General features: G+C 55.6%; 51 protein-coding genes and 1 pseudogene (1 of these 52 running past the window's edge). 3 read left to right on the plus strand and 49 right to left on the minus strand.

Annotation, left to right across the window (positions count from 1 at the left end):
- Nucleotides 1–139: 139 nt before the first annotated feature.
- The 48 genes and pseudogenes from F3I20_RS03125 to exaC all read right to left on the minus strand — a co-directional run bounded on the left by F3I20_RS03125 (nucleotide 140) and on the right by exaC (nucleotide 54383).
- Nucleotides 140–1048 carry a LysR family transcriptional regulator gene (locus tag F3I20_RS03125; RefSeq protein WP_150015458.1) on the minus strand — a complete coding sequence of 303 codons (909 nt, stop codon included), beginning with the start codon at nucleotides 1046–1048 and terminating at the stop codon, nucleotides 140–142.
- A 346-nt stretch (nucleotides 1049–1394) separates the two neighbouring features.
- Nucleotides 1395–2216 carry a M55 family metallopeptidase gene (locus F3I20_RS03130; protein WP_150038384.1) on the minus strand — a complete coding sequence of 274 codons (822 nt, stop codon included), beginning with the start codon at nucleotides 2214–2216 and terminating at the stop codon, nucleotides 1395–1397.
- Entirely contained in the window at nucleotides 2213–3256 is a 1044-nt protein-coding gene (locus F3I20_RS03135; RefSeq protein ID WP_150038382.1) for a DmpA family aminopeptidase, read from the minus strand. The genes F3I20_RS03130 and F3I20_RS03135 overlap by 4 nt, the downstream gene beginning before the upstream one ends.
- Before the next feature lie 2 nt (nucleotides 3257–3258).
- Nucleotides 3259–4143, minus strand: coding sequence for an ABC transporter permease subunit (locus F3I20_RS03140; protein WP_150038380.1), 885 nt, complete (start codon nucleotides 4141–4143; stop codon nucleotides 3259–3261).
- Nucleotides 4140–5072 carry an ABC transporter permease gene (locus F3I20_RS03145; RefSeq protein ID WP_150038378.1) on the minus strand — a complete coding sequence of 311 codons (933 nt, stop codon included), beginning with the start codon at nucleotides 5070–5072 and terminating at the stop codon, nucleotides 4140–4142. The genes F3I20_RS03140 and F3I20_RS03145 overlap by 4 nt, the downstream gene beginning before the upstream one ends.
- 80 nt (nucleotides 5073–5152) lie before the next feature.
- A complete protein-coding gene (locus F3I20_RS03150; RefSeq protein ID WP_150038376.1) occupies nucleotides 5153–6694 on the minus strand; it encodes a glutathione ABC transporter substrate-binding protein in 1542 nt (513 codons plus the stop codon).
- A gap of 25 nt (nucleotides 6695–6719) precedes the next feature.
- The gene (locus tag F3I20_RS03155; protein WP_150038374.1) at nucleotides 6720–8582 is read right to left on the minus strand and encodes an ABC transporter ATP-binding protein; all 1863 of its coding nucleotides are present in this window, start codon (nucleotides 8580–8582) and stop codon (nucleotides 6720–6722) included.
- 15 nt (nucleotides 8583–8597) lie between these two features.
- Nucleotides 8598–9563 carry an N-acetyl-D-Glu racemase DgcA gene (gene dgcA / locus F3I20_RS03160; protein WP_150038372.1) on the minus strand — a complete coding sequence of 322 codons (966 nt, stop codon included), beginning with the start codon at nucleotides 9561–9563 and terminating at the stop codon, nucleotides 8598–8600.
- A 1-nt stretch (nucleotide 9564) separates the two neighbouring features.
- Nucleotides 9565–10572 (minus strand): N-acetyltransferase DgcN, encoded by a 1008-nt coding sequence (gene dgcN, locus F3I20_RS03165; protein WP_150038370.1) that lies wholly within the window; start codon nucleotides 10570–10572, stop codon nucleotides 9565–9567.
- Nucleotides 10573–10840: 268 nt separating this feature from the next.
- Complete coding sequence (locus F3I20_RS03170; protein WP_150015449.1) at nucleotides 10841–11422, minus strand: hypothetical protein; 582 nt, start codon at nucleotides 11420–11422, stop codon at nucleotides 10841–10843.
- A complete protein-coding gene (ssp4, locus tag F3I20_RS03175; RefSeq protein WP_150038368.1) occupies nucleotides 11422–12384 on the minus strand; it encodes an Ssp4 family T6SS effector in 963 nt (320 codons plus the stop codon). Before ssp4 ends, F3I20_RS03170 begins: the two co-directional genes overlap by 1 nt.
- A 389-nt stretch (nucleotides 12385–12773) precedes the next feature.
- The gene (locus F3I20_RS03180; RefSeq protein WP_150015447.1) at nucleotides 12774–13034 is read right to left on the minus strand and encodes a hypothetical protein; all 261 of its coding nucleotides are present in this window, start codon (nucleotides 13032–13034) and stop codon (nucleotides 12774–12776) included.
- 101 nt (nucleotides 13035–13135) lie between these two features.
- Entirely contained in the window at nucleotides 13136–14227 is a 1092-nt protein-coding gene (tri1, locus tag F3I20_RS03185) for an ADP-ribosylarginine hydrolase Tri1 (RefSeq protein ID WP_150038366.1), read from the minus strand.
- Nucleotides 14228–14368: 141 nt separating this feature from the next.
- Nucleotides 14369–14728: pseudogene (locus tag F3I20_RS03190) on the minus strand (immunity protein Tsi6 family protein).
- Nucleotides 14729–14868: 140 nt separating this feature from the next.
- Nucleotides 14869–15126: a hypothetical protein gene (locus tag F3I20_RS03195; protein WP_150015444.1), complete on the minus strand. Its 258-nt coding sequence runs from the start codon at nucleotides 15124–15126 to the stop codon at nucleotides 14869–14871.
- Nucleotides 15126–16385: a PAAR domain-containing protein gene (locus tag F3I20_RS03200; RefSeq protein WP_150038364.1), complete on the minus strand. Its 1260-nt coding sequence runs from the start codon at nucleotides 16383–16385 to the stop codon at nucleotides 15126–15128. The genes F3I20_RS03195 and F3I20_RS03200 overlap by 1 nt, the downstream gene beginning before the upstream one ends.
- Before the next feature lie 3 nt (nucleotides 16386–16388).
- On the minus strand, nucleotides 16389–17183 hold the full coding sequence (locus F3I20_RS03205; protein WP_150038362.1) for a DcrB-related protein: 795 nt from the start codon (nucleotides 17181–17183) through the stop codon (nucleotides 16389–16391).
- A 2-nt stretch (nucleotides 17184–17185) separates the two neighbouring features.
- A complete protein-coding gene (locus tag F3I20_RS03210) occupies nucleotides 17186–19135 on the minus strand; it encodes a type VI secretion system Vgr family protein (protein WP_150059903.1) in 1950 nt (649 codons plus the stop codon).
- 252 nt (nucleotides 19136–19387) lie between these two features.
- Complete coding sequence (locus tag F3I20_RS03215) at nucleotides 19388–20461, minus strand: hypothetical protein (protein ID WP_150038785.1); 1074 nt, start codon at nucleotides 20459–20461, stop codon at nucleotides 19388–19390.
- A 14-nt stretch (nucleotides 20462–20475) separates the two neighbouring features.
- Nucleotides 20476–20922 (minus strand): hypothetical protein, encoded by a 447-nt coding sequence (locus F3I20_RS03220; protein ID WP_150016056.1) that lies wholly within the window; start codon nucleotides 20920–20922, stop codon nucleotides 20476–20478.
- Between the two features lie 21 nt (nucleotides 20923–20943).
- Nucleotides 20944–22008, minus strand: a complete 1065-nt coding sequence (locus tag F3I20_RS03225; RefSeq protein ID WP_150038787.1) for a PAAR domain-containing protein — start codon at nucleotides 22006–22008, stop codon at nucleotides 20944–20946.
- Nucleotides 22009–22031: 23 nt separating this feature from the next.
- Nucleotides 22032–24230, minus strand: coding sequence for a type VI secretion system Vgr family protein (locus F3I20_RS03230; protein ID WP_223822595.1), 2199 nt, complete (start codon nucleotides 24228–24230; stop codon nucleotides 22032–22034).
- 16 nt (nucleotides 24231–24246) lie between these two features.
- Nucleotides 24247–25749, minus strand: a complete 1503-nt coding sequence (locus F3I20_RS03235) for a serine/threonine protein kinase (RefSeq protein WP_150038150.1) — start codon at nucleotides 25747–25749, stop codon at nucleotides 24247–24249.
- 27 nt (nucleotides 25750–25776) lie between these two features.
- The gene (gene tssH / locus F3I20_RS03240) at nucleotides 25777–28386 is read right to left on the minus strand and encodes a type VI secretion system ATPase TssH (protein ID WP_150038151.1); all 2610 of its coding nucleotides are present in this window, start codon (nucleotides 28384–28386) and stop codon (nucleotides 25777–25779) included.
- Nucleotides 28387–28440: 54 nt separating this feature from the next.
- Nucleotides 28441–29487 carry a type VI secretion system baseplate subunit TssG gene (gene tssG, locus F3I20_RS03245; protein ID WP_150009537.1) on the minus strand — a complete coding sequence of 349 codons (1047 nt, stop codon included), beginning with the start codon at nucleotides 29485–29487 and terminating at the stop codon, nucleotides 28441–28443.
- Nucleotides 29484–31355 carry a type VI secretion system baseplate subunit TssF gene (gene tssF / locus F3I20_RS03250; protein ID WP_150009539.1) on the minus strand — a complete coding sequence of 624 codons (1872 nt, stop codon included), beginning with the start codon at nucleotides 31353–31355 and terminating at the stop codon, nucleotides 29484–29486. Before tssF ends, tssG begins: the two co-directional genes overlap by 4 nt.
- A 2-nt stretch (nucleotides 31356–31357) precedes the next feature.
- Nucleotides 31358–31933, minus strand: a complete 576-nt coding sequence (tssE, locus tag F3I20_RS03255) for a type VI secretion system baseplate subunit TssE (RefSeq protein WP_150009541.1) — start codon at nucleotides 31931–31933, stop codon at nucleotides 31358–31360.
- Nucleotides 31923–32750, minus strand: coding sequence for a type VI secretion system accessory protein TagJ (locus F3I20_RS03260; RefSeq protein WP_150038152.1), 828 nt, complete (start codon nucleotides 32748–32750; stop codon nucleotides 31923–31925). The genes tssE and F3I20_RS03260 overlap by 11 nt, the downstream gene beginning before the upstream one ends.
- A gap of 16 nt (nucleotides 32751–32766) precedes the next feature.
- Nucleotides 32767–33744, minus strand: a complete 978-nt coding sequence (locus tag F3I20_RS03265; RefSeq protein ID WP_150038153.1) for a hypothetical protein — start codon at nucleotides 33742–33744, stop codon at nucleotides 32767–32769.
- Nucleotides 33745–33754: 10 nt separating this feature from the next.
- Nucleotides 33755–34546 carry a PP2C family protein-serine/threonine phosphatase gene (locus F3I20_RS03270; RefSeq protein WP_013357582.1) on the minus strand — a complete coding sequence of 264 codons (792 nt, stop codon included), beginning with the start codon at nucleotides 34544–34546 and terminating at the stop codon, nucleotides 33755–33757.
- Complete coding sequence (tagH, locus tag F3I20_RS03275; RefSeq protein WP_150038154.1) at nucleotides 34543–36402, minus strand: type VI secretion system-associated FHA domain protein TagH; 1860 nt, start codon at nucleotides 36400–36402, stop codon at nucleotides 34543–34545. Before tagH ends, F3I20_RS03270 begins: the two co-directional genes overlap by 4 nt.
- A gap of 296 nt (nucleotides 36403–36698) precedes the next feature.
- The gene (locus F3I20_RS03280; protein ID WP_223822596.1) at nucleotides 36699–37091 is read right to left on the minus strand and encodes a lysozyme inhibitor LprI family protein; all 393 of its coding nucleotides are present in this window, start codon (nucleotides 37089–37091) and stop codon (nucleotides 36699–36701) included.
- Between the two features lie 19 nt (nucleotides 37092–37110).
- On the minus strand, nucleotides 37111–37476 hold the full coding sequence (locus tag F3I20_RS03285; protein ID WP_150038156.1) for a T6SS amidase immunity protein Tai4 family protein: 366 nt from the start codon (nucleotides 37474–37476) through the stop codon (nucleotides 37111–37113).
- 153 nt (nucleotides 37477–37629) lie between these two features.
- Nucleotides 37630–38043, minus strand: a complete 414-nt coding sequence (locus F3I20_RS03290) for a hypothetical protein (RefSeq protein WP_150038157.1) — start codon at nucleotides 38041–38043, stop codon at nucleotides 37630–37632.
- An 18-nt stretch (nucleotides 38044–38061) separates the two neighbouring features.
- Entirely contained in the window at nucleotides 38062–38475 is a 414-nt protein-coding gene (locus F3I20_RS03295; protein WP_150038158.1) for a hypothetical protein, read from the minus strand.
- Entirely contained in the window at nucleotides 38472–39464 is a 993-nt protein-coding gene (locus tag F3I20_RS03300; protein WP_150038159.1) for a hypothetical protein, read from the minus strand. The genes F3I20_RS03295 and F3I20_RS03300 overlap by 4 nt, the downstream gene beginning before the upstream one ends.
- 101 nt (nucleotides 39465–39565) lie before the next feature.
- On the minus strand, nucleotides 39566–40048 hold the full coding sequence (locus tag F3I20_RS03305; protein ID WP_013357577.1) for an Hcp family type VI secretion system effector: 483 nt from the start codon (nucleotides 40046–40048) through the stop codon (nucleotides 39566–39568).
- 241 nt (nucleotides 40049–40289) lie between these two features.
- Nucleotides 40290–40502 carry a hypothetical protein gene (locus tag F3I20_RS03310; RefSeq protein WP_150038160.1) on the minus strand — a complete coding sequence of 71 codons (213 nt, stop codon included), beginning with the start codon at nucleotides 40500–40502 and terminating at the stop codon, nucleotides 40290–40292.
- Nucleotides 40503–40595: 93 nt separating this feature from the next.
- Nucleotides 40596–42095, minus strand: a complete 1500-nt coding sequence (gene tssC, locus F3I20_RS03315; RefSeq protein WP_150038161.1) for a type VI secretion system contractile sheath large subunit — start codon at nucleotides 42093–42095, stop codon at nucleotides 40596–40598.
- Entirely contained in the window at nucleotides 42092–42625 is a 534-nt protein-coding gene (tssB, locus tag F3I20_RS03320; protein ID WP_013357574.1) for a type VI secretion system contractile sheath small subunit, read from the minus strand. Before tssB ends, tssC begins: the two co-directional genes overlap by 4 nt.
- A gap of 79 nt (nucleotides 42626–42704) precedes the next feature.
- A complete protein-coding gene (gene tssA / locus F3I20_RS03325; protein ID WP_150038162.1) occupies nucleotides 42705–43727 on the minus strand; it encodes a type VI secretion system protein TssA in 1023 nt (340 codons plus the stop codon).
- Nucleotides 43728–43737: 10 nt separating this feature from the next.
- Nucleotides 43738–44454, minus strand: coding sequence for a type VI secretion system-associated protein TagF (gene tagF, locus F3I20_RS03330; protein WP_013357572.1), 717 nt, complete (start codon nucleotides 44452–44454; stop codon nucleotides 43738–43740).
- Between the two features lie 14 nt (nucleotides 44455–44468).
- Nucleotides 44469–48098 (minus strand): type VI secretion system membrane subunit TssM, encoded by a 3630-nt coding sequence (tssM, locus tag F3I20_RS03335; RefSeq protein WP_150038163.1) that lies wholly within the window; start codon nucleotides 48096–48098, stop codon nucleotides 44469–44471.
- A 3-nt stretch (nucleotides 48099–48101) separates the two neighbouring features.
- A complete protein-coding gene (locus F3I20_RS03340; protein ID WP_150038164.1) occupies nucleotides 48102–49340 on the minus strand; it encodes a DotU family type VI secretion system protein in 1239 nt (412 codons plus the stop codon).
- Nucleotides 49341–49357: 17 nt separating this feature from the next.
- The gene (gene tssK, locus F3I20_RS03345) at nucleotides 49358–50698 is read right to left on the minus strand and encodes a type VI secretion system baseplate subunit TssK (RefSeq protein WP_013357569.1); all 1341 of its coding nucleotides are present in this window, start codon (nucleotides 50696–50698) and stop codon (nucleotides 49358–49360) included.
- Between the two features lie 5 nt (nucleotides 50699–50703).
- A complete protein-coding gene (gene tssJ / locus F3I20_RS03350; RefSeq protein WP_150009565.1) occupies nucleotides 50704–51204 on the minus strand; it encodes a type VI secretion system lipoprotein TssJ in 501 nt (166 codons plus the stop codon).
- A gap of 23 nt (nucleotides 51205–51227) precedes the next feature.
- Nucleotides 51228–51827 carry an SH3 domain-containing protein gene (locus tag F3I20_RS03355; RefSeq protein WP_150038165.1) on the minus strand — a complete coding sequence of 200 codons (600 nt, stop codon included), beginning with the start codon at nucleotides 51825–51827 and terminating at the stop codon, nucleotides 51228–51230.
- A 1035-nt stretch (nucleotides 51828–52862) separates the two neighbouring features.
- Nucleotides 52863–54383, minus strand: a complete 1521-nt coding sequence (exaC, locus tag F3I20_RS03360; RefSeq protein WP_150009569.1) for an acetaldehyde dehydrogenase ExaC — start codon at nucleotides 54381–54383, stop codon at nucleotides 52863–52865.
- Between the two features lie 233 nt (nucleotides 54384–54616).
- Between exaC and F3I20_RS03365 the strand changes: the two genes are divergently transcribed.
- Nucleotides 54617–55180 carry a class I SAM-dependent methyltransferase gene (locus F3I20_RS03365; RefSeq protein ID WP_150009571.1) on the plus strand — a complete coding sequence of 188 codons (564 nt, stop codon included), beginning with the start codon at nucleotides 54617–54619 and terminating at the stop codon, nucleotides 55178–55180.
- Here F3I20_RS03365 and F3I20_RS03370 read toward each other — a convergent pair.
- Complete coding sequence (locus F3I20_RS03370) at nucleotides 55168–55893, minus strand: glutamine amidotransferase (protein ID WP_150038166.1); 726 nt, start codon at nucleotides 55891–55893, stop codon at nucleotides 55168–55170. The two genes, F3I20_RS03365 and F3I20_RS03370, sit on opposite strands and share 13 nt — an antisense overlap.
- A gap of 172 nt (nucleotides 55894–56065) precedes the next feature.
- On the opposite strand from F3I20_RS03370, the gene F3I20_RS03375 reads away from it, so the two are divergent.
- Together F3I20_RS03375 and F3I20_RS03380 are read left to right on the plus strand one after the other, a co-directional pair.
- Nucleotides 56066–56950 carry a DMT family transporter gene (locus F3I20_RS03375; protein ID WP_150038167.1) on the plus strand — a complete coding sequence of 295 codons (885 nt, stop codon included), beginning with the start codon at nucleotides 56066–56068 and terminating at the stop codon, nucleotides 56948–56950.
- 46 nt (nucleotides 56951–56996) lie between these two features.
- On the plus strand, nucleotides 56997–57671 hold the start of the coding sequence (locus F3I20_RS03380; RefSeq protein WP_150038168.1) for a CoA transferase. Its footprint extends 714 nt past the window's final position; only the first 675 of its 1389 coding nucleotides appear in the window; the start codon lies at nucleotides 56997–56999; the stop codon falls past the right edge of the window.

Raw genomic sequence — 57671 nt, forward strand, 5'->3', positions numbered from 1 at the left:
TCAACACACCTGAACAATGCCGCAATCATCACCTTAACAAGTCTGTTGTTCCAGCTCGTTTTTCGCAACAGTCAGCAAACGAACCCGTTGCAACCTGAGCATCCCCTCTCACCTGCTCTTCACCTGAAATGGCACGTATTCAGCTACGGATAAACTGCACCTCACACTGCCGGGCAATCTCCCACAGTCTGTTACGGATCACCTGCTTCAGTTGCAGAGTCGACTGCGACTGTGGCTGGTCACGACGGCTGATCAGCATCACTTCAAACGGCAGAGGTTGCGCGATGGGCAGCAGCTTTAGCTGTTCGGCATAGCGGCAGGCGGTGAAGAGATCCACGACGCCCACGCCGCCACCTGCGAGCACCATATCGGCAATGACCGAGTAGGTTTTGATCGACAACGACACGGCGGGATTTAGTTTCTTATCACGCAGTGCACGGTGCAGGACGCGTCCAAGCGGATCCTGCGCCTGCATCATCAGTAAATTATTGTCACATAACCATTGCAGCGTAACGGGTTCATGCCGGGGATGATGGCGCGGTAGCAGCGCCACCATGGAAGACTGAAACAGAGGTTCAGCCAGCAGATCCGCATCGACCTGCTGACCAAAGACCAGCGCGAAATCGAGCTGATTCTCCAGAATCATCTGGCATAAGGTACTGAAATGCTCGGTGACCAGTTCGACACTGACCGAGGCCATCTGTTGCCGCCACGTGACCAGCGCCGGGGCCATCACCATCTGACCAAAGGCGTGCGCCGCGCCGACGCGCACCAACTGCCCTTCACCCCGCCGTAGCTGTTCGGTGAGCTGGGTAATGGATTGCAGGCGCTGGCAGAGATCGTCGATTTCAGGCAGCAGGCGTCGCCCTTCTGCCGTCACGCTCATGCCCTGGATACGTCGCTCAAACAGCGCAAATCCCAGTTGCTGTTCAGCGTGATTCAGCACACGGCTGATATTCGGTTGCGACACATTCAGCAGGCGCGCCGCTGCGCTGATGCTGCCGGTCTGTACAATGGCCTGAAAGACCTCTATATGGCGGAGCCGCATGATGATTTACCCTGGATGGAATACCGGACCCGGAGGTCTCTCCGACAGGCTGCACCGACGGAGAGTGAAAGTAATTATTCCCCTGTTGCAAAAACTGTACCGCAAAACCGGCGCAGGCTCAGCGACCTGGCTCGCACCTGTCCGCATCCGGCAGTCCGCCTGAAGCCTCTGCAGGGAGCGGTGCTCGCGCTGCCGTGGTGCAGCGGGGTCAGAAATGTGGGTTCATCAGGCTGAAGCCAGCAGCGATCCTGTCTCGTCCGGGGGATGAGGCATATGTACAGATATCAGGCGAACAGAAAGGCGGGATAAACGGACTGACGTTGCAGGCAGCCCTGGGATAATGTCGCTACGACTGGGTACTCGCCAGATAGGAGAAGGCACTGAGTAAGCTGATTAACGTCTCCATCTTCTCCGCCTGATAACCCACGGTAACGGCATCAAGGCGCGTGACGCCAGGGATCAGGCTGAACAGATCGGCCAGCACCGGTTTAGCAGCCTGAAGCCGCATAGCGTAAGGCGCTGTGAGGCGAGTCGTGTTCACGTGGGAAGGATGCTGCAGTGCAGCGCTTGCCGCGGCGGTGATTGCACGCTGGGCCACCTGCGGACTGATCGATTCCGCGCAGGTATGAGAAATAGCGCGTTTTACACAGACGTAATCGACCGTCGGGTAATGTTCCGCTATCCAGCTCTGTAACTGATCGTCGCCGGTAACCAGCAGCAATGGCGTGCCGTGTTCAGCGGCGGCGGCCGCATAAATATCGGTTTCTCCCATCACCAGACCATTGATGTGGATACGCCAGAATGCCCGACCGTTAATGGTATGCGCCAGTACGCCGGATTCACCTGCTGCGCTGTGAAATCCCACCAGAAACAGCCCGTCGAACCGCTGCTGTTCTATCCCCTCCACCATCGACAGGCAGCGGGGTTTGCCCTGCACCAGTCGGGCGCGGGGATCGATATTTCCCGCACGCAAATTGGTCATCTGCGCATGGCTGTCTGCCACCACCACTTCCGTTGCCCCGCCGGCGAACGCCCCTTCAATCGCGGCATTCACTTCCTGCTCCATCAGGCTACGGGCGATCTGATGCTCCGGATGACCAGGTGTACACTGCTCCGGACGCATGACGCCCGCAATACCTTCAATGTCGGCCGAGATAAAAATTTTCATGAGGTTAACCTGTCCAGAATCTGAGTCAGTGAGGGGCGATGGTGACCGCGAAAGCCGGTAACGGCCTCTGCGCTCAACAGGGCATCCAGTACAGCCTGTTCAGTGGCATCTGCGGCGGCGGCAAGCAGCGGTTCCAGCGTGTCGTCCTGTGGCGGTTGCGGCAGCGGTTGTGTTGAAAACGCCACCGCAATATCCCCTGAGCCGTGGCCCCAGTAACTGCCCAGCCGTCCAAGGCCCGCACCGGCGCGCTTCGCGATGCGCTTCAGCTGACGGGCATCCAGCGGGGCATCTGTCGCCATGATGATGATGACAGAACCGGCATCCAGCTGCGGCGCATTCCCCGTCAGCAGCGGCACAATCATCTCGCCCGCCCGCACGCCATCAATCGTTAAGGCTTCCAGTGCGCCGAAATTGGCCAGCACCAGCACGCCAAGCGTGGCGTTAAGCGAGGGTATCAGCCGCGAGGCAGTGCCGATGCCGCCTTTCAGGCTGAAACAGCTCATCCCGCGTCCCGCGCCGACGCTGCCGCGCGCGAAGTCAGCGGAGGCCGTCTGCAGCGCCGCCTGCGCCATCGCCTCACTGATGGCCAGCGCCTGAATATCATTCAGCCAGCCATCGTTACACTCCAGCACCAGCGGGTTGACCGTAGGCAATGTCCGGCCCAGTTCCGGGTTACGACGGATGGCATCCCGCACCAGCGCGGTAAACAGCGTGCCGACCGCCAGCGTATTACTGAGCAGAATCGGCGTCTGAAGCACGCCAAGTTCTTCTATCTGAATCAGTCCGACGGGTTTCGCAAAGCCGTTCAGCACCTCAACCCCGCACGGCAGCGGCGTGAGAAACAGATTGTCGCCCGGCGGTACGATAGCGGTGACGCCAGTCTGCGTTTCGCCTTCATTCAGCGTGTCATGTCCGACACGCACGCCCGCAACATCGCTGATGCGATTAGTGGGGCCGCATGCGCTTCGCGGCTGCCCAAGCTGACGCAGGTCACGCCAGCGATCCAGCAGCAGGTCGCGCTGCAGTTGTTGGTAATCCATGGTCAGCCCTTGAGTTTGGGATCGAGCGTGTCACGCAACGCATCGCCAAGCAGATTGAATGCCAGCACGGTAATAAAGATCGCCAGCCCCGGGAATACGCTCATGTGCCAGGCACCGGCCATCATCATGCTGCGGCTCATCGCCAGAATATTGCCCCATTCCGGCACGTCAGGCTCTGGACCCAGTCCGATAAAACTCAGGCCAGCCGCCGTCAGAATACTGGTGCCGATGCGCATAGTGAAATAGACAATCACGCTGGAGAGCGTGCCGGGCAGAATATGCCGCAGAATAATCACGCGGTCTGGCGCACCGGCACAGCGCACGGCTTCAACATAGGCAGCCTGCTTCAGAGAGAGCGTCGACGCCCGCACGATACGGGCAAATACCGGCACGCTGAAGACCGCGACCGCGATAATCACATTGTTCAGGCCGGTTCCCAGCAGCGCAACCACCGCAATGGCCAGCAACATGCCGGGAAACGCGAATAGGACGTCGGCACCGCGCATGATCAGCATATCGACCCAACCGCCGTAATAGCCCGCCAGTAAGCCCAGTATCACCCCGACCAGCATGCCCATCGTCACCGACAGCACGCCGATATAGAGCGAGATACGCGCCCCATAGATAATGCGGCTGAGCAGGTCGCGCCCCAGCTCGTCGGTCCCCATCCAGTGTGCCGTGGAAGGCGGCGACGACAGCGCCATCCAGTCCGGTGCCATGGGATCCCAGGGTGCCAGCCAGGGCGCAAAAACCGCCACCACGATTAACAGCATTACAAAGCCGCCAGAGACCAGCGCCAGCGGGTTACGCACAAAGGCATGCAGGAAATCACGCCATGGCGAACGAATGATCTGAGGCGGGTTGTCAGTCAGCGATTGACTACTCATTTCGGCTCCTGTCGCAGACGAATGGCCGGATTGACCACCGCGTAAAGCAGATCGACCAGCAGGTTAATCACAATAAACTCAAACACGAACAGCATCACCAGCGCCTGAATCACCGGCTGATCCTGCGCTTTGATCGACTCAATCAGTAACCAGCCTAATCCCGGCCAGTTGAAAACACTCTCCACGACGATGGATCCGCCCAGCAGAAAACCGAACTGCAGACCCAGCATGGTAATCACCGGGATAAGCGCATTACGCATCACATGTTTCCACGTCACCAGGCGATTATGCAGCCCTTTGGCTTTTGCGGTACGCACGTAATCTTCCTGCGCCACCTCCAGGAAGGCCGAACGGGTAAAGCGCGCCATGACCGCCGCCACCGACGAACCCAGCGTAATGGCGGGCAGAACAATATCGCTGGCCCTGTTAAAGCCGCTGACCGAAAACAGCCCAAATGGCATTGCGACGAACTGAATGAGCAACAGCCCCAGCCAGAAAGCAGGCATCGAAATGCCGCCTACCGCCACGCTCATCAGCGTCCAGTCCTGCCAGCGTCCCCGTTTCAGGGCCGCCATCACGCCAAATAACAAACCGAGAATAACGGACCAGGTGAAACCCGCTAAGGCGAGCCACAGCGTCGGCATAAAGCCCTGCCCAATCACCTCCCGAACTGGTTGCTGGGTGCGATAGGTGATGCCCAGGTCGCCCTGCAACAGGCTGCCGATCCAGTGCAGATACTGCTGCGGCAGCGGATCGTTAAGCCCGAGATGCTGACGCGCCGCCTCGACCGCCTCAATGGATGCATCCGGTCCGGCATAAATGCGCGCCGGATCGCCCGGCATAAGCTTGATAAAACCGAAAACCAGCAACGAGACCACCAGCAAAACCGGGATCATCTCCAGCAATCGGCGAAGGATGTATGCAAACATGTCATTCCCTGAAATGAGGTGACGGGCCTCCTCTCGTCCCCGGCCCATTGCGGACAGGGAACGAGGAAGAAGAAAGCGTTTTATTTAAAGGACGCCTGAGTGAATATGAAATTGCCATCAGGCAGCATCGAAACGCCGCTCAGCATGTTGCGCTTGCCCACCAGATTGTCTGGCGTGCCCAGGAACGCCACCGGTGCTTCTTTCCACAACACCTTTTGCGCCTGCGCATAGGCGATACCGCGCTTTGCCGGATCGGCAGTCGCCAGCCCGGCCGCAATCGCTTTGTCTGCATCCGGGTTACTGAAGTAGGAGACGTTATAGGAGGTCGGCACCCAGGATTCGGTGGCAAACAGCGGACGCAGCGCCCAGTCGGCGTCGCCCGTAGAGGTCGACCAGCCGCCATAATAGAGGTCAAACTCCGCCATTTTCGGATCCTTCACGCCCCATAATTTAGCGTTGCGCGTGCCGGAATCCATCGGTGTGACCGTGGCACGAATACCCACCGCAGCCAGCTGTGCCTTCAGCACCTGACCGGCTCGTACGGCGGCCGTGGCATTGGTGACCCAGAGTTTAAGATCCAGACCATTCGGATAGCCCGCGGCTTTCAGCAACGCTTTAGCCTCGTCAGGTGCATAACGGTAGTCGGGAGCGGTTTGTTTTTGATAGAACTGCACCCCTTCCGGCATGGCGGAGGTGGCCGGTTTGCCCAGACCGGCAAAGGCTACTTTCAGCCACAGATTACGGTCAATCGCATAGTTGATGGCCTGACGAACCCGAATATCGGCCAGCGGCTTGTGCTGCGTGTTGATCGCCATGTAATAGAGATAAATGCTCGGATCGCGCTGAATCGAAAGGTGGCTGTCCTGCTTCACTGCCGCAATCAGGTCTGACGGCAATGGCCAGATGGCATCTACCTGTCCCGATTTCAGCGCTGCCACCCGTGTCGCATCTTCCGGGCTCGGCGAGAAGATCACCTTGTCGACTTTAGGCCATCCCTGCTGCCAGTAACCGTCATACTTCGCCAGCGTGACCGCTTTGCCCGGTGTCCAGTTGACGAATTTAAACGGACCGGTTCCCACCGGATGCAGTCGCAATTGCGCTTCGTCCGGATATTGCTTAAGAACGGACGGGCTCCACATTACCGCCGAAGGATGCGCCAGCGTGTTGATAAAAGCCCCGAACGACTGATTGAGATCGATTTTTACCTGGTCGGGAGCCAGCACCGTAACCTTATCGATCATTTTGTAGAGACTGTTACGCTTCAGCCCTTTTTTCTGGTCTGCCAGCCGATCAAGGTTAGCTTTGACGGCCTCGGCATCAAAAGGTGTTCCGTCCTGGAAGGTGACGCCTTTGCGCAGCGTCAGCGTAAATTCGGTGGCACTGTCATTGGAGGTATAACCGGTCGCCAGCCAGGGCTGCAGCTTCATTTGAGGATCAAACTGGAACAGGCGCTCAAAGATGCCGCTCTGCACCGAGTAGCTGACATTATCCGAGGTGTCGTGCGGATCCAGTCCCGTAATATCGGCATACATGGAGATGCGCAGATCCTGTGCCTGCGCAGTCATGACCAGCGTCGTCGTCAATGCGAGGGCTAGCGAAGTACGGTGAAATAGCGTTTTCATACATTCTCCTGGTCGTTGAGGATAATTAAAATGCAATGCCGTCAGCGACCCAGTGCTGGGGCGCAACCTGGCGATAACGGGTTTTCGTGACCGTTTCGCCCACCTTACGTAACGGCGAAGGAATTTCGCTGTCATCGAAAAGACGGGGCTGACGGTTCTCTGGATCGGCGACCGGCACGGAGGCCAGCAGACGCCGGGTATAGGGATGTTGCGGCTGATTAAAGACAGACTGGCGCGGACCAAGCTCCACAATCTGGCCGAGGTACATCACCGCGACGCGATTCGCAATGCGCTCGACGACCGCCATATCGTGAGAGATGAAGATCCATGCCACGTCTGTCTGCTGCTGCAGGTCCATCATCAGATTCACCACCTGCGCCTGAATCGACACATCCAGGGCTGATACCGCCTCATCCGCAATAATCACTTTCGGTTTCAGCGCCATGGCGCGGGCGATGGCAATACGCTGACGCTGACCGCCAGAAAATTCGTGCGGATAACGACGCGCGTGCTCCGGCAGGAGACCGACGCTCTTGAGCAGCGCATCGATCTGTGGAGAAGCCTGTTCAAGTGAAGAGACCATGCCATGTAGCAGCAACGGCTCTGCAATGGTGAACCCTACTGTCAGGCGGGGGTTCAGAGACGCATAGGGATCCTGAAACACCATCTGAATTTCACGGCGCAGCGGCTGGAACTCTGCCTCTTTCAGATCAGAGATCTCTTTTCCCTCAAAGTGAATGCTTTCAGCGTCACTGTTGATGAGGCGCATCAGTGCTCGTCCGGTGGTCGATTTGCCGCAGCCGCTTTCACCCACGATGGCCAGGGTTTCACCGGGCCACAGCGTGAAATCAATCTGCTCCACCGCATGCACATGATGCGTCAGGCCCGATAAAATGCCGCTGCGAATCGGGTAATAGACTTTCAGCCCACGCACATCCAGCAGCGGTGCCACGTCATAGCGAGCGGTTTGCTGTTCGCTTTGCGCAGCGTCCCGCGCACCAGGCAGAAGAAAGCGTTGCGGCCATGCGTGTTCCCGCATATCGCCGAGTCTGGGTACGGCCGCCAGTAACGCTTTGGTATAAGCGTGCTGCGGGGCGGCAAAAATCTCAGATACGGTTCCCTGCTCAACGACTTCGCCACGCAACATGACTACTACGCGATCGGCGATTTCTGCGACCACGCCCATATCATGGGTGATAAACAATACCGCCATCTGTTTCTCGCGTTGCAGCTCACGCAGAATATGGAGAATGCGCGCCTGCACGGTGACATCCAGCGCAGTGGTCGGTTCGTCGGCAATCAGGAGTTGCGGATCACAGGCCAGCGCCTGCGCAATCATCACACGCTGCCGCATGCCGCCTGACAGCGAGTGCGGATAGCTTTTCATCACGCGATCCACATCCGCGATACGCACCTGTCGCAGCAGTTCACGCGCACGCGCATGGGCCTGTTTTCTGTCGCACAGATGATGATCGCGTAATGCCTCGGTGAGTTGATCGTCAATGCGCAAGACCGGATTCAGCGAGGTCATTGGCTCCTGAAAGATCATCGCCATTTCACGGCCACGCAGTGTGCGGCGCTGTGCATCGTTAAGGGTTTCTAACGCGTGCAGGTTTCCGCTGCGATCGCGAAACTGGATGCTGCCGCGATCGACACGTCCATTGCTGGACAGCAGGCCCATCACCGCCAGCGATGTAACCGATTTACCGGAGCCGCTTTCACCCACCACGGCGACAATTTCACCCGGATTAATGGCAAAGCTGATGCCTTTGAGTGCCTGATTCTTACCGCTGCGTCCATGAAATGAGACGCTGAGATCCTCAATCGCCAGCACGGGGGATGGCGAGGCCGCGCGGGTAGCAGGAGAAGTACGTTGTGTGTCCGTCATCGTCGCCTCGCAGAGTTATAGCCAGATACGGCCTTCGGAGTAGCTCAGGAAAGGAGAACTGTCGGCGGCAAGCCAGATGGGGCCGTCCAGATCGACGAACTCTGCATTTACCGCGACGGGCAATGCAGCCTCCATCGCCAGAGACGAGCCCAGCATGCAACCGACCATGATGCGCATATTGAGCGTCCGGGCTTCCTCCACCATCGCCAGCGCTTCGGTCAGGCCACCGCACTTATCCAGTTTGATGTTGATCATCTCGTAGCGGTCGCGTAATCCGGCAATGTCCGCCCGCGTATGGCAACTCTCATCGGCACAGACCGGTATGGGATGCTTAAAGCGTTGCAGGTCATGATCCTGCCCCGCGGGAAGGGGTTGCTCCACCATCGCGATGTTGAAGGCTTTAAGTGCCACCAGCAGGCTTTCCAGTTCCAGTCCCGACCAGGCTTCGTTGGCATCGATAATGAGCGTGGCATGGGGTGCCGCCGCACGAATCGCCGCCACCTTTTCCAGAACCGCATCCCGGTCGAGCTTAATTTTGAGCAGGATGGCACCACGTGAGACCGCATCTGCCGCCGCGATAGCCATGTTTTTCTCCGTATCAAGGCTAAGGGTCTCTGCGGTAACGATTGAAGCTGGCTGAGAGCACGCGGTCTTTTGCCACAGCGTCTGATTCGCGCGTGCGGCATCAAGTCGCCATAGCGCACAGTCCAGCACGTTGCGCGCCGAACCGGCGGGTAAGCGGTTTTGCAGATCGTGACGGCTCAGGCCCGATTCCACCTCAGTGCGTACGGCTTCGAGCAGCGCCTGGACGCTGTCGGGTGTCTCATCGTAGCGGGCCGTCGGAGTGCATTCGCCCTGCCCGATGAACCCGTTTTGCTCCAGGGTGACCCGGATGACCGTCACGGCAGTGCGGGTACCGCGTGCGATTGCAAAGGGTCGCGCCAGCGGCAGCTCCACCACCTCAATCTGCAACTGTCGCATTTCAGCCGCGCTCCTGAAGCAGTGCAGCGATCTCATCAATACCAAAACGCACAGGATCCGTAGCCGGTAAGCCGAACTCAGCGCGGACTTCGGCGCAATAAGCGAGCGCCTCTTCTTCACTGTAACTGGAGGTGTTGATCGCAAAGCCAGCGAGCTGAACCGACTCACTGGTCACCTGCGCGGCACGCAGATTGGCTTCAACGCATTCCTTCAGGCTGACCATCGGCTGGTGCGGCAAATGACGCATATGAGGACGTCCCATTTCATGGCACATCACCAGCCAGTGTGGCTGCGCACCGTGCATCAGCCCCATGCTGACGCCCGCATAAGAGGGATGGAACAGTGAGCCCTGACCTTCGACGATATCCCAGTGGTCGTCGTCATTCGCGGGTGACAGCGCTTCTGCTGCTCCGGCAATAAAATCCGCGATGACCGCATCCACAGCAATACCCTCTCCCGCAACCAGAATGCCGGTCTGCCCCGTGGCGCGAAAATCAGCTTTCATGCCGCGCGCACGCATCGCCGCTTCCAGCGCCAGGGAGGTGTACATCTTGCCCACTGAGCAGTCCGTACCGACGGTCAGGATGCGCTTACCTGAACGCTTCTTGCCGCTGCCCACACTGAGCGCCGGACGCATATGACGCAGGTCAAACAGTTCAACGCCAGAAGCCTGCGCAAGCGCGACCAGTTCCGGTTCGTCCACCAGCCGATGGTGCAGACCGCTGGCAACGTTCATGCCAGCTTTGATGGCACTTTTGATGGTTTCCAGCCAGTGCGCTGGCAGATAACCGCCTGCATTAGCCGTGCCCAGCACCAGCGTTTTCGCTCCACGCGCTTTAGCGCCGGGAATGTCCAGTTCATCCAGACCCAGACTGACCGTGCAGCCCGGCAGTTTAATTTCGCCAACGCACTGCTCAGGCCGCCAGATATGAATACCGCGCGCCGTTTTTGCCGCGAGGGGATCGGTAACATCGCCAAGAAAAAGTAAATAGGGTTGTGGGATTAGCATGTTGTCTCTCGTTTCAGCCAAAAGATCAGGTTCTGAAACCACTATTTCATGCGTTCTGAAAGGTGACGAATGCTTGTTTAGCAGGAGGGTATAACGGCAGGTTATGGTCAGAGGTAATTGTGATGATGAGTGGGGTTTTCAGGGGGTTGGGACAGGAAATGGACTAAAAGAGGGGGTGAGTCATAGGAAAAAGATTGTGTTGAGAGAAAAACAGAAGAAAGTCGCGGAAGGGGTATTCCGCGATAACAGCACTAAAAACCACGATAGGTTATTTCATGCGACGCTGCCGGGCCACACTGGCGAGGCGTTGGGTCCGGCAGTAAATGGCAAACAGGATGAAAGCCTGCCCATTCAGTAACCAGCGAGCACCCACCAAAGCAGCGAGTGCCAGAAGCAGCCACAGGCCCGAGTGGCTAGCCATAACAACGCTGTAGCTTAAGAGTAAAACGGTCGATATAACCAACATCGCCCATACGTAAGCCAGCCCCTGAACACCCGCTGTATTGCCTCGCGCAAGCAGATAACTGGCGGTGAGAATCGCGCCAAGAATGACGATTGAGGGAACAAAAAAACTCAACGCATGTATCTGTGGCGTAAGCGGAGGTAAAACGTGCAGAAACGTCAGCAAGTTAAATGCAAATGCGACCAGTAACAGCATCAGCACCAGTGCAACCGGGAAGCCGTTCTGCCGGGGAAGCGACTCAGAAGGCTGTTTAAAATAACGCTCAAGCTCTGTGGTGGAACGGGCAAGTACGGAATTATCCTGCCGTGCAATCAGCTGATCTATTTCGCGACCCTGTTGCAGCAGTTCAGTGAGATTACGCCCAATAAGCCATGATAAAAATTGCATTAAAATACCGCCAGTGACTGGATTGTTCCTACTACATAACGCCCGGTGCGCGGCACGTTACCCGGAGCAGCAATAATACCACTGACAGCACTGCCAGCCACAGCAGCTGCGCTCGTGACGACCTGCGCGAGTTGCTTAACAAGTTCTTTTTGCACCGGCTCTACAGGGAACCGCTTTGGATAAAGTCCTGCTCGGATGGCGGCCTTAAGCTCTTTATTACTTATACCAGGGTTTTGTGCCTTAATGATTAATTCAGTCAGGCGAGCCCGGTCCTGCCTTGGGTAGTTCCTGAGCCACTCCGTTGCTTTTAGAGAAGAGACTGATTTCATCGCTCGCCATGTTGCCAGGGCTTCTTTTAACGCACCGCCAACGCTGGCGAGTGAAATAAGGTCAAGGGATGTTGAAGTGGCAACGTACCAATCCTGAGAGTCCAGCCACGCGACATTTTGACCACCGTTTTCGACGAGATCATAAACGCGGTAGATACCATTGACACATTGCACGCCTGTTGCGGCAGCGCCGGCATAACCAATAGCAACAAGCACCCCGCTACTGCCAGCAGTTATAGGTGTTGCTGAAGCGCCGATAACCGCCACGCCAGCAGTGATAATCATTGCACCACAGGAAAGCACGGTCGAGGCAATCTCCGTTCCCATTGAGGTTGCGCTTACTGCTTCACTAAGTGACTTGCCCGTATCAGACGCTGTGGCTTGCTTAGGCGTTTTGGTCACAATAAGATGTGTGACGATACCACTTTGGCCATTAGGATGACGCTGACCAGGCCGAACGAGATAACGCTGTGCGCCATCTGCATAGATGATGCCAGCCTGGTAAAACTCTCGAGTACAATCCATTGCTGCACCCAGCGCTTTGAAATCAAAATCAGGTGCCCCATAACCGGTCATTCTCGCGATGTCATAACCCGGTAAGTTATTTTCGGGATTCACTCCTGGCAGGTTCATTTTATCTCCTTTTAGGGTCAAAATGGTAAAAGAGAGTTTTTAGAAATTGAAAGTTGAAATGGAAAAAATATTTAGGCTTTTTGTCAGCACAACCCGGTAATGCAGCATTACTTCTTTGACCAAAGTAACCAAACATTTCCAGAAGTACTGTTCGATCTCTTTTTTGATAAAGGCAGCGCAAAGTGAAAGGCATAGTCCGTATCAACATTCATAGCCTGATTGCCTTCTTAATTTAATTCGCCAGCTAAATACCGTAATAAATATAGGTCCAGGAGAAAGAATGACTTTTGAAAAAATGAACAGCCTTGGTGCCTGCTTTAACAATTAACTCACTAAAAAATCGATCTTCCCTGGAGGAAAAATCATTCTTTTAATTTATTTATTATAAATTATTTCACGATCTTCATATTTTTAACCTCTCTATCAGAGAACCTGGTCCAATCCTTACGAACAGACTCGGCCAACCTTATTAAATAGTCATAATCATCTTTATGAAGAAGATCATTTTCATCTAATATAAATATTTTGCTAACATCAAAATGTGAATTTGGATAAAAATTTGGAATAAGAACGCCTATAAACCATTCACTACCCGAGTGCAGTAAATTAAAGTCACCCTGGCGTGACTCAACAACTTTAGCTTCAATCAAAAATCGCTCCTATTCTTAAGCCATAGACTTGATAGTTTATCCCTTTATCTAAATTTTTCATTCACAAAAAAATCCCATACTTCAGATATGGGATTTTATCATTAATCTTGTTCTTCAGGCGCCATATGAAACAGTTTTTCTGCCATTGAAAGAATTCTGTCTTTTTGTACTATTTTATTAACCCATTCCTGAGGAATGCCTGACAGTCCATACAATGCGCCCGCTAGCTGACCTGCCGTCGCCGCTACACTATCAGCATCATCAGCAAGATTTGCCGCCAGCAAAATGGCATCTTTAAAATTGTCTGTATGCCAGACGGCCCATAATGCTGCCTCAAGGGTGTCGATGACATAACCAGAGGAACGGATTTGATCACGATGCTTTTCTTTATATTCACCGGCATTAATGATTAATACACGTAATGTTGATCCCATAAGATGAGGAGCAAAGCTCTCACTCTTACTGTAACCATTTAAGATGTAATGAAGCATGGCATTAAAAAAGCGACAGCTATCTATAGACTCTGCGGCACAATGTGTAGCCTCACTCTGTAGCATCGCATCTCGCCAACCGTCAATAAACGATTTCCTTCTGAAAATAGCAGTAGGTGCATGGCGAATTAATGCCGCATTCCCTGCAGTTTCAGGAGAAGTATTCCCCATCCAAGTTGGTCCATGAAGGACAAACTGCTCAAGTGCATAGCGCGTTGTATTACCTATATCAAAGCATACGCCATTAGAACTATTTGTCCCATTCTTATACCAGTTGAGTAACTTTTGTCGGAACAATGTAATATCACATTTATTGCTTTCAATATAAGTTTCAGCGAGACACAGCGCCATCGAGGTGTCATCAGTCCACTCACCGGGTTTAAGAGAGAAAGGTCCCCCGCCAACCATGTCATCAACGCGAGCTTTATCCCTTGGCATAAATTCTAGCGTTGTGCCTATAGCGTCTCCAACCGCCAACCCCATTAAAGCACCCTGACATTTATCTAATGCCTGTTCATCAGTAATTTTCTGAGGTAAAGATTTCGCCCATTCTGGCTTGAGAGCGTCCTCAGGTTTAGCGCGTAAAGGTTTTTGTTCATAAGACATTCTATTCATCAACTGCCGTGACGCCTGGGGTATTAAATGAGCGTAACGTCTGGCATAAATGAAAAGCGCATCATCATCAGCCCTAAGATCAATCATAGAACCTCCTTATAAATTTACATCCTCAAAAAATTGAAAGAACACAACCAAATGAAATCAAATAAACAGGGGTAAATTTTATATTATCACCGCATTTTATTTACTTACGCTCTTTTTATACATAAATATATCAATACCCATTTAATTCTGGGGTTTTAAATATCTTTTTTTGCGCTTTTCATATTCCGGATTGTTTTGATGAGGAAGGATAAATTTTAGCCCAGCAACTATTTGAGAGGCAATATAGTTTGCGTTTGAAAGATGTCTGGCTAGCTCTGGGTCAGTTGTATCAAACTCTTTGGAAGCCAGATTCCCCCAGATTCATACTATGCAGGACACTTTTATCATTCTCTTCACCAGTTAATATTTTTTTACATAAATTAGCTGTTTCAGAGCAACCTGGAAAACTGTAAAATCAGGCTTTTCTAAGGCTCTTTGATTAGTGATATCAATAGCATCATTGATGTAGTCTAAGGCAGTATATTCTTCTTTCTTCATCATAAAACCAACATGCACTCTTCTTGTTTAAGAGCAAAGGCAAATCTTGAATGAAAAATCACTGGGCCTACCTTATTACAAAAGGAATGTATAAAGTAAGCCAAAAACAGACCTTTTTATTCATCAAATAGAAAACACTAAAACTACATTAATTCAAAATCCTCCTTGCTAATTTCATCTATTACGTACTGCCCTGTACCTTCCCTTATTTTTTTTGAAAGATCTTTTAACATTTCAATATCGATAGAATGGATACCAATATATGGAGTTACAATGAAGAACCTTTCGACATCAACTTTGTAATCACCTTCACTAAACATAACCTTCATTACATATGAGCTATCCTCACACTCATACAGAGTAAAATCCCAAGGATTCATTGCTATTTTATTTTTACTCATTATAATTTCTCCCCTGTTAATAAATCGATCGCGGTATAATCTCTGCCTTTAACCATTCCTTCGGTTTTTACTATAGCCTCAAAATCACCTTGTGGTAGTTTGCCCCCCGGAATCCATTGCTTATTAGCTCCCCATTCATTACCAGTTGGCATTTTTGGAGAGTACAACTCTGTAGGTTTAAATTCAATCAAAACAAGACTATCGTTTTTCAATTGTTCCTGTGGAATGCCTAATTTATCTGCAATCACTCCTACATCTCCTTTTGATTCAGAAATCATTTGTCCAGCGCGCTCCCTGGTTAGAACAAATTCCGTCCTCCCCGGATCAGGTTTACCAATACCATAATCTTCAAAACTTTTTCTAGTGACTATTCTAGATGCGCCATTTTCAAAGGATTTTGCATGAGAATCAATATAATCCTTAGGTAAATATGTTTCGGGGTCTGGCCTAAATGTTTTTTCGATACTTTGTATTTCGGCGATTTTTTCATCATTTAACGGAAGTTTGTTAGCCTTAATATTATTACGACCACGCCAACCGTCAAACTTCATACCCCCTTTGCCACCTAATGCCCCACCGACAAAACTGCCTGCCAGCATAGACCATTTTTGTCCGTCAGAGCCTTCCCCGAACAGTCTGCCACCGATCCAATCGCCAGCGTAACCGCCGCCCATTGCGCCGGCTAATCCCAGTAACGCAATAGCTGGAGAAGCCAGGACCGCAACGGCAGCAGTACCGACGCCCATCATCACCCAGTTTACCCAGCCAGGGATTTCAGGGTTGATATCGTCAGTCTGAAGTTTACCTCCGCCAATAAATACATTGGTGGAACCGCCAGATATCTCCGCACTGCAGGTCAAACGGTCTCCAATGCGGGCGGCAGGAAAGTTGTTAATAAAAACCTTATCTGATCCTTCAGCAACCCGTTGCGATGAGCCGCTGTGCTCATCGCAGTCGCCTTTGGACAAATGTGCACGTATCGCTGCTCTGCTGTTGGTGTAAACATTCGGCGAGCCGGATAACAGTTTGCCTGTGTTATGCCGCGGAGCCCATGACATGCTTCCAAGTACTTCTCCCACCCCTCCAGCCGCACAGGCACCGGCTGCTGCTGCGGATACCACAACCAGAGCCGCTCCACCGGTAACAACAACGGCTGCTGCACCTAATATTGCACCGCCAATGAGACCGGCGATCATCCAGCCTTTGGAAGCAGTATGCGCTATTTCATCCTGCTCTCTGGCAGCATTGAATTCAGCCATAATTTATACATCCCTATGTCTCTGAAGAAACGCAAGGATTTGTTGTTCGCTGGCGAGATCTGCGGGTCCTTGAAAGGCTTTTGCCATACCAAGAATATCTCTTAAAGATGAGTTTTTTCTGTGTGGTGCTGTCCACAAGGCATAGCGTAAGGGCTCTTCATTGTTTAATGCGGCGATACGCAGTGGGCTTCCCGCTGAGTCAAAGAACAAATAACTGCCATTCAATGCTCTTTTCAAATCAACATTCTGATAGAGTAATGTCACCGTTTCATGTGCGGTAAGCACTTTAGTATCGTTATCAAAAGAAAAGAAAATTCCCGATGAATCTGGTGCGACCGGCACCGGCTCATCATCATATTTGAGAGAATTAAACTTAATACTGCCAATGATCTCCTGATATTGCTTAGCATAATAATCGCTAAAACGCCCCGGACACGTTCCAATATAGCAGACAATTTTCTTTCCCCCCGCCTCATCATCAAGTAAAACAATAGATTGTTTTTGCCAGATCTCAATACCGTCATTTTCAAAATGATAAAAAAGCTCAACTGCGGGTAGGTTATCTATCTCGATCAGTTGTGATGTGACATTTACGAAAGCGGGAACAGTGACACTCATCTCATCAATAATTCTCGCAGCCACTTTTTGCACAGTATCGTCATGTACAGCAGATGCGCGAGACACCACAAAGGTAAATTCGCTCGCATTATTTTCGCTGAGCGTAAACAGATTCATTGTTCTGTCTTTGAATATATCAGGTAATTGAATTGACGCTTCCTGGAGAGTATAGGTGGCCATTTTTATCCTTTATTATCTTTTGTTGATGATGAGAAGTAGCTTTCAATTTCAGTTTTTATTTTATCTTTATGTCCGCTACCCGGTGCAATTGTTGCAGCGTTTCCTCCTTCAGGATTTAAATGTAACTCCCCACCTTTAGTGTTAATCTCACCATTATTATCGACGGTAAGATTAAAATTTTTGCCAATGAAATTAATTGCGCCGTCTTTAGTTAACTCTATTGCGCTTAGGCCACACTCAATCCGTAAAGTATCTCCGGCTGCAATTGTGTAAGAAGCAAAAGCCTGTTCAGTACGGTTGCCGGTTGTCAGCGTCTTGCTGTTTCCCTGAGTCCCGAGAGTATGATCGCCCTCCACCCGAGTCTCATTATTAGCACCCACCGAAACTGTCCGGTTGTTCATAACACTATGTGACTCATCATTTTTAACATGCGTATCCATGTTCTTCTGCGCCTGAATCCACAGGTGTTCCTCACCCGCCTTATCCTCAAATCTCAGCGCGTTCGCGGTGTCCGCCGTGCCATCCTTCGACCGGCTCAGAAAACCCATCTGCGTCGCCGCTGCCGGCAGCGCCCACGGCGGCATGCTCGCCTCGTTATACACGCGGCCGATGATCAGCGGACGATCCGGGTCACCGTTAATAAAGTCCACCACCACTTCGTCGTTAACACGCGGAATCTGCACCCCGCCGAATCCCTGACCGGCCCAGGCGCTGGAGACGCGCACCCAGCAGGAGCTGGTGTCGTCGCCCTTCGCCAGCCGGTCCCAGTGAAACTTCACCTTCACCCGGCCGTAGCGGTCGGTCCAGATGGACTCGCCTTTCGGCCCGACCACCTTCGCGGTCTGCGGGCCGTGCGTTTTCGGCCACGGCGTCTCCGGCGGCGTGCGGTAGGTTACCGACGACGGCAGCACCGTGAAATCGATGTTGTGGCGACTGTCGCCGGTGTCGCCGCTGGCGTAGGAGTTCTCGGCGAAGTCATAGGTCGCTGAGGTCACCAGGTACTCGCCGTTGTCGCTGAAGTGCGGCGCGTTGATGATCGAGAAGGTAAAGCCCGGCGCGATGCCGGTGGCCGTGCCCGACCCGCTGACGCTGTGGTGCTCGGCCTGCCACACCTCCTGGCGGATGCGTGCATAGGACTCGCCGTGGCTGTGGTCAACAAAATGGCCCGGCCAGTCGTAGACGTCCACCGAGCCCGGCACCGGCGATGCCGGGTTCTGCCGCGCCTGCAGCATCCAGGCGTTCGGCTTGCGGAAGTCGTAGTCGTCGGTGCTGTAGATGCCCGGCGTCACGCTCTCCGCCAGCGACCACTGGCTGATGCCCTCTTCTGTAACCACCCCGCCCGACGGGGTGACGTGATAGGCGATGGTCTCATAGCCCGGAAACGCCTGATGCTGGTCCGGCGCGTCGCACAGCACCAGCGTGTGTTTGTCCGCCTCGTGGCGGAAGAAGTAGTAAATTCCCTCCAGCTCCATCAGGCGGCTGATAAAGTCCAGGCTGCTCTCCTGATACTGCACGCAGTACTCCCACACCCGGTAGTTGCCCGCCAGGCGCGTCTCAACGTTAACCGCGTACTCCTTCAGCAGCGTCTGCACAATCTGCGGCACCGTCTGGCTCTGGAAGATGCGCAGGTTGCGGTCGCGCCGCATCGGCCACAGGTCCGGCTCGACCGTCAGCTGGTAGACCGCGTAGCGGGTGCCGCTCAGCTCCTGGCTGCGCACGGCTACCCGGGTGATTTTGCCGTTGAGGTAGCGCGGACTCAGCGCGCTCATCAGGCCATCGGTCGGCAGCGAAAAGGTGACCGGCTTGCCCAGCAGGGCGTGACGGTCGATGCGCGCGTCGGTGGCCAGCAGTTCAGCGGTGAGCACAAACGGACGGGACAGCGTCTCGGTGCCCGTGAGCGTGTGGAACAGCAGGCCGTCCGCCGGCAGCTGTGCAGTAATGCGTGAGAACATGGTGATTTTCCGTACGAGTACAACTGACGAAAAAGCGTGCCAGTAAAAGTGGAGGGATTAAGGGTTTTTACTAAAACAGCTTCTTATGGAAGGTAATGGCTATAAGGATAGAATAGTTTTAACAAAGCTATCCTGATATAAAAAGATAAGGTACGCTCTTAAGAGACAGTGTATTAATGATAATTTCGGTTATACTTTTATCTAAAACGTCAAAATGAAACTCATGTTTCAACATGAGTTTCATTTTGCGGATCAGAACTTTTCAAGATGGAATGAGGAAAGGATAATCTCAAGGCAACGTTTATTAGCCTCATAAGAATAGCTTTTGTGATTTCGATGCTTGCCAACTAATTCTGCATAGCACCATAACTGCCCCACACTAAAAACATAGCACTGATAAAAGGCCCTTATCTTTTCCTCAGTGCTTACAATCTCTCCCGCACAGGTAGCGAGAGTTTCTCCAAAGAAAGCATTAAACTCGTTCGGTATAGTTTTAAGAGTGTCAGTTGTCAACTTAACGGCAGGCTGATGATCATGAAATCGCTTAATTGACACGCTAAAAACATCCTGCTCTGTAAATAACATCTCTTGTGAATAGAAGCAGAGATTAATCACACCAGAGTTGAGCCCGTTCAACGTATGTTCAATTACCAGTCGCGTTTCACTGAGAGGTTTTACTTGCCAGGACTCAGGAATTTTAAAACCACTACTGTTGTTATCACTTAGGCTCACAGTCTGAAGGAGTTCAGCAAAGGCAAGATTACTGCGATGCATTAAATCCCAGTTAACCACAGTAAAATAAATATCATTTGCCAGTAGAGGATAATCTCGAGATGCACAAGCGGCTTTTATCAGAAAATAATTCCCACCACTTTCCTCGGGATTATAATCCTTTTGAACAGTATAGCGTGAAACAACTTCGTCACCTGAAGAGTGGGTTTTAAGAGTGAGTACGTCTGCGAAAACTCCATTCCCGGCCGGATTAACAATTAATCGTTTATTTATTATTTTTTCGCCCATTAACTCTAGCTTATTGAACAACCAATCTGAAGGGTTCATTTCCCACTGGCAACGTTCATAAGCGGCCCAGACTTCCATATAAGGCAGATTATCATTCGTCGAATAGCGCCCGATATTAATCAGGCCAACTTCAGCAATATTTTGCAGCTTCAACTCCGCAGGCTTGAGGCGGTTGGGCAGAACCACCCAATAGTGAAGCATTTTCTTATCAGCAGAAGTGTACTGGCACTTCCAGTAATTTGACCGGGCCTCCTCGTCGGTATAGTTTGATACTACGGGAAAGGCATAATTATTCTCAGTATTCATACAACCTCTTTAACTCAGACCGTGCTGCCAAACCAGATTCCATAAAACATAATAACGCATCCAAACGAAGCAATTACTTTGACAAACAAGCTCAGCCTTGCTCCATAAGAATTACCAATGAATGATAATTTCGAGTAATTTTCAGAAGTATTATAACGATGATGGAATCGCATTATAAATCTGAATAGAGCAAAAAGAGAAATGACAAATAATTTTGAAATCAACATCGTCATGACAGAAGCAGGTATAATAACTGATAGCGCCCTTGCACTTTCTCTATCGATCAAATGCAAATATTTAGATAAGCCCACAAGAATAACCACCAAAATAAAAGCACCAATCAGAACGGCGAGAAACTTTTTAAAAAAAGATACCCACTCCTTTCTTGAAAAGACATCCTTTCCATTCCAGATATAAATTAAAGCAATAATAATAAAAAAAATAAAACCTGACCATTTCATTTTGTAGTTATCTCCAAGGATTTAATCGCCGATCAAAACAGTAACACAACCGGTTTTGATTGTCCCTTCGCCGCCTGGCTGTTTAGGTGTTTGAACAACTTCATCATCACCATACAGAGAGTCAAAGAAGTCCAGAACCGGCTTAAAGGCTACTTTCAAACTTGCATCACCTTTAAGACCAATCAGCGCTGCGACTCCACCTGCAACCCTTAAATTCGCTGAGGAGTCTGTGGTCTCCCAGAACAAACTTCCTCCACCAGATAACCCCACAGAACCTAAGCTAGCATCTGCTTTAGCCTCGCCAGAAACTATGCCTAAGATATCAATATTTCCTGACACTTCACCTTTTACTCCCTTTGCTTCGGCTCCACCTTCAAGCGAAAATCCATATCGACCTTTGTTACCACTATATATTTCACCAACGGCTTTTGCCTCTGCGGTGCCAATAGTGACATCACCAGATACTCCTCCATACAAAGTCCCCTCTTTCCCTGCAGCAGCCGAGCCCCCATACTGTATGCCTGTCGCGGTCGCATTCGTATTTAGGCCATAAATATCATTACCACCTCCATATAATGAACCAGTGGCATTGGCAACGGCGACTTTCGTACGCATCTCCCCGCGTAAGAGATCCTGGCTTTTTAGGTTGCCCAGAGTAATGTCGGATAACGCAAAACCAGCCGATGCCGTATCAAAATCCCCATTGAGGTTTTTATCTTCCAGACTGGCATAAGCACCAAGTACGCGGGCATCGTAAATTTCATCATGTAGCATCCCATCTTCACCCGCCTTTTTTGCCAATGATCCGCCCCAGTAATGTGGCGCAGCAGGTTTAGAGCCTGATGACGGAAGTTCACCTCCGTCATTACAATGCGTTTTATCTCCTTTGCGTGCAAGTGGTATACCATTGACGAAAACGGTGCCAGAACCACCGACAATTAAGCCGTTGCCATGCTCGGAACAGGATAACGTGTCGCCTTTTCTTGCTGCCGGAAACCCTCCGATAATCACATCCGGACTTCCTGATTGTATTGGACCAGTATGTGCGCTGATATCAATGATCGCTCTGGCGGCAGACTGCCCCATGATTATTTTTCCTTAATAAGAAATCAGCTATTAACTTTAACCACAGCACCTTTAATATCCGTCAGGTTAGTTCCACTGATATTTATCGTGTCATTCGCTTTAAGTTCGGAATTTATTCCTCCACCCAGCTTCGTAATTTGCGTGCCTTTGAAGGAGGCTTCAGTAATACTTTCTGCCTTAAGCGCTCCCTCAGAGACGATAATTTCAATGCTCGAGGGTGTAATGAGAATATAATTATTATTCACTTTTAGTTTAATAGAGGCTGTCGCTTCCAGCAGAGCGTTACCCTCTTTGTCCATGGTTAGCACAGTCTGATTTTTACCGACGTTTATTTTGTGCTGACTTCCTGTATTACTGGTTGAATTTACCCCTGTATTGACATCCCGGTTACGCTTAACCGTGACATGCTCATCCTGTCCGATAGTTTTTTTACGGTCAACGCCGACGTCATGTGTCTCACTATGTTCAATCTCTGTATCCATATTTTTTTCAGCATGAATCCAGATCTGTTCATGTCCTGCTTTATCCTCAAACCTGAGAGCGTTGGCATTATCTTTGTGTCCATCTTTACTACGGCTCAGAAAACCCATCTGCGTCGCTGCCGCCGGCAGCGCCCACGGCGGCATGCTCGCCTCGTTATACACGCGGCCGATGATCAGCGGACGATCCGGGTCGCCGTTGATGAAGTCCACCACCACCTCGTCGTTCACGCGCGGGATCTGCACCCCGCCGAATCCCTGACCGGCCCAGGCGCTGGAGACGCGCACCCAGCAGGAGCTGGTGTCGTCGCCCTTCGCCAGCCGGTCCCAGTGAAACTTCACCTTCACCCGGCCGTAGCGGTCGGTCCAGATGGACTCGCCTTTCGGCCCGACCACCTTCGCGGTCTGCGGGCCGTGCGTTTTCGGCCACGGCGTCTCCGGCGGCGTGCGGTACGTCACCGACGACGGCAGCACTGAGAAGCTGATGTTGTGGCGACTGTCGCCGGTGTCGCCGCTGGCGTAGGAGTTCTCGGCGAAGTCATAGGTCGCTGAGGTCACCAGGTACTCGCCGTTGTCGCTGAAGTGCGGCGCGTTGATGATCGAGAAGGTAAAGCCCGGCGCGATGCCGGTGGCCGTGCCCGACCCGCTGACGCTGTGGTGCTCGGCCTGCCACACCTCCTGACGGATGCGTGCATAGGACTCGCCGTGGCTGTGGTCAACAAAATGGCCCGGCCAGTCGTAGACGTCCACCGAGCCCGGCACCGGCGATGCCGGGTTCTGCCGCGCCTGCAGCATCCAGGCGTTCGGCTTGCGGAAGTCGTAGTCGTCGGTGCTGTAGATGCCCGGCGTCACGCTCTCCGCCAGCGACCACTGGCTGATGCCCTCTTCTGTAACCACCCCGCCCGACGGGGTGACGTGATAGGCGATGGTCTCATAGCCCGGAAACGCCTGATGCTGGTCCGGCGCGTCGCACAGCACCAGCGTGTGTTTGTCCGCCTCGTGGCGGAAGAAGTAGTAAATTCCCTCCAGCTCCATCAGGCGGCTGATAAAGTCCAGGCTGCTCTCCTGATACTGCACGCAGTACTCCCACACCCGGTAGTTGCCCGCCAGGCGCGTCTCAACGTTAACCGCGTACTCCTTCAGCAGCGTCTGCACAATCTGCGGCACCGTCTGGCTCTGGAAGATGCGCAGGTTGCGGTCGCGCCGCATCGGCCACAGGTCCGGCTCCACCGTGAGTTCGTAGCACGCGTAGCGCGTGCCGTTCAGCTCCTGGCTGCGCACGGCTACCCGGGTGATTTTGCCGTTGAGGTAGCGCGGACTCAGCGCGCTCATCAGGCCATCGGTCGGCAGCGAAAAGGTGACCGGCTTGCCCAGCAGGGCGTGACGGTCGATGCGCGCGTCGGTGGCCAGCAGTTCAGCGGTGAGCACAAACGGACGGGACAGCGTCTCGGTGCCCGTGAGCGTNTCGTAGCACGCGTAGCGCGTGCCGTTCAGCTCCTGGCTGCGCACGGCTACCCGGGTGATTTTGCCGTTGAGGTAGCGCGGACTCAGCGCGCTCATCAGGCCATCGGTCGGCAGCGAAAAGGTGACCGGCTTGCCCAGCAGGGCGTGACGGTCGATGCGCGCGTCGGTGGCCAGCAGTTCGGCGGTGAGCACAAACGGACGGGACAGCGTCTCGGTGCCCGTGAGCGTATGGAACAACAGGCCGTCCGCCGGCAGCTGTGCAGTAATGCGTGAGAACATAAGTAATCCCTGACTATTAACTGTGTGGATCGAGCAACCAGACACCTTCTTCGCTGATGTTCAGCGTCTGCTGGCGGGTGCCACTCTGGCCACTGATGGCAAAGGTGTAGTTACCCGGTGCCAGCTGCAGCGTGGCGAAGCCGTTCACCGCCGGGACCAGCGCCTGCGGCTGACCGTTGACCTGAACACGTTCACCCTGCTGCAGACGGATATAGACCTGGGCGACCGGCGCGGGTGGCGGTGACGGTTGAGGATCGGGTTCGCGTGCGGCGGTCTGCGCAGGCTCAGCAGTCTGAGCCGGCGCGCTGGCAACGGTATCCCGCGGGGTGTCAGGCTGCGTCGGTGGTGCAGCAACCGGCTGATTAACCGGCGCGACGGTGACGGCAGGCGCGCTGTTTTGTGCGGTCTCAGCCGACGTTGTCTGGTCATCACCACGCGACATCAGCAGACCGGCGCACAGGCCGACCAGCACGCCCGCGGCCACCAGGCCCGGCAGTGCAAAGCGGTGTCCCAGCAGCGTTTTCAGCGGCGAGGCGGGCGGGATGATCTCTTCTTCTTCGATCGGCACCAGCATGGTGCCCGGCCCGCTCATTTTTGCACTGAGCAGCGGTTCCGGTTCACGCTCCGGCAGTGCCATCAGCACAGCAAAATCATCAATGCTCTGCGGACGGTCTTCCGGTTTCAGCGCCAGCGCGCGATCCACGGCGCTAAGCAGCGCCGTCGAGTAGCCCGCCAGACGACGCTGCACCAGCGGCTGATAGTTATCTTCAATGCTGCGCACCACGCTCACCGGCGGTGGCGCACCGGTAATCAGCGTATGCAGCACCGCGCCCAGCGCGTAGATATCGGTCCACGCGCCCTGCTCACTCTCGTCGTTGTCGCTGTACTGCTCAATCGGCGCATAGCCGGGACGCAGCATGGTCTCGCTCTCATCCGACAGGTTACCGATGGTTTTACGCGCCGACCCGAAGTCCAGCAGGATCGGCTCGCCGCTGCTCTGGATCTGGATGTTATCCAGCGAGATATCGCGATGCAGATAACCCGCCTCATGGATGGTTTTAATCGCCCCCAGCAGCGGCGGCAGCATGCGACGGATCCAGGCCTCATTCACCGACTGCGGATGACGTTCGCGGAAGTTCGAGAGCGTGGTGCCGCTGTAGAACACCGTGCCCATGTAGGCGGTGTCGTTCTGCACCCAGAAACGCAGCACGTGCAGCAGGTTCGGATGGTTAAAGCGCGCCAGCAACCGTGCCTCCTGAATAAAGCTGTTCAGCCCGGCATGAAAGGTTTTGCTGAAGCGCTCACTGCGCAGCACCAGATTCAGGTCATCGCTGCGCACCGCCAGCGAGGCAGGCATGAACTCTTTGATGGCGATATCACGCTCAAGCTGGTGATCCCAGGCGCGATAGACGATGCCAAAGCCGCCACCGCCGATGACCTCTTTAATCTCAAACTCATTGAAGCGGTAACCCAGCGGCAGGGCGTTGGGGACATTCAGGGGTTGATCATGTTCCGACATATTCGAAAACTCTCTGATGACTGGGCTTTAAACAGCGAACTGGCAGACAAATTCGCCCTGCTCACAACGCACCTCAACGCGGCGATAGCGTTCATCGCGGGCGTGGGCGCTGAGCAGTATCTGGCTCATCTGCGGCAACAGCGTGTTGGTGAGGATGGCGTCGACCATGCGACCACCCGACTCTACTTCTGTACAGCGCTGGACGATCTGGCTCACTACCGACTCGTCAATCTGCGCCTCAATGCCGTGGTTCTCGGCCAGACGACGCACAATACGCGCCAGCTGCAGCCGCACAATCTCCGCCAGCATGTCATCGCTGAGCGGGTAATACGGCACCACCAGCAGACGACCCAGCAACGCAGGCGGGAACACCTCCAGCAGCGGCTTACGCAGCGCGGTACTCAGGGCATCGGGATCGGGTATCAGCTCAGGATCGGCGCACATGGCGCTGATCAGTTGCGTGCCGACATTCGAGGTCAGAATGATGATGGTGTTGCGGAAATCGATGTGGCGGCCTTCGCCATCCTCCATCCAGCCTTTGTCGAACACCTGGAAGAACAGCTCATGCACATCCGGATGCGCTTTCTCAATCTCATCCAGCAGCACCACGCTGTAGGGACGACGTCGCACGGCTTCGGTCAGCACGCCGCCCTCGCCGTAACCGACGTAGCCCGGCGGTGCGCCTTTCAGCGTCGAGACGGTGTGCGCTTCCTGAAACTCGCTCATGTTGATAGTGATGATGTTCTGCTCGCCGCCATACAACGACTCGGCCAGCGCCAGCGCGGTCTCGGTTTTCCCGACACCGGACGGCCCGCACAGCATAAAGACGCCCGCCGGTTTGTTGGGGTTGTCGAGACGCGCGCGCGTGGTGCGAACCCGCTTCGCGATCAGATCCAGACCGTGACGCTGGCCAATAACGCGCTGGTTCAGGGTGTCAGCGAGATTGAGTACGGCGTCGATCTCATTTTTCACCATCCGGCCCAGCGGAATGCCGGTCCAGTCCGACACCACGGCAGCGACGACGCCCGCATCGACGGCGGCAAACAGCAGCGGGGTGTCATCCTGCAGCGCAGTGAGTTGCTGCTGCGTTGCATCACGCTGTTCACGCAGCGCCGCATCCTCTTCGGTCACACAGCGGGCGCGCAGCGCAATCAGGGTCTCGACCAGTTCGCGCTCTTCCAGCCAGCGCTGTTGCAGCGCATCGCGTTCAGCTTCCAGGGCAGTGCGCTCTGCGGCAATCGCCTGCTGGCGGGTGATGTCACCAAGGCCGACCCTGATTTCGCGTTCAATGATCTCTGCTTCAATCTCCAGCGCGGCCAGACGGTGCAGGCAATCTTCCAGCGCCGCAGGCTGCGCGCCCTGGCTGACCGCCACGCGGGCGCAGGCGGTATCCAGCAGCGCCACGGCTTTATCGGGCAACTGACGCGCCGGGATGTAGCGATGGGAGAGTTTCACCGCCGCACTGACCGCATCATCCAGCAGCAGCACCCGATGATGTTTCTCCAGCGCGCTGACGGTGCTGCGCAGCATCAGAATCGCTTTGGCTTCATCCGGCTCCTGCACCTGCACGGTCTGGAAGCGACGGGTCAGCGCCGGGTCTTTCTCAATGTACTTTTTGTATTCGGCCCAGGTGGTCGCGCCGATGGTGCGCAGCTGGCCGCGCGCCAGCGCCGGTTTCAGCAGGTTAGCGGCATCGCCGGTGCCCTGCTGACCGCCTGCGCCGACCAGGGTGTGGATCTCATCCACAAACAGCACAATCGGCGTCGGGCTGGACTGCACCTCGTTGATCAGCGCCTGCAGTCGCGCTTCAAACTCCCCTTTCATCCCGGCACCGGCCTGCAGCAGCCCGATATCCAGCAGCCAGAGCTGCACATCACGCAGCGGCGCAGGCACATCGCCCGCCGCGATACGCAGCGCGAGACCTTCGACCACCGCAGTCTTTCCGACACCCGCTTCGCCGGTCAGCAAAGGATTGTTCTGACGGCGACGCATCAGAATATCCACCATCTGACGAATCTCGTCGTCCCGGCCGGTCACCGGATCGATGCGGCCTTCACGCGCGCGCGCAGTCAGGTCCTGCCCGTACTGTTCCAGCGTCGTGCCGCTGGCGGCAGAGGGAGCACCAGCGGCGTTCACCGGGGCGCTCAGCGCCTGCTGCGTTTCTTTGCTATTGCTGAGTAGTGAGTCGAACTGCTCCAGCAGGGCATCGGCGTTGACGCGGCTGAACTGGCCGGAAATGCCTTTCAGCACGCTGGCCAGGTTGAAGGTTTTCAGCATGCCGATCAGCAGATGGCCGCCTCGGATGCGGGTCGCGCCATATTTCAGCGAGGCGTAAACCCACGCCCGCTCGACGGCGCTGTCGATATGCTCAGAGAGGTCGGAGACCGCACTGGCTCCGCGCGGCAGGCGATCCAGCGCGGCAACGATGTCCTGCGTCAGGGCCTTTTCATCCAGTGAAAAATGTGTGATGACCTGCTGTAAGTCGCCATCCTGCTGCTGCATCAGCTGATGCAGCCAGTGCACCAGCTCAACATAGGGATTGCCGCGCAGTTTGCAAAAGGCGGTGGCGCTTTCCAGCGAGGTAAATAACAGCGTATCCAGTTTGCCGAATAGCACGGCACGGCTGATTTCTGACATAGGGGGCTCTCTTCAATGAAAGACGCAGGCTGTGTAACAGGGAAAGCGGCTGGGCTAGCGCGGGGCAGCCTCAACCTCAAATATAAAATCCTCGCGATCCTGCGGCTGCGGCATCTGCCCCAGCCAGCTGGTGTAACCAAGCCGGGCAGCGCCGCCCAGCGCTACACCCTGCACCGCGTCTGCGGCCAGGATCAGGCTGAGATCCCACTGCATTTCGATGCCGAGGTAGTGACGTACCCAGTCGCGCACTTCCTGCGCGCCGGGGGCATCGGGCAGGAAATGTGCATACTGCGCGGCGCTGAGCGGCCCCAGATGCAGGCGGAAACGGTGCTGCACGTCGCGTACTGCCACGCCGAGAAAAGCAGAGGCACCCAGCCGGGGCATATGGCGTCCCGCGCCCAGCCGGGCCTGATCGCGGCTGTCCAGCGTCAGCCAGTGCGGCAGGTTCTGCGTCAGCTGCACCGGCACGCCAAAGTAGTGGCGCAGAATGCGGACCAGCCCTTCAGCATCATGACCGTGACGGCTGAGATGGCCCACCAGCATCAGCCGTGCATGGAGGCTCAGCGAGCTGGCCTGCTGCTGAGCCGGTAAACCGATGCCGCCCAGGCAGGCGAGATAGTTCAGGAAGCGGCTGTCGTCGGGGCGATCCAGGGAGACCGTCGGCTGCGCATCCGCCCAGGCGCGATAGAACAGCAGCGTGGCGCGATGATGAAACAGGTCAGCAAATGCCGACAGGCTGTGATCCTGATGATGCACGATCCGTTCGTGCACATATTCGGTCAGATGGGTCGGCAGCGGGCCGTTGGGACCAAACAAGCCAAAGCTGTAAATCGACAGCTCATGCCGTCCCGACTCTTCACGTGGCGTGGCGCTGGCGATGGTGGCGGGCGCAAACGCCAGTGACGGCGTCTGACCGATGCGCACCGATTCGAACTTCGGCAGCGGCGCACGGCCCAGCGGATAACGCTGACCGCCCTGCGCATCCAGCCGCCGCAGCAGCTGGAACAGATCGTAGCGCCACGGTGCGGCCATCACCTTCTGCCAGAAATCATCCGGCAGACGGGTGAGCCGCGGCAGCGTAATGACTTTTTCGCCACTCATATCAGCGCTTTCCGGCCCATGCGCGGTGGCCAGTAGCCCACTTCCCCACGCTGCTGGCTGTTCAGGGTGAACTCCGTAAAACTGTTCAGCGCCACGAGGCGGCTACAGACCCGCTCCAGCACGCTGCCAAACAGCCACGGGCTGGCACCCGAAAACGCCTGCTCATCGACTTCCAGCGTGATGCTGATACCACGGGCAAACACCACCGGACCTGGCTCCGGCACGCGGCGGTTCACCGCGCTGAGCGTACAGTGGCGGATGCCATCTATCTGGCGGGCAACCGGCGCTTCCGCGAGGTTGGCATAGAGGCTTAGCAGCTGACGCAGCGCCGCCGCACCTTCCCCGTCGCTGCTGTCCATCAGGCTGAGGTAGTTCATCTGCAGATGGCTGATCAGCCGCCAGGCCGAAAGGCCTTCCGCCAGCGCCGGACGCGGCGGGGTCGGCCCTTTGCACAGTTTCAGCTCCGACACCGGAATCGAGTCCGGCATCACGAAGTTGCCCTGATCCTGCTGCAGCATCAGCGGCAGATCGCGGCTGGTGCACATCACCTCGGCGGAGAGATAGCGCACGTCATCGCGCCACGGCGCGTGATGTTCATCCACCAGCGACAAAAAGACTTCGGAACCGATGTAGCCGGTGCGCGTGCCGTAGCGCTGCGCCTGCTCTGACAGGGTGCGCTGTTCACGCCGCAGTGAGAAGTAAGCACCGTAATCACCCTGGTCACCGCTGAAGGTGCTCCAGAACGGACGGAAAACCTGCTCTTCCCGCTGGCCTTCTACGGTGGCGAACAGCCGCTGCACCGAATGCACTTCGTAATCCAGCGGCCGGATGTTATCCACCACCAGATGATATTCATGCTGGCTGTCGCTGACCTTCAGACGCTCGGCGGTTTTCGGGAACAGATTGATGACCGGCGTGCAGTGCAGCGCCAGATGGCTGTGATCGACCACGCTTTCCAGCGCGCTGTCCGCTTTATCGAGCAGAATGATGATGTCGAATGCGGTGGCGTTGTCGCAGCGGCGCAGAAACGGGCCGAGTTGACTGAGACTGATAAACTGGAAGCGCGCCGGAAACGCAAAATACTCCTGCAACAGACGATAGCCGTCGAAGTTGCGCAGATCGTCCGGCAGCAGCGCCTGCTCCGGCGCAAAACCCTCCTGCTGCAGGGCCTCATCCGTCAGCACCTGACGCTGTGGCCGCTGCTCTGCGGACTGCAACACGATGCCCACCCGGTGCTGCATCAGCAGCTCCAGCAGTTTCAGGGCCTGAATATCGGGGCCGCTCAGGAACAGCATCAGGTCATCCACACGGAGCTGACTCAGCGAGGAGATCCCTTCGCAGCTGATGCGGATGCGCAGCGCACTGGCCGCGCCCAGGCCGCTGAGTTTCAGCTCCCCCGTGGGCAGATCGCCGGGCACGCCGCCGAGAGTGACTTCGCTGATGCGCAGCGGATGCAGCACCACATCGTGTGCGGTGGTGTAGCTGCAGGTCACCCCGGTTTTTTTCAGGTTCTGGCTCTCCATCATGGTGCCGCGCGGCACGCGAAAGCCCTGGGTGATGTCACCCTTGCGGCTGTCCGGCGTCAGTTGAGCAATCGCCATTGACGGGGTTGGTGAGAGATAGGATGGCGCAATCATCTCCAGCAGGCGCTGCGAGAAGCGCGGAAACTCCGCATCCATCTTCAGCTGCACGCGCGACGTCAGGAAGGCAAATCCCTCCATCAGCCGCTCGACATAAGGGTCTGCCACGTCGATGCCATGCATGCCAAGACGCCCTGCCACTTTCGGGTAACGCGTCGCGAACTCCGCCCCCATCTCACGCAGGTAAGCCAGTTCACGGTTGTAGTAGTCGAGCAGATTGCTGTCCATGATTACCCTGCATCCTGAAGTTCGAAATGGCCGCTCTCCAGATCAACCTGAGTGCGGAACAGAAACGCCAGCGGATAAGGCACGCACCAGAGCCGCCCTTTGATCTCAATCGACAGTACGTTGTGCAGACTGAGCGAACTGAGATCGCTGACGCAGCGCACCTGGAGTCCCTGCGGCAGAATGCGCGGTTCGAAGTGCAGAATGGCGTTGGTCATTTTGCGCTGCATATCCTGCCATTCGATATCGGAGACGTTCTGTCCGGCCAGCGGCGCTACGCCGAAATTCCAGACCGAGCGCTGTACCTGATCGAAACCGCCCAGATCCTGCTGCGCTTCATTGTTGATGGTGTTAAACAGCCACTGCAGATCGCGCAGCACGTGGCGGCGCAGCGTGCTGTGGCTGATCAGCATGCTGTTCTCCGGCTCCTGTTGCTTGTCCGGCGCGTTGTCGGTCAGGCGATCCAGCAGAGAGGATTGCAGCTTGTCGCGGGCGGTTAACGCATCGCGCTTTTTGCGCGCACGAAAGCCGCCATGCAGCTGGACATAGCCGTCGTTGTGCGTGCCTGAATCATGGCTCATCGGCGGACTCAACGTTATCAAACGCGACCTTGTGCAGGCTCAGCAGTGAGAACTCTGCGCTGTCGCTGAGCCACATTTTTTGTCCCTGGCCGATAAACTGGTCCGGGTCGTTGCCCAGCGGCTGCCATTCGGTGACGCTGGCGCGCAGAAAACGCTCTTCCGCACCCGCCAGCAGCGGATAGCGCGCCGGGATCTGGCACACCTGCTCGCTGCCATCCACGAGTTGCACCCGCGTATGACGCCACACCAGATCGGTGACGCTGGCGGGTGCCTGGAACTGCATCTCACGAATGGCGGCAAACGGGATCCAGTAATAACGGCCCTGATTGATCACTTCACACACCGGCCCGAAACGACTGTCGCCATCCATCAGCCAGCTGAAGGCGGCGGGCTGATCCTGCCCGGTCGCGGTGCCGGGATTAACGGCAGCAAGCTCCAGCGCGTCAGCCCGCAGTGCGCTGCCGCGCGCGACATCGCCCACGGTTTCGGCCTGCAACGCGGCCAGCAGCGTATCGCACCAGTGCCACGCGCTGCCCGGCAGCACCGGCTGTGCCTCGCCACGCAGCACGGCGTCACGCTGCAGCTCACCGGCAATCGCCTGTTGCAACAGATTGACGGTCGGTTGCGCCTGCGGGCTTAATGCCAGCCAGGATTGCAGCTGCGTCTGCGCACGCATCCAGTTGCCCGCCAGACAGAGCAGTTGCACAAAGGCAGCCCGCAGGTCGGCGTTCGCCGGATTGGCCTGAATCTGGCGGGTCACATCAGCCAGCGTCTCGCTGAGCGTGGCGTTAGCCAGACGGTGTTGTAAGGATTCCATGCAAACTCCTTTTGCGTCAGTTAAGGGTGCGATAGACCGCAGCGGCGGGATCTTTCAGTTCAGGGTGCAGTTTTTCCACCAGCTTTACGCTCAGCGTGGCATCACCGCTGACCCACGGTGACCAGACTTTGCGGACTTCCTGCAGACGTGCCTGCAGCGCACTCTCATCAGCGGCTTCACTGGCGGGCATCTGCACCACCACCTGACGCGTTGACTGCCAGCCGTTAAAACGGTTGCTGAACGGCAGAACCAGCCAGCTGTCCGGAGATTTCTCGTTACTCAGCACCATGCGCTCGCTGTTGACCGTGGTGATATGCAGTTCAGCGGTAGACCACTGACTGCTCAGTCCCATCACCGGGAAGCCCTGCAGGAAGGTCACGCCGACGGCTGCCGGCGCACCGTTACCCTGCTGCGTCAGGCGGCTGTGTCCGCTGAGCCAGCCATCGGAACCGCAAACCAGCCCCTGCTTAGCTGGCACAAACAGTGCGCTGCCCTGCGCCGGATGCTGCCACCAGGTGCGGAAATGGCAGCCGTCGAGAAGGCTGAACTGCAGCCATGGCGAGGTGTCAGCCTGAGCGGCATTGACCAATGGGTCCGCAGGCACGGCAGTCGTCGCTGGCTGTTGCTGTGCAGGCGGCGCAGACGGCGTCACCACGGTCTTCCACTGCTGCGCCCGGGCGGCACTGCCGGTGGCGATTTCACTGCCCGCTGTATCGGTCAGCTGCCAGTGCAGCTGCTGCAGCGGCTTACACTGCGACGCCATCAGGCCAGCCACCCGTGGCAGAAACTCTTTTAAGACCGTTGGGTTTTTCTCACCCAGCGTGACGATGCGCAGGTTAATGGTGCTGTTACACCAGCTCGACAGCTGATTGTTTTTGACGTCATCAATCCAGACATCCAGTTTCTGTGCCGGGGACTGAACGATGCGATAGTTTTCAGCATAAGCGTGCGTGCTGAGCAGCAGCGCAGCCAGACCCAGTAATCCATATTTCATGTTGGCGTTCTCAATCTCGCAGAGGGAAGAACTGCGCCGCTTCAGAGAGCGAGTGCAGCAAAGTGGTGTCCTGGGGCGATCCGATCCAGACGGCCAGTGCGCTGAAATTATCCTGCTGCCCCTGATCTGACTGATCGTTTTTGATGATTTGCTGCATCAGCGTCAGCCACTCTTCCGGCGTATTCACCATGTGCAGTGACTGCTGCATCTGCTCCAGCGTCACACCGTGCCAGAAACCATCGGTGCAGAGCAGAAAGGCATCGCCATCCTCAATCCCGACCACGTCGCTGTAGCTGGCGTCGCGCTGCTCATCACCCATTCCCAGCGCAAAATAGAGCAGATTGCTGTTGATGCCTTCGGTGCGATGTCCGGCATCTTTCATCTGCTGTACCAGGCTGTGGTCGGTGGTGACCAGATAGAGATAGCCGCGGCGGAACAGATAAAGGCGGCTGTCACCGGCATGCGCCCAGCAGGCAAGGTGGTAGTCGCGGTCGATGAACAGGCTGACCAGCGTGGTTCCCATCCGACTGTGCTCGCTGCTGGCTTTCTGCTGCTGCCGGATGGCGTGATTCGCGTGATTAACGTAGTTGCGAATCGACTGCGCATTGAGGTGCGCATCCCCATCAAACGCTTCCAGCAGGCTGCTGCGGGCGATCGCGGCCGCCCTGTCGCCGCCGGGAAACCCGGCCACACCGTCGCACACCACAAAACAGGCGGAGCGCTTACCGATGACATCACCGATCTGATCCTGATTACTGGCGCGATCGCCCTGATTCGACGTCGAGGCAATAGTGATATTCATGCGTCATCCGTGTGGGTTTGTGAGTCTTTGTACTGATTAACTTCCAGGTCATAGGCGTGCAGAAACGCTTCACCAAACAGGGTGTGGAAATCGTCTTCGATCTCGCCCGCCGTCTCACCGTAGCGCTCAACAAAATGCTCCCACAGTGCCGCCTTGCGGCTGCCCGGCAGGCCGATACGGGAAACCGACCCCGCCTGACGCGCCTCCTCTTCCAGCTGCTCCGGATTAAAGGATTGCAGCATTGAGGCGATGATGGCGCGGATACCGGCGATCATGCCCAGCTGGTGCGCCTGCAAATCGATCAGCGCATCCCGCACCGCCTGACGCGGTGGCATAAAGCCCGGCATCCGGCTGCCGAACATCTGCATCAGGACGGTTTTACCCGATGGCAGCAGCTTGAAGGGGTTATTGGCGTCGTCGAGGATCACCGTCATGTCGGCCTTAACGCCGCGCTTAAGGATCGAGCGCGATGACAGCAGTGCGACCGTGCCCTGCGAGAACATGCTGAGCATCTGACCAAACTGCAGCATCTGCTCGCGGTCAAACTGCGGCGTTGGCTGCAGATCGCGCAGACCCATGCCTTCCAGCAGCGCGTCCAGCAGTTCACCTTTCAGCGCATCGCCGCTGCTCTGGCTGGATGTGGAGGGCTGCACGGCGGCGGCATGCTGGTGACCCGAGGCAACCGGATCAATGCGCAGCCGCCCTTTCGGCGTCGGTGAGGGAGTACGCTGCACCGCCTGGGGTGTCGGCAGCGTAATGCCGCCGTAGTCGTTTTGCGGATTAACCGCATCTGTCTGACCGGATTCCGCCTCATCCGCCAGCAGCGTCTGGCGCGGGGCCTCACTATGAGGCTGGTCATCAACGGGTAAGTCGATGCCGTTGAACAGCGGTGAGTGATCCATTTCGTTCACACTGACGGGAGCCTGCTCAGGTGAGCGTGCGGCAACCGGCTCAGGCTTTGTCTCTGGCTGAGGCGGCACATGCAGCGTCGCCGGTTTCGCTGGCTCCGGCTGCGCCAGCGGCACCGCGTTCCCCATCATCAGTCCTAAGGGATCATCATGGTTGCGCACATCCGCACTGCTCTCGCCGTCGAACAGGCTCAGTGGATCCAGTTCAGCGGTGGGCGCTTCAGACTGCTTTGGCGCGCTGGGCTGCTGAGCTGACAGCGTGCTCGGCGTGCGGTCGTCAAAAATGCTCTGCTGCGCGAACAGCGCATCGCCGTCGTCAAACAGGCTGCTGTTTTTGGGCTGCTGACCGTAATCCAGCGGCGCATCGTTGATCAGCTGTGCCAGTGGATCTTCCGGATTGCGGTCTGGCATAGCGGGCGCGGTCAGCGGATGGGCATCCGGCATCTCCGGCACGGCTTTGCGTTTAGAGAGATCGTCGGAAATCGAAAACTCTTTCGCCAGGCTGTCCCAGATTTCGCTGGGGATGGCGGCGGTGGTGCTGGCTTTTTCGGCTACAGGTTCACGAGGAGCCGCGGCAGGCTGGACCGGCTCCGGACGCGGAACCGCCCTTTCAGCCTGCGGTTGCTGTGCACTGTTGAGATCGCTGACCAGCAGCTGATAATCATCGATGCCCAGAATGTCCCCATCCTGCAGCTCAACCTGACGACCGCGTTCCAGCGGAATATCGTTGAGCAGCACGCGCGTCACATTGCCACGATTAGTCAGGCGACACTCACCGTTCGCGGTGATGTGCACAATGGCCTGCAACCGGGAGAGCGTTCGGTCGTCATCCGGCAGCACCAGATTGTTATCCACACCGCGACCAATGGTGCCGCCGGGCGGGAAAAAATCACAATGAGTTTGCGGCGGCTGTTGGCCGGGTTTAGTCGTTATTATCGTAAAGCGCATAACGGATTCCTGCGGTTAGCGGTTCGGCATCTATACCGCGCACCTCTCGGGGAAAGGCGCGGGGTATAGGGAGCAGGGAGTTTAATTTTGGAGCTGAGTTTATTTAAATTAGTAATGCCGGATACGTTACTTAAATTGACAGAGTGACTGGTTAATAAATTAAATCCACTGCGATGGGAATTAATTCTTAATTAAAGAAGCATGCAGCATAATTCCGAATCAGAAAAGACAGCATATCAGAAACGAATAAGAGTAATTTTTTTGAATTTTAAACAGACATAAATCTTTCTGGGTAATCAGTAAGGTAGTTGCTTCAGAATTGCAGTGCGTTCCTTATCGAGACGGTCAATACAGAAATTCATGACACTCACATAAGCATCGCTGCCCTCTTCAGCGGCATAGGCTTCCAGCCTGAACTGACTATCACGGTATTTAAGCCAGTGGCGCTGAGTATCAAGGAAGGCACTTCGGTACTGGCTGAACTCCTGATCATGGCCTTTATAAAAGTGCTCGATTCGGTTCTTCGCCGCTTTATACTCTTTATTTAAAGTCAGCTCAGACTCTATTTTATTTTTTTCTGCACATTCATTAACTTCCTGAGTGTTATTCCCGTTCGAACAATCACTCATCGCCTGGACGGAGGAAACATAAGAAGCTAAAACGCATAGCAGTAAATAAAAATATTTCATCAGAAACTTACCATTGATATTAACTTTTATTTTTATATCTTTCGTAAAGCATCTTAGCATCCTGGCTTTGCGAAAGTAATGTGCATTTCATCATATTGAAGTTACCTGATACCGAGCCGGTCAGGTTCATCTTCAGATACGCATTAATCAACTTATCACCATCACTGAATGCTTCAACAGGGAGGTGGCTTACCTCTAACCAGGCTGATGCACTTTTAAAGGCATCATCGGTGAAGGCCTTGTCAGTCGAAGCCTTACCTGCACAGCGGTTCAGAAGCCAGTTCCTGAAAATCTGCGGTTGCTTAAAGGCGTCTGGGACCGGAGACGTTATCGCCAGCACTGCAGGAGAAAACGTCAGAACGAATAACATCAGGACTTTTTTCATTTTAGTATCCACAGGGAAGCGACATCAGGGACACACTGCCATAATCTGCGCATTCAGGAAGCGACAGGTATCAGAACAGATATTGCTTTTTCAGGGTGTCACATGCACTCGGATATTACTGAAGCCATCTCCATGATCATAGTTAAGCACATACTAGTTATAAAAATGACGCCAGATAATAAAACCTAAACCTCCGCCAATCATCATTACCGCAGTCACCATATTTAAAGTATGAAGGCGTATTAGCCAGCCTATTTCTTTTTCAGGTAACGATTGAATAAAATCATAAGTCTCCTGGCTAACGCTCTCCTTACCTCTACGCTGAAGTTTCACACCTTTATATAAGCGTGCAAACCAGGAAATTTTCACAGGATGGAATGATGGACTGAAAAAGGAGCTAACCTGAGTGCTGAAATCAAGATCCAATCTTCTTTTACGAAACTCGCCAATTAATGATTCATAGTTTTGAACATTTTTTCTGAATATTATGTAGCCTACAATTTGCAAAGCAATCGAACTCAGAAAAGACATCACTGACACAGCAATCAAAATGCAAGGCCAGGTCATAAAGTCTTATCCATAGCTTCAGTTAAATACATAAATAAAAATAGCCATAAAAAAAGCCCAGACAACTGTCAGAAAAAAAGTAAGCTGGTAAAGATAGAGCGTCTTTTCCATCCAAACCATTTTGTCTTTAGGTTGTTTTTGTACAAATTCATAGGCCTTTATGCTGACATTTTCAGATTTAGAAAAGCGCATTTTCCGCCCTTTCCTGAGATTCATGAAAAAGGCTAACTTCTGATAATTAGCATAGAACCCCAAATGATTTGCAACTTTCGTGGTTAGGTCTAATTGCAAGCCAGCATTTTGATAAAGATCGATAAAATCCTGATACGCCTTTCGATTAACTCTAAAGAACCACGCAGCATAGACATGCAGAAGAATAACCAAAACAGATAAAATCACACTGCCATACATAAAAAAATCATACAAACTCATAAAATCTTATCCATTAAAATGCCTGCCCCTTTTTCACCCAGCTTAGCAGCACCAAAACCACCTGCAGCGGATCCGACTATTCCACAAGCTAACGCACCTATACCTCCGGTTGCAACACCCAGTGCTACGCAGGCAGAAGTTGCGATTGCACCCGCCGCCGTGCCGCCCAGGATACCTGCAGTCGTGCTTGCTGCAAACTGAGAATACCCTTTCACCGCTACTTTTGAGCATTCTTCTTCTCTTTCAGTGGTACAGCTGTGATAAACCTCATTCGTTGTATTCACAGCACTAAATCCTATCGAAACCCATCCACCCATTTTCATAAATTTCGCTGCTTTGGCTGCACTATCGACATAGGTCGAATAACCACGTATTACTCCTGTGCCAGCAGTTTGCCAGTCATGAATAATAGATGAGCTGGAAAGGTTTAAAGCATGCTTAATTTTTTCATAGGGGCGCAAGTTCAACATAAATCGGGATAAACGATTCAGTAATACTTCAACTTCACCAAACAGGCGTTTACGCTCGATAAAAAACTGCTGCCCGAACAATGTTCCTGATGTCAGATATTGGTTACGGTAGGCATTCTCAATAGCGACAAGTTTCTTGCCAATTTCATTGAAATAGCGCTCTCCCGCATCGCCGATGATACCTGATGCTTTATCCATAAAATTGGTAATAGCAGCAATGGAAGCATAATGGCGGTTAAAGAAATCAGCCTCATCAACGGTCAGATGAGTGACACTATTATTGGTTCTGGATTTAGCTTCTTCCAGCGTGCGCATGGCTGCCGGGTGATTATTACCATTCGGATCGGCAACGATTAAAATCTGGCCGGGTTTAGCCCATGCAACATCAGCATTTAATTGCAAAAAATAGTTCGCGGCAGACATATTGCGCGTGCCATAAAGCCACATTGCCTGCTCAGTCAGTCTTCCTGGACGCTGAACAACACAAAATCCCGGCTCAATTGAGTTTTTCTCAGCCATAACAACCTCCTTTTGCAATTAAATGTTCGAAACGTATAACTATTGCATCTGATTCCTTGAATTTTAATGAAGATACGCCCCCTTTTCGGAGGCGTATTTTATTAAGCTTCTTTATTGCCTTTGATGTCCCAGCCAGCGCTGCTCTCTGCGCCTTTGCCGCCGGAAGAACTCTGCTCCCAGTACTGCTGCTTCACTTTGGATGCCTGGAAGGAGTAGGTCATTCCCAGGGTATCGCCGTTGTCGGAGCCATTGTAATTCACCGCGGTCACCAGAACGTCTTCCAGGGTGATGCGCGCATACTCGACCTGAGAACCGCCCGCTTTACAGATAGAGAGTTCAACTTTAGTGAGATGCTTACCGCTTGCGCAGTTCTTCAGCAGCGCAGTGGTGGATTTGTCGATCAGTGCATTCACGTGCAGGTCGTTGAAGTTAACTTTACCCGCACCGCCGCCGCCGCCCACAGACATGTTGCCTGGCTGAGAAGCACCCCATGAGAAAGAGGTAATATCAGTCCAGCCAGTGTGGTTAGAGTCTTTAGATTCGCCGGTGACACCGTCGACCTTCATAAACATATCAATAGCCATTATCTTTCACTCTTTATTGGTTGAGATGATTGCTTTCAAAAAAAGCAAGGATATGGCAAAAAGAAAAGCATGGGGCTGAATAAAACAGTCCATATTTTACCTTTGCCTTGCTTCTGAAATATCGTCATAAACCATATTTCAGATAGTGCATTGCCGGGCACCAGACCGGGCAATGTATTTAATCAATTGTCATGATGAGAAATTGAGGTTCTGACCGGTTATTCAGGAAGCAGAAAAGCGCTCAATAAATTCTTCTTAGCTTATCCGCTGCCCAATAAAAACCTAATGATGCAGTGACTGAAAGAGTAATCAGAATGCCGTTAATTATTTCCCCCATCATCGTGACATTCCAGTCAAAGACGAAGAGGTAATAACCTGCGCATGTGAATAAAATCAGGGCTGAAATAAAAACCAGCAGATAACGGAGTAAATACAGAGCTAATTTTTTAACCATTCTTTTATCCTCCCTGACATTCACCTCAGCAATCTTTCTGTGAGGCATCAGGCGCAAAACCTTTTCGCGCCTGATAACCTTACGACTCAGCCCTTAAGCATTGTCATTTTTCAGTGACGGCAGCTTAGAGACCAGACGCAGCGAAACGGTTAAACCTTCCAGCTGGTAGTGCGGACGCAGGAAGAACTTCGCGGCGTAATAGCCGGGATTGTCTTCCTGCTCTTCCACATTCACCTCGGCAGCGGCCAGCGGCTTGCGAGACTTGGTCTCCTGCGAGGAGTTAGCTGGATCGCCATCGACGTAGTTCATCACCCAGTCGTTCAGCCAGCGTTCCATCTCATCGCGCTCGCGGAAGGAGCCGATCTTGTCACGCACGATGCACTTCAGGTAATGCGCAAAGCGGCAGCAGGCGAACAGATAAGGCAGACGCGCGGCCAGACGGGCATTGGCGGTGGCATCGGCGTCGTGATATTCCGTCGGCTTCTGCAGTGACTGCGCGCCAATAAAGGCGGCGAAGTCAGAGTTTTTGCGATGCACCAGCGGCATAAAGCCGTTTTTAGCCAGCTCGGCCTCACGACGATCGCTGATGGCGATTTCGGTCGGACACTTCATGTCCACGCCGCCATCATCGCTCGGGAAGGTGTGGCACGGCAGGTTCTCAACCGCCCCGCCCGATTCCACGCCGCGGATTGCGGTACACCAGCCATACTCCTTAAAGGAGCGGTTGATGTTGGCGGCCATCGCGTACGCCGCATTGCTCCAGGTGTAGTTGCCGTGATCGGAACCGTCGGTCTGCTCTTCAAAATCGAAACTGTCGACCGGGTTGGTACGAATGCCATAAGGCAGACGCGCCAGGAAACGCGGCATCACCAGGCCCAGATAGCGTGCATCTTCCGACTCACGCAGGCTGCGCCAGGCGGCATATTCGGTGTTCTGGAAGATTTTGGTCAGATCGCGCGGATTCGCCAGCTCCTGCCAGGATTCCATCTGCATCACTTCCGGCGCGGTGCCGGTGATAAACGGACAGTGTGCCGCCGAACCGATGCGTGCCATCTCACCCAGCAGCTCAACATCCTGCGGGCTGTGGTCGAAGTAGTAGTCGCCCACCAGACAGCCAAACGGCTCGCCGCCGAACTGACCATACTCCTGCTCGTAAATCTTCTTGAACAGCGGGCTTTGGTCCCAGCCAGCACCTTTGTAGCGCTTCAGAGAGCGGCCCAGCTCCTGTTTGGAGATGCTCATAAAGCGAATTTTCAGCATCTCGTCTGTTTCAGTGTTGTTCACCAGATAGCTCAGGCCGCGCCAGGCGCTCTCCAGCGATTGAAACTCCGGATGGTGAATAATCTGGTTAACCTGCTGCGACAGCTTTTCGTCGATCTCCGCAATCAGCGCCTGAATGGTGCGATAGGCGTCGCTGGAAACGGTGACGGTGTTCTCCAGCGCCTGCTGCGCCAGGGTTTTTACCGCGCTTTCGACCGCGGCGCGTGCCTGGTCGCTTTTCGGCCGGAACTCTTTGTTCAGCAGCGCGCTGAACTCATCCTGACTGAAACTGGCTGCGCCCTGCGACTGGGGTTGTTGTGAAGTCTGCGTCATGCCTGCGGCTCCTTACCTTCAGTGGCCTCATCCTGCTTCGGCAGATGAGTCAGGGCCTGTAACAACGTCGGATCCTGCAGCACTTTACCAATCAACTCTTCTGCGCCGTTTTTGCCGTCCATGTAGGTCAGCAGATTTGCCAGCTGGGTCCGGGCTTCCAGCAGCTTGCTCAGCGGCTCAACGTTGCGGGCCACGGCATCCGGCGAAAAGTCATCCATGCTGTCGAAGGTGAGATCGATGTTGAGCTTGCCTTCGCCATTCAGGGTGTTGTCTACCTGGAACGCGGCGCGTGGCTTCAGCGCTTTCATGCGCTCATCGAAGTTATCGATGTCGATCTCAAGGAATTTGCGGTCGTCGATGCCCGGCTGCGGCTCCAGCGGTTTACCCACCAGATCCGCCAGCACGCCCATCACAAACGGCAGCTGGATTTTGCGTTCCGCGCCATAAATTTCCACGTCATATTCAATCTGAACGCGAGGCGCGCGATTGCGGGCAATGAACTTCTGCCCACTGGATTTGCTTGTTGCCATGGTTTTCTCCATCAATGATGCGCGGATAATGTGTCACAGCAGGCGCGCAGGTCCCGCTGTGTGAGTGGGTCACGCCTGCTTAGTCGCGACGTCCGAAAATGGTTTCCAGCTGATGCACGCCATCGGGTGCCAGCTCGCGGATGATCTCCAGGAAGTCGCGCTCGATTAAGCGCTGCACCCGGTCGATCATCAGCGGAGCGGGATGACTCGGCTCATGTTGGGTAAAATAGAGCTTCACTTTCTCCAGCATCAGCTGGGCATCGGCGCGGGAACTGATCTGTACCGTGCGCCAGTCCGCGGCCGCGCGCGGCACCGCTGCGACCGCCGCCGGGGCCGCCGCTTCTGCGGATTGTTCCGCCGCTGCGGCAGGAATCAACTGGCTGATGTCGGTGGCCTGGCAGCGTTCGGCGATCAGCGCAATCTGTCTGCGCAGCAGGGCCAGTTCCGGCACCGCCGCGTCGCCCAGCCGTTCGGCCACGGTTTCACAGATGGTCTGCAGCCGCTCATGAATCTGCAGCACCGCCTCAATACCGGGCTGGTCGCCGCGCGCCAGTTCATCGATCAGACGCGGCAGGCCACCAGGGTAGTCCGCCACCTCGGTTTTGCTGCCGTCGCACAGGGCGGCCGCATCGCGCAGCGTGATGCAGTCGGACGGGTAGCGCAGCAGCCAGCACTGACGCACCGCGCCACTGAGTTCCGTCTTGTCACCCAGCAGCGCCAGGGCATTAATGCGGTAGAACGGGTCCTGCTCGCCGTACTCTTCCAGCCGGGGCCACAGCGGTTCCCAGTAGAGCAGCAGCGCCTGTTCAATCAGCTTCAGGCCCTGCGCATAGCCCGGCAGCCCTTTCAGCTCCGTCCAGGCGTGGGTCAGCGCCAGCATCACCCGTAAATCTTTACTGCGGGCCAGCAGCGCTATCGCCAGCTTCTCAACTTTGTTCCAGTCGGCGGGTTCGGCCGGAATGATGGTGTTGCCGAACTGCTGTTCGGCTTTACCGGCACTGGCCTGCTCCATCGCCTGAAAATCAGCGTCGTACTCCAGGTTATCGCCACCGGGATTGTCATCACTGACCGGAGATAGCAAAGCCTCTGTATTCATCGTCATGGGTGTCGCCTCAGGATTCAAACATCGGGGGATAAAGTCCGTTTCGTCCCGGCTTTGCCCCTCCGGCCGGATCAAACAGCAATGAAAAGAGCTGCGCGGTGAAGTTACCGCTATGGACCTGGGTATAAAGCGGGAACCCGTCGCTCTGATTAGTCCACCAGAAACTGGTGTAAAACTGCGGGTCGAAGTTCTCGCCCGGCAGCGTCCAGTTCAGTGTGGAAGGCGTATCGCCATGCCCGATAACGTTGAGGATATCTGACGGCTCACCCGTCTCCTGCGGCGGTTGCGGCTGCGGAATGCTGATCAGTGCCTGATCCAGCTGCTCCGGCGACCCGCCGCCCTGCACCACCCGCAGCAGCGTATTGCCCACCTGCTGATACCACTCGCCGGAGCGTGCCAGCAGGGCCGGCGACCACTCGGCGGGGGTGAAGTGACGCAGCGCGCAGAGCGGGTAGTTACGTCCCACGCTGTCCCGTGCCGCAATCAGGCAGCCCATCTGGATCAGCTGACTGCCCAGCATCGGCGGCACCACAAAATTCCAGACCGGCGCGTTGAGGAACGGGCGCGACGGCGCGTTATCCCCCTCCTGACTGCTCTGCCAGTGATGCAGGCCCACCTGAAACCAGCTGGACCATTGGCGATAGAGGACGTCAGGAAAGCGGCGCTTCACAAAGTCACCCGCGCTGGGCAATTTGCCGTACCAGCAGGGTGCAGCGTAATGAGTCATTGTCGGGTCCTGTTTCAGGGGCAGCTAAAGCCGGGAAGCTGGAACGGGTTACGAATGCTGCCAGGGGTGAACGACAGCGTGACCTGATGCCCCTCCACGCTGAACGTGGCTTCGCGGGTCAGGCCGCCGGCCGCGGTAACACGGGCGCGGTCGAAGAAGCGATTGAGTGCCCAAGGCCCACTGGTGACCAGCGTTGAGGTGGTGCCGTTGGTCAGGCCCAGCTGCATTCGTACCTGGCTGGTGCCGCCCGGACCGGGCCAGCTGACCATCTGTACTGCCTGCGGCCCGTGGGAGTAACGCAATTGCTGTCCATCCACATCCAGCGTCAGGTTAAGAATGTCGTTGTCCATTTTTACGGTGCGCAGCGTGACGCGGAAGCCTGGCGTAGTCGCACCGTTGGCAAAGAACGCATCACGAATTGACTGCGCCTGCTGGAAAGGACGCAGCAGCGCTTCGCCGCCCGGCAGCGTTTTGCCGTCGATACCCGGCGTAAAGCGCCATGAGGCGTTGGTGGTGTCGACTTTGCTGGCCAGGTTGTCGCGGAAGAAGCTGTCCATCATGCCGCTACCGGGGGCGAACATCCGTGCCAGATCGTCGGGTGTGACTTCACTGCGCGCGGAGCGCACCAGCGGATAACGACCGGCGATCGCCTGACGACAGAAACTGCCCACTTCCATAGTGATGCGTTTACGGACGTTATCCATGTCGCGGCGCTGCGCATCGCTGCTCGCCCCGACCGCCATACTGGAGACCATATTCTGCAGCGAACCGGGCAGACGTCCGGCGCTGGCCTGCAAACGACTGATCGCATCGCTGGCCGGTGGCGGCATCCCGCTGTTGGCGGCATCCTGCACCGCCGTGAGGTAGCGATAGAGATCGTCAATCTGATGCAGGAAGTCATCCACCGCCAGCACCTTGCTGCCCTGCTGTAATGGCTGAGCCAGCTCAAGCACAGGCGCAAAATGCACGGCAACCGCCTGCTCCGGTGACGCCTGCGCTGCCGCCTGCCCACGCGCCGCAGCCGCTTCAGGCGAGGTAAACAGCGCTTCAAGGGTGCGGGTGGCGCTGTTATCCGACGGCTTTGCCGCCTGCGCGGTTTTCTCATCGGGCTGCGCCCGGTTCAGCGTCAGCAGGTTACTGAGGTTGATCACCAGCTGGCGCAGCGGCGAGTGGTTGCCCGACAGCAAGCGCGCGGTGTTAATACGCTGCGAGAGATCGGCACTGCTGTTGAGCTGGATATCGCTCAGAAACAGCTCCCACTGCCGGATATAGTCCTGCACATAGAGCTGACGCACTGCAAGATCGGTCTGCTCACTTTTCTGCTGCGGCGCAGCGCCGTCCAGTACCCAGAGATCGTCCTGATAAAGCGCCTGCGTGACCGGACCCATCTGCTTGTCCACATGCTGCCAGTAGCCGTCCGGCGTATAGAGACCTGCCACACCGTCATTAACCGATTTACCGCTTTTGCGGGAAAACACCAGCTCGCTCTGGGGACCACCCAGCGCCGCCAGCGTCACCGTCTGCAGGCTGTCATCACGTTGCAGCAGGCGCTTCAGCCGTCCATAGACGCGCTGTGACAGCGGCATCTGATTAATCAGCGCCTGTTCGCGCTTTACCAGTGCGTCATCCTTCGCATACGGCGACGAGTGAATCTGCGTCTCCAGCAGCTGTTGCAGATGCCACGCCAGCTGTTTTACCTGCTGCTGCGTCACGTTCTGCGGCAGCTCGCGCGACAGGTTAAGCATCAGCCACGCCTGCAGGAACTTGCCATCGTAGTGCTTCGGCTGGTAGAGCATCTGATACGCCTTCAGCGCTTCATAGCTGTAGTCAGCGTCGCTGCCATTGTCATTGCGCAGCCAGCGGGTGATGTTCTGCGCTACCTGCGGCAACAGAAGCTGCTTCAGCGCTTTGTCGTAGAGCGCACGCGTCGCATCGCTGACCTCGGTGCCACGATAAAGGCCCATACGGCGGGTCAGCGGCGGCGATTCCAGCGAGAAGTCGGCGCTTTCCGGCAGGTGCAACAGGGTGTTGAGATAAGGCACCAGCGCAAAGAGATCGCCGTTGACCTGCTTCTGAAGCTGGTCGCCCAGCTGCTCCACCTGCGGCGCTTTAGCGGCCATCTCCTGCAGATAGGCTTTGTTCTTGCTGTAGCTGGTGAGCCACAGTCCGCCCGCGACCAGTAGCAGCAACAGCAGCGCCAGATAGCCTGACCAGAGTCCGGCGCGGTTGCGCAGCTCCCACCAGCGGTTGCTGCCCGCCAGACCCGACTCCTGGAAAATCACATTTTCCAGCACGCCTTTCAGGAAGAAGCTCTGCCCTTTGTTCTGCGGAATCGGGGCGTCTTTATCGACCTGATCCCAGCTGCCCGATTCGCCTGCCTGCTGGCCTGGCAGATTCAGGGCGCGGTTCAGCTCGCCCATTACCCGGTCAAACGGCAGACCTTCCTGGGTGCCGCTGGCAAAGTAGATGCCGCGTGGTGCGAACTGGGTTTCAAAATCGGAGCGGGCAAACAGCGTGTCGAGCGCGTCGGCCAGCAGTGGACGCAGCGCAGCAAACTCCTGCGGGAAGAGATAGCTTTCTGCCCGCGCCTGCGCGTCGCTCTCCGTCAGCAGGCGATCGGCCAGTCCGGCATCGAGTCGCTGTTGCAGCAGTGAATACTCCTGCTGGAACTGGCTGTTCAGCTCAAAATCAGCAGCGGATGCCTTCGCCCACGGGAATGTAAATCCCCAGATCTGCTCACGCTGCGCTTTATCCAGCGAGGCGAAGTAGCTGCGGAAGCCTTTGAGCAGGTCCGCTTTGGTGACCAGCACGTAGACCGGGAAACGGATGCCGAGACGATCGTGCAGCTCCATCAGGCGCTGACGCAGCGCCAGCGCCTGGTTGCGCAGTGCCTCGGGCGACTGGCTCAGCAGATCGGAGACGCTCAGCGTGACGATGACGCCGTTGATCGGCTGACGTCCGCGATATTTACGCAGCAGGTCGAGGAAATGGTGCCATTCGCTGGCATCGCGCTCCTGCTGACTCTCCTGGGTGCTGTAGCGCCCGGCGGTATCGAGCAGCACCGCGTCGTTAGTAAACCACCAGTCGCAGTTGCGGGTGCCGCCAATGCCGCGCAGGGCCGACTTACCAAACTTATCCGCCAGCGGGAACTGCAGGCCCGAGTTGACCAGCGCGGTGGTTTTACCGGCACCGGGTGCGCCGATGATCATGTACCACGGCAGTTGATAGAGGAATTGACGACCAAAGCGCTGCGCCCAGAACGGCGTCCCTTTGCTGCTGTGGCGCTGGAAGTGCGCTTTTCTCAGCATTTCAGTCGCTTCGGAGAAACGGCCCGCCAGCACCTGCTCTTCACTGGTCAGACGCTGACGATCGGCTTCCGGCGCATCGCTTTTGCCGGTTTCCAGACTCGACATCAGCTTGCGGTTAAGCCAGTAATTATAGAGCCGCGGGATCGCCTGCCCCAGGCCCCAGACCAGATAAAGCAGCGCGATACTGATCATGCGGTTCTGTTCTGGCTCAAGCGGCCGCGAATCCACGATAGAGAAGACCGGGCCAATCACCCAGATAATAAATGAGAGCGCAGTGATGCCGACAAAGCCCCACGCAAGGCGGCTGGTCAGCACTGCAAACAGAATATTCAGCATGGATCAGTTCCCTCTCGCCAGGCCGTTGAGTTCGGCATGCGTCGCATCCGGCGCAACCAGTAACGTGATTTCAACACGACGGTTACGCGCGCGATTCTCTGCACTGGTGTTTGGCACCAGCGGATTGCTCTCGCCGCGCCCTTCCGCTTTCACCCGTGACGGCTGCGTCAGCTGCTGTTGCAGCAGGGTCTGCACCGAACGGGCGCGCGCCAGCGACAGCTCAAAGTTAGAGGCAAAGCGCGCACTGCGGATCGGCACGTTGTCGCTGTAGCCAATCACCTGAATCTGGCCGCTCACATTGTTCATGGCCGCCGCGATGCGCTGGATCACGTCAATGTAGCCGCCGCGCACCTCGGTCGCCGCCGAAGCAAACAGCCCATCCCCTTTCAGCGTCACCACGCTGCGGTCCGCTTCATCACGCACCGCCACCAGTCCGGCATCAATTTCCGGCTTCAGGAAGGCGCGCAGGTTGAGCGTGGCAGGCGGAGGCGGTGCCGGGTTGCCGATCTTCACTTCCGGCAGCGCCGTCTGATAGATGCGGGCCAGCACCGGCGAGGTGTAATCGCCCAGACGCCAGTTGAGCACGATGTAGAACAGACAGGCGGCCAGCCCGGCGACTGCGGCGCAGGCCCACAGCGGGATCATCGGCCGCCACAGCTTGCGCAGCACCGGCTGATCGGTGGGATGCGGTGACAGCGCCGCGGCGTAACTGCCGCGCACGCTTTTGATCATCTGCAGCAGGCGCTGTTTGATGGTCTCAAGCTGCGAGCGGCCATTGTCCAGCACCCGGTAGCGTCCTTCGAACCCCAGCAGCAGGCAGAAGTAGATCAGCTCCAGCATCAGAATGTGACGTCTTGGGTTTTGCGATAGCTTCGCCAGCAACTGGAAAAACTTCTCGCCGCCCCAGGTTTCGTTGTGAAAGGTGACCAGCAGACCGTTGCTGGTCCAGACGCCGCGACTGCCCCACGGCGTCAGCGCCGCCGCCTCATCCAGCGCGGTACAGAGACAGTAGCGCGCGCCGATGATCACTTCGTAGCCGAGGCCCGACTGCTGGCAGCTCAGCTCAAAGCGGCGGATCTGGTCGATCAGCTGCTGACGCAGTTGCGCCGGGTCTTCATGCGACACCGAATGGCGGATCTGTGGAATCGCGTTAATCAGGGGGTTGGCCGCCGCGACCAGCACATTCTGGTGGCTGGCATCCGGCGCAAGATCGCTGTGTGAATGTTGTTGTTCCTGCATCATGCTGCGTGCTCAGTTTATTATTCTGACTGACTGCGGATGGCCCAGAACTCCATGTTCAGGCCCGGAAACTCACCGGCAAGGTGCAGCGCAAAAGCGCCTGAGCGCTCCATCTCTTTCCATAGCTCGCTGTTCTTATCCAGTTCGAAATAGCTGTATCCGGCATGCCACGGGATCTGCGGCGGCGCGCCGGGCATCGCCCGAAGAGCCAGACCCGGCAACTGCAGCTGCACCAGATCGCGGATTTTGCTGACCGGCGCGACTTTCATCTGGGCCGGGAAATGGGTTTTCAGGGTGTCGGCCGGCACGCTGGCTTTCACCGCCAGCACAAAGCCGAACTCATGCACCATGCTGCTCTCCGGCACGGTTGCGACGTTCAGGCCGTGCGAACGCTGCGTCAGCGGCAGCTGAATGGCGCTCTCCTCCATCACCTGCGACAGACCCTGACGCAGCAGCAGCGACAGACGGCTGAAGCAGTTATGCAGGTCATCATGATCGTAGAGCGGCAGTCCTTCCGGCGCGCGCGCGGGCGTCCAGGTACTCAGCTCTGCGGCCAGTTGCAGCCAGTGGCTATAGAGGGTTTCAGGATGCAGCAGCGGCAGATGTTGCAGATGGCTGTGCAGGCCAAGCTGACGATTGAGCAGCGCCAGCAGCATAAAATCGACCATGTCGGCGCTGTTGAAGCGGCCGGTGCCGGGTGCACGCTGACTCAGCTGCTGGCTGCGCTGCTGGATCAGCCCGTGCAGGTCGTTAAACATGTTTTGCAGCGGACGGCTGCTGTTCAGGGTCAGCATCGGCGGGATGTAGTCGCTGTCGAGCCGGATATGGTTGTCGCTGCGTTTTTCTATTACCTGCGCCACGCCCATTGCGGTCCACTCGGCGGTCAGATCCTGCTCCAGCATCAGCCGCAGGCGCAGCTTGCCGAACTGTACCGTCGCGCTGCCCACGGCCTGGGCGTTGTCATCTTCCACTTCCGCTTCCCAGGCCAGATAGCGCGCCAGAGAATCCTGCGACTCCTGGAAGGCGACGGCTTCGCGGCCATTGCGCCGGGTCGGTATCGCCAGCACCACTTTGCTGCGGTCTACTGAGGCCGGCAGATCAAGCGGTGCCGGGCCATGCTGTGGCTGGCTGAAGGCGAAAAACGTGCCGTCTGGCAGACAGCCGCTGGCCGCGCTCAGTGCCAGTTTGCCCTGACGCAGCAGCGCTTCATCAAACTCAAGATCGTAAAAGCCCCAGGTGTAGACGCGCTGTGACTGACCCCATTCACGCAGGGTGCTGAGAAGATAATTTTCTGACTGCTGGAAATGGTGAGGACGCAGAAACATCCCTTCGGTCCAGACGACCTTTTCGGCTCTGTTCATCGGCATCACTGTTTTTCCACGCGAAGGCCATTCATTCCCGCCACGATGCGCGCATTCAGCTCGCTATCGTCACGTTGCCAGAATGCCCAGAATGAGGGCGACTCCGCTTCGGGAACCGGCAGCGACAGTCGCCATACCTTGCCATCCAGCGCCTGATATTCCGCCATGATGCCGATGAAGCGCGCCTCAGGCAGGCTCTTAATCCGCAGCGTTTTGCTGCGCTGCTCTGGCGTCAGGAAGAATTGCTGGGTGTTAAGCTGCGCACTGCCCAGCACCGTTGCGGACTGGTTTTGCAGGGAGTAGAAGTCTGCTGACATGAACTCCGCATCGGAACTCAGTAACACCACACGGACCTTCAGCGGCGCACCGCCGTTCAGCTGATTCTGCCCCTGCACATCCAGGTTGTAGTAAGCCACCGGCGGCGTGCTGTTGCTGCTACTGCAGGCCGCCAGCAGCCACACCAGCAGTACGATCAGCCCACCGCGCAGTTGTGTTGTTCTCATCATCCAGCCCTCCCTGCTCAGTGCGATTAGTTAATGATCCAGGTTCCGTTAGTGCTGTTCTGACAGGCGGTGCTGTCACCGTTAACCGCGACGCAGGTTTTTTTCTTGCTGCTGCTGCGCACGCGGCGTTTCGGCTGATCGGCTTTAACGGTCTGGTCGTAGAGTGCGCTTTTCACCACGGCGCGGAATGGCACATAGCCTGTCAGCTGGACGGTTGCCTGCGGCGCGGCAGGATGAACGGCATCTTTCACGGCAGCGGTGGCGCTGTCCGGCTTAGCTTCTGCTGCGGCCTGAGCAGGTTCACCCAGCGCCAGCCAGTTGTTCTCGACCTGACCAATCACGGTGTAGCTTTCGCCGGTTTTCAGCGTCTCTACCACCTTGCCGCCGTAACCTGGCTGGCTCATCACCGAGCCGGGATAGAGCGCGCGATAGGTTTCATTGACCGGGCTGAATTGCGCTGGCGGTTTTACGGCATAACGGTGACTGATCGCCACACCGTCCACCGTGGTGGTGACCAGGGTGTCATCGGTCATTTTTGGCGGGGTTTTACAACCGGCGACTGAAAAAACAAACATCAGGCCTAACGCAACGCGGAGCTTCACCATTTTTTTCATGTTGTGTTCCATTCATACCTTGGAGAGTGGCCAGAGGCCGGGTGTCAGTAATGAAAATCAGAGATGTCATCTGCGCAGGAAGCCACTTAGTGCCAGATTAAAAAATAATCCTTAAACAAAAAGCGCCTAAGCGTCTTGCTGCGAAGCGTTAACCGATCAGCAAAAGTTAAGTATAAAAAAGCAACATCGGGGACGTAAACGGGAAAAGGAAGGAATCTGACCTGGCAAACAACGATCAGAAACATGATCAATTTTTTCCCGGCAAATTTAATAAGGTGGGGTAAACCCAAGCTTTCCTTATGCCATCCCTGGTCGAAAAACCGTCGCATTGAATTAAGCCGATAACAGTGAGTCAATTATCCGGCAGTAAGAAATGACACATTACGCCCGAATAATTTTCATTATATTGCTTTATTTTCAATGCGTTATAACTTTAGAGAAATTTCATAGCTACCGCACGAGTCAGGTAGATCCTGCCCGTGGGTCTGAAATTACAATCCATGTGTAAATATTAGCTGCGAGTTTACAGAAGATTGACAAAATTTCAACGGCCCACTTTCACAAGAATTTACTTAAGTAAAGTTTAACTAATTAAGTTAATACAAATAGGAGTTACTTTTAAGCACTCGGTTAGGACTAATCTTAGCAACATGCGAAAGTATGAAGTATTTTTGCACATAAATAAGTTTGTTCTGAGAATGGCATTAAAAGCACTCATGTTTTAAATGGTTCTGATTTAAGCCAAATCAAAAGAAGTTCATATCGTGCAGGCAGCCATACTCAGCGCTTTGCGTCAGCCAGCAGCGCGATAAATGCCTGATTATCAGATGGTTAAGCAGCCATGCGCCTGGCGTGGCGCAGACAGAGAAGGGATAGCGATTAAGACGCAATAAGCGAAGCGTGAAGCAGGACAGGCCCGCTTTAAGAACAGACTGATTAATTGTGCTTTACCGGCTCGCTTAATCAGCAGCTCACAACCCCGACAGAGCATAAAAAAACCACGCCGTAGCGTGGTTTAGTGAGAGAGCGTGCCGCATTAAGCGATCATCAGAAGAAGCCCAGCGGTTCGATGCTGTAGCTGACCAGCAGGTTTTTCGTCTGCTGATAGTGATCGAGCATCATTTTATGGGTTTCACGCCCGATGCCCGATTTTTTGTACCCGCCAAAGGCAGCGTGCGCCGGATAGAGGTGATAACAGTTTGTCCAGACGCGCCCCGCTTTGATTGCCCTGCCCACCCGATAGGCACGGTTGATATCGCGGGTCCAGACGCCGGCACCCAGGCCATAAATCGAGTCGTTGGCGATGCTGATCGCTTCCGCCTCATCTTTAAAAGTAGTGATGCCGATCACCGGGCCAAAGATCTCCTCCTGGAAAACCCGCATGCTGTTGTTACCTTTCAGCAGGGTTGGCTGGATGTAGTAGCCGCTGTTGAGTGAGTCATCCAGCTTCTCTACGCCGCCGCCCACCAGCACTTCTGCGCCCTCTTGCCGTGCCACCTCAAGATAAGAGAGGATTTTATCGAACTGCTGCTGCGAGGCCTGCGCGCCTACCATGGTATCGGTGTCGAGCGGGTCACCGCGTTTGATGGTTTTTACCCGCTTCATTACGGCTGCCATAAACGGCTCGTAGATCGACTCCTGCACCAGCGCACGCGATGGACAGGTACAGACTTCACCCTGATTCAGGAAGCCCAACACCACGCCTTCGGCCGCTTTCTCAATAAAGCTCTCCTCCGCCTGCATGATGTCTTCAAAGAAGATGTTCGGTGACTTGCCACCCAGTTCGACCGTCGAGGGGATCAGACTTTTGGCGGCCAGCTCCAGAATGTGCCCGCCGGTAGCGGTAGAGCCGGTAAAGGCGACCTTGGCGATACCGGGATGGGACGCCAGCGCTTCCCCTGCCTCTTTACCAAAGCCGTGCACCACATTCAGCACGCCCGGCGGCAGCAAATCTTTAATCAGATCGACAAAGATGGTGATCGACAGCGGCGTCTGTTCAGCCGGTTTCAGCACCACGCAGTTCCCTGCGCCCAGCGCCGGGGCCAGTTTCCAGGCCGCCATTAACAACGGGAAGTTCCAGGGGATAATCTGCGCCACCACGCCCAGCGGCTCATGGAAATGGTAGGCGGCGGTGAACTCATCAATCTCTGCCGCGCTGCCCTCCTGCGCCCGGACGCAACCGGCAAAGTAGCGGAAGTGATCGACCGCCAGCGGCATATCAGCCGCCAGCGTTTCGCGCACCGGTTTACCGTTATCCCAGGTTTCATAGACCGCCATGGTCTCCAGATGCTGTTCCAGCCGATCGGCAATTTTCAGTAGCAGCAGCGCGCGTTGTTGCGGTGAGGTTTTGCCCCATGCATCCGCTGCGGCGGCTGCGGCGGCCACCGCGTTATCCACATCGGCTCCGTCTGAGCGCGGAAACTCACCGGCCGCCGAGCCGTTTACCGGCGAGGTGTTAGTAAAGTAGTTACCCTTCACCGGCGCGACGAATTCACCATTAATGAAGTTGCCATAATTCTTCTGTAGCGTAATCAGAGAACCCTGTTCTCCGGGGGCAGCGTAACGCATGATCATTCTCCTGACAGGTGACTGACGTAACAATGATGAAACTTATTATTAACATGAAGGATCATTGTGAGCCTGTCAGGTCTGTTAACCGGAAACTGTGACCGCCCCGAAGGAATAGGCGTTTACGCTGCGCTTAGAGAAAATTCCGACTTTTCCCCGAAAGCGTAGTCAGCGAGAAACTTGTGCGGCACAAAGGGGGTCAACCTGAGGATGAATTCATTCCGGAGATAAGCATGCTGGCTTCAGCTTTTACCCAGATGCGCGCTAAAGCCAATTTCGTGCATCAGTTTATCCGCAATCCGCGCAAGATGGGCAGCATTACCCCCTCGTCAGAGGCGTTGTGCCGGACGATGATTACATCGGTGAAATGGCCTGAAGCGTCACGCATCGCGGAACTTGGTGCAGGCGATGGCGTACTGACCCGACAGATACTGGCACAGATGTCACCCGACGCCACGCTTGATGCCTTTGAAATCAGCACTACGCTGGCAGACAAGCTAACCGCGCTGGAGGATCCGCGCATGACCGTGCGTACCTGTTCTGCGGAGTATCTGAACGGCAACTATGACGTGATCTTCTCCGGCCTGCCGCTGCTCTCATTACCGCCCGAACTGCGTGAAGCCATTCTGCGAGCGGTCTATAACGCCCTTGGCCCGGACGGCGTTTTTGTCCAGTTTCAGTACACCTCGCTGACCCAGCCGGATCTGTCGCGTTACTTCACCTGGGAGCGCCAGCGGGTGCTGAAAAACGTGCCACCCGCCTGGGTCTATCGCTGCACGCGTCACTACGCGCCCTGAGCACGATCCACTGCCGGGCGCGTCTGTTGCCAGAACGTCACCAGCAACTCGCGCGCCCAGTCTTTGCCCTCAATCTCGTTGGCCCCATCCTCTTTGCAGCCTGGCGGCGTACAGACACTCATAATGTGCCGTGAAAACTCGGGATGAAACTGTACCGAGAGCGCCTGCGGTGAATAACGCACAATCTGACAACCATCGCGCGCAGAAGCCGCCAGCACCTGCACCCCGGACGGCGCGCTGACAACCGACTGACGATGCGACAGCCAGACGCTGAAGTCGGCGGGCAGCTTCTGCAGCAGCGGGTCGCACTGGGCCTGATCAGAGCAGCGAATGGGTAACAGACCGCGTTCCCAGCCGCTGGGATTGTCTGCCACTTCACCGCCCAGCGCATAGGCCATCAGCTGATGGCCGTAACAGACACCGAGCAGCGGCAGCCCCTGATCAATCGCCGCTCTGACCCAGGCGGCGCTGCGCTCACTCCAGTCGGCGTGATCGGTGACCATCGCCCAGGAACCACTGAGGATCGCGCCGGAAATCCTGTCAAAATCGGGTAACGCTTCGCCCAGATGGGGCCGCACAATCAGGTACTCATCGGGTTGCAGATTCAGTGCATCAATAAACCAGCGCGGCTGTTCACCAATCTCTGAAACAACGTTTGCAGGCGGGACTTCAAGCTGAATTAACGCAAGGGGTAAGGCGGACGTATAGGTCATACCGAATCGGTTCCTTTAAGAAGTCGTTTCAAATCAGTCTGCCAGCATCGCGCCCGAAAGTCTCATCAGGCTGCACCGCCATCGCAGAAAATTTCTCACTGCGATTGGCTGGAGTGCCGCAGTTCGTGCCATCATTAGCGGGCTAAGCAAAAATCATCAAAAGGATATTATCGTGGCTGTGCGGCATTTTTTTCTGATTCTGATGGTGGTTTCTATCTGGGCCTTCAACAACGTGGCGGTGAAATGGGGCCTGCTGGAGCTGCCGCCGCTGTTTCTGACGTTTATGCGCTTTGTGGTCGTCGCCATCGTGCTGGTGCCGTTCTGCCGTATTAACCGTCAGCAGTTGCCCTGGCTGCTGTGGCTGGCTTTTACCTTCGGCTTTATGCATTTCTCGCTGCTGTTTGTCGGCCTGCGCTATACCGATGCCGGTACCGGCGCGATTGTGGTGCAGCTGGGCACACCGATTGCGATGTTGCTGGCGATGGTGGTACTGAAAGAGAAGCTGAAGCTGGTGCAGCTGCTGGGTATTATGATTTCGCTGAGCGGCGTGGTGGTGCTGTCGGGTAGTCCGACGATTCCCTCGTGGTGGGTGCTCTGTCTGCTGTTGTGCAGCGCCACCGGCTGGGCCGTCAGTAACCTGATAGTGAAAAAGTCACCGCCGATTAAACCGCTGACCATGACCGGCTGGATTGCGTTTCTGGCGATTCCCATCGTCGGTGGCTCCAGTCTGGTGATGGAATCCCATCAGCTTTATGCGCTGCAGCATGCGTGCTGGCGCGGCTGGTTTGCCATTCTTTATAGCGCCATCGCCTCGTCGATTGTGGCCTATACGCTGTGGTATATGCTGCTGAAGAAATATAACGTCAATCTGATCATGCCCTACTCGCTGCTGACGCCGGTTTTATCGGTGGTGATGGGGATTATCGTGCTGGGTGACAGCCTCAACAGCTTCAAGATTATCGGGGCATCGCTGGTGATTCTGGGCACGGCTATTGCGGTGCTCAACCTGCGAAACCTGCGGATGCATGCCCGCTTCCCGCGCCTGCGGCGACGTTGATCCTGCGTGCTATGCTTGAGAAATCACCCCTTTCAGGAAGCACAACATGGACTCACAGCTTGCCGCCGCGCTCTGGCAGCAGATGCAGCAGGGATTGCGGGGTCGTGACGACGCCTTGCCTCTTCCTGCCTTCCTTGATCGCGCCACCTTCGCTTCTGCTTTTGCCGTCAGTGAACTGGCAGCCACCAGCATCGGTCTGGCAACCCAGGCCACCGCCGCACTGATCGCCGCATCCTGCCCTGAATATCGCTCTCCGCCTGTCGCCGTCAATGTACGCCTGGCGTCGCGCTGGTTTCAGCAGAGCTTTATTCCGCTGAACCGTGCTGCGCCCGCGATGTGGGATGCGTTTGCTGGTGACTATCGCAGCCGCGATGGCTGGATCCGCCTGCACACCAACGCCGCGCATCACCGGCAGGCGATGGAGCAGGTGCTGGGCGCGCACGCCGATCGCGCGGCGCTGGCACAGCAGGTGCAACAGTGGCAGGCCAGCGAACTGGAGCAGGCGATTATTGATGCCGGTGGCTGCGCCGCTGAAATGCGCAGTGCCGCCGCCTGGCAGCTGCATCCGCAGGGCCAGGCCGTGCAGCATGAGCCGCTGTTTAGCTGGAAAACAACACTCGCGGCACCTGCTCCGGCGTGGCCGCTGGCCGAAGCGCGTCCGTTACTGGGCATCAGGGTACTGGATCTGACACGGATTATTGCCGGGCCGGTCGCCACGCGG

It is taken from the genome of Candidatus Pantoea gossypiicola, from assembly GCF_008632075.1.
Classification (GTDB): domain Bacteria; phylum Pseudomonadota; class Gammaproteobacteria; order Enterobacterales; family Enterobacteriaceae; genus Pantoea; species Pantoea gossypiicola.

Bases quoted from the DNA above. Each gene is read 5' to 3' on its own strand.
- F3I20_RS03125 (WP_150015458.1), bottom strand. From the start codon at position 1,048: ATGCGGCTCCGCCATATAGAGGTCTTTCAGGCCATTGTACAGACCGGC.
- F3I20_RS03130 (WP_150038384.1), bottom strand. From the start codon at position 2,216: ATGAAAATTTTTATCTCGGCCGACATTGAAGGTATTGCGGGCGTCATG.
- F3I20_RS03135 (WP_150038382.1), bottom strand. From the start codon at position 3,256: ATGGATTACCAACAACTGCAGCGCGACCTGCTGCTGGATCGCTGGCGT.
- F3I20_RS03140 (WP_150038380.1), bottom strand. From the start codon at position 4,143: ATGAGTAGTCAATCGCTGACTGACAACCCGCCTCAGATCATTCGTTCG.
- F3I20_RS03145 (WP_150038378.1), bottom strand. From the start codon at position 5,072: ATGTTTGCATACATCCTTCGCCGATTGCTGGAGATGATCCCGGTTTTG.
- F3I20_RS03150 (WP_150038376.1), bottom strand. From the start codon at position 6,694: ATGAAAACGCTATTTCACCGTACTTCGCTAGCCCTCGCATTGACGACG.
- F3I20_RS03155 (WP_150038374.1), bottom strand. From the start codon at position 8,582: ATGACGGACACACAACGTACTTCTCCTGCTACCCGCGCGGCCTCGCCA.
- dgcA (WP_150038372.1), bottom strand. From the start codon at position 9,563: ATGCGACAGTTGCAGATTGAGGTGGTGGAGCTGCCGCTGGCGCGACCC.
- dgcN (WP_150038370.1), bottom strand. From the start codon at position 10,572: ATGCTAATCCCACAACCCTATTTACTTTTTCTTGGCGATGTTACCGAT.
- F3I20_RS03170 (WP_150015449.1), bottom strand. From the start codon at position 11,422: ATGCAATTTTTATCATGGCTTATTGGGCGTAATCTCACTGAACTGCTG.
- ssp4 (WP_150038368.1), bottom strand. From the start codon at position 12,384: ATGAACCTGCCAGGAGTGAATCCCGAAAATAACTTACCGGGTTATGAC.
- tri1 (WP_150038366.1), bottom strand. From the start codon at position 14,227: ATGATTGATCTTAGGGCTGATGATGATGCGCTTTTCATTTATGCCAGA.
- F3I20_RS03195 (WP_150015444.1), bottom strand. From the start codon at position 15,126: ATGAGTAAAAATAAAATAGCAATGAATCCTTGGGATTTTACTCTGTAT.
- F3I20_RS03200 (WP_150038364.1), bottom strand. From the start codon at position 16,385: ATGGCTGAATTCAATGCTGCCAGAGAGCAGGATGAAATAGCGCATACT.
- F3I20_RS03205 (WP_150038362.1), bottom strand. From the start codon at position 17,183: ATGGCCACCTATACTCTCCAGGAAGCGTCAATTCAATTACCTGATATA.
- F3I20_RS03210 (WP_150059903.1), bottom strand. From the start codon at position 19,135: ATGTTCTCACGCATTACTGCACAGCTGCCGGCGGACGGCCTGCTGTTC.
- F3I20_RS03215 (WP_150038785.1), bottom strand. From the start codon at position 20,461: ATGAATACTGAGAATAATTATGCCTTTCCCGTAGTATCAAACTATACC.
- F3I20_RS03220 (WP_150016056.1), bottom strand. From the start codon at position 20,922: ATGAAATGGTCAGGTTTTATTTTTTTTATTATTATTGCTTTAATTTAT.
- F3I20_RS03225 (WP_150038787.1), bottom strand. From the start codon at position 22,008: ATGGGGCAGTCTGCCGCCAGAGCGATCATTGATATCAGCGCACATACT.
- F3I20_RS03235 (WP_150038150.1), bottom strand. From the start codon at position 25,749: ATGTCGGAACATGATCAACCCCTGAATGTCCCCAACGCCCTGCCGCTG.
- tssH (WP_150038151.1), bottom strand. From the start codon at position 28,386: ATGTCAGAAATCAGCCGTGCCGTGCTATTCGGCAAACTGGATACGCTG.
- tssG (WP_150009537.1), bottom strand. From the start codon at position 29,487: ATGAGTGGCGAAAAAGTCATTACGCTGCCGCGGCTCACCCGTCTGCCG.
- tssF (WP_150009539.1), bottom strand. From the start codon at position 31,355: ATGGACAGCAATCTGCTCGACTACTACAACCGTGAACTGGCTTACCTG.
- tssE (WP_150009541.1), bottom strand. From the start codon at position 31,933: ATGAGCCATGATTCAGGCACGCACAACGACGGCTATGTCCAGCTGCAT.
- F3I20_RS03260 (WP_150038152.1), bottom strand. From the start codon at position 32,750: ATGGAATCCTTACAACACCGTCTGGCTAACGCCACGCTCAGCGAGACG.
- F3I20_RS03265 (WP_150038153.1), bottom strand. From the start codon at position 33,744: ATGAAATATGGATTACTGGGTCTGGCTGCGCTGCTGCTCAGCACGCAC.
- F3I20_RS03270 (WP_013357582.1), bottom strand. From the start codon at position 34,546: ATGAATATCACTATTGCCTCGACGTCGAATCAGGGCGATCGCGCCAGT.
- tagH (WP_150038154.1), bottom strand. From the start codon at position 36,402: ATGCGCTTTACGATAATAACGACTAAACCCGGCCAACAGCCGCCGCAA.
- F3I20_RS03280 (WP_223822596.1), bottom strand. From the start codon at position 37,091: ATGAAATATTTTTATTTACTGCTATGCGTTTTAGCTTCTTATGTTTCC.
- F3I20_RS03285 (WP_150038156.1), bottom strand. From the start codon at position 37,476: ATGAAAAAAGTCCTGATGTTATTCGTTCTGACGTTTTCTCCTGCAGTG.
- F3I20_RS03290 (WP_150038157.1), bottom strand. From the start codon at position 38,043: ATGACCTGGCCTTGCATTTTGATTGCTGTGTCAGTGATGTCTTTTCTG.
- F3I20_RS03295 (WP_150038158.1), bottom strand. From the start codon at position 38,475: ATGAGTTTGTATGATTTTTTTATGTATGGCAGTGTGATTTTATCTGTT.
- F3I20_RS03300 (WP_150038159.1), bottom strand. From the start codon at position 39,464: ATGGCTGAGAAAAACTCAATTGAGCCGGGATTTTGTGTTGTTCAGCGT.
- F3I20_RS03305 (WP_013357577.1), bottom strand. From the start codon at position 40,048: ATGGCTATTGATATGTTTATGAAGGTCGACGGTGTCACCGGCGAATCT.
- F3I20_RS03310 (WP_150038160.1), bottom strand. From the start codon at position 40,502: ATGGTTAAAAAATTAGCTCTGTATTTACTCCGTTATCTGCTGGTTTTT.
- tssC (WP_150038161.1), bottom strand. From the start codon at position 42,095: ATGACGCAGACTTCACAACAACCCCAGTCGCAGGGCGCAGCCAGTTTC.
- tssB (WP_013357574.1), bottom strand. From the start codon at position 42,625: ATGGCAACAAGCAAATCCAGTGGGCAGAAGTTCATTGCCCGCAATCGC.
- tssA (WP_150038162.1), bottom strand. From the start codon at position 43,727: ATGACGATGAATACAGAGGCTTTGCTATCTCCGGTCAGTGATGACAAT.
- tagF (WP_013357572.1), bottom strand. From the start codon at position 44,454: ATGACTCATTACGCTGCACCCTGCTGGTACGGCAAATTGCCCAGCGCG.
- tssM (WP_150038163.1), bottom strand. From the start codon at position 48,098: ATGCTGAATATTCTGTTTGCAGTGCTGACCAGCCGCCTTGCGTGGGGC.
- F3I20_RS03340 (WP_150038164.1), bottom strand. From the start codon at position 49,340: ATGATGCAGGAACAACAACATTCACACAGCGATCTTGCGCCGGATGCC.
- tssK (WP_013357569.1), bottom strand. From the start codon at position 50,698: ATGAACAGAGCCGAAAAGGTCGTCTGGACCGAAGGGATGTTTCTGCGT.
- tssJ (WP_150009565.1), bottom strand. From the start codon at position 51,204: ATGATGAGAACAACACAACTGCGCGGTGGGCTGATCGTACTGCTGGTG.
- F3I20_RS03355 (WP_150038165.1), bottom strand. From the start codon at position 51,827: ATGGAACACAACATGAAAAAAATGGTGAAGCTCCGCGTTGCGTTAGGC.
- exaC (WP_150009569.1), bottom strand. From the start codon at position 54,383: ATGCGTTACGCTGCCCCCGGAGAACAGGGTTCTCTGATTACGCTACAG.
- F3I20_RS03365 (WP_150009571.1), top strand. From the start codon at position 54,617: ATGCTGGCTTCAGCTTTTACCCAGATGCGCGCTAAAGCCAATTTCGTG.
- F3I20_RS03370 (WP_150038166.1), bottom strand. From the start codon at position 55,893: ATGACCTATACGTCCGCCTTACCCCTTGCGTTAATTCAGCTTGAAGTC.